The following is a 41,097-nucleotide window of genomic DNA, read 5'->3' as shown; positions in this document are numbered from 1 at the left end:
AAAAGGCGAATTTGGAGCGATACATCGGGTTCGAACCGATGACCTCAACCTTGGCAAGGTTGCGCTCTACCAACTGAGCTAGTATCGCATTAGAAAAGGTCTTTCACCTTTTGATTACCGCTTTCGCCGTAACCTACAAATTGGAGCGATACATCGGGTTCGAACCGATGACCTCAACCTTGGCAAGGTTGCGCTCTACCAACTGAGCTAGTATCGCATAGAAAGGTCTCTCACCTTCTGATTACCGCTTTCGCCATAATCTACAAATTGGAGCGACACACGAGGTTCGAACTCGTGACCTCAACCTTGGCAAGGTTGCGCTCTACCAGCTGAGCTAGTGTCGCATTCTGAAAACGTCTTTCGCCGTTCAGGGCTGCGAATTATAAGAGCATTTTTTTGTGATGCAAGTCCTTAATGCAAAATTACGAAACTTTTTATTCAACTGCTGTAAAAGCACACAGATTTGCAAAAAAATTGGCTCTTATGTCCCTGAAAAGTTAGACAAACGTGATCAGTTTATCCGGCTAGATGTTAATAATTGTTTTTCGGTAGTATTGCAGTTCGGCAATTGACTCGCGAATATCGTCTAATGCTAAGTGGCTTCCTGACTTAGAAAAACCATCTAATACTTCAGGTTTCCAACGACGAGCTAGCTCTTTTAGGGTGCTTACATCGACATAGCGGTAGTGGAAGTACTCTTCTAATTCAGGCATGTGCTTGTATAGGAAGCGGCGGTCTTGGCCAATGCTGTTACCACAAATCGGCGATTTACCTTTTGGTACCCACTTTTCAAGAAACGCGATCGTCTGTTCGATAGCGTCTTGCTCAGTGATGGTGCTTTCTTGAATACGCTTCACTAGCCCGCTGCCAGTGTGCGTCGTTGTACACCACTCGTCCATCTTGTCTAATTCACTCTGAGGTTGGTGAATAGCCAAAACAGGTCCTTCAGCAAGGATGTTAAGCTCACTATCAGTCACGATAGTCGCAATTTCAATAATTTTATGAGTTTCAGGATCCAGTCCTGTCATCTCTAGATCTACCCAAATTAGGTTCTGATCGCTAAAGGACATAAGGCGTCGCCTATTTGTTTATGTTTAAAAGAGGTACTATACCCAAATAACTATACTCAAACTAGCTTTAGGACCATCGAAATCAAATGGCACCAGCAACACCAGTTTGAGTTCCCAATCATCAAGTTAGATGTGTTAAGTGAAAAATTGTGGCTAAAAAAAAGAAGTTAACTAAAGGTCAGGTACGTCGTGTACGTAGCAACCAGAACAAGCGACTCAAGAAAGAAGATTCTATCCAGTGGGATGAGAACATGCTTGGTGGCACCAAAAGCGGACTCGTGATTACACGCTTTGGTCAACATGCTGATATCGAAGATCTTGAAACAAACGAAGTTCATCGTTGTAACTTACGCCGTAGTATCGAGACTTTAGTTTCTGGTGACCGAGTGACTTGGCGTGCAGGCTTAGAGTCGATGGCTGGTATTTCAGGTGTTGTGGAAGCGGTTGAACCAAGAACCTCAATGCTGACTCGCCCTGATTACTACGACGGCCTAAAACCGGTTGCGGCTAACGTAGACCAGATGGTTATCGTGTCTGCTGTACTTCCAGAGCTATCGCTTAATATTATCGACCGTTACTTAATTGCTTCAGAAACAGTAAAAATCGCACCGCTTGTTGTACTCAACAAGGTCGACCTACTGACTGAAGAGCAAATTGCTGAGTACCAAGAGACACTGAAAATTTACGAAGAGATCGGCTACAAAGTGATGTTCGTGAGTAAAGAGTCTGGCTACGGCATTAAAGAGCTAGAAGCTGAACTTAAAGGCCGTATCAACATCTTTGTTGGCCAATCTGGTGTAGGTAAGTCGAGCCTAGTGAATGCGCTAATGCCGACACTCGACATCGAAGAAGGTGAAGTTTCTGAAAACTCAGGCCTTGGTCAGCACACTACTACAGCAGCTCGCTTGTACCACTTCCCTTCAGGTGGTGACCTAATCGATTCACCTGGAGTTCGTGAGTTTGGTCTATGGCACTTAGAAGCCGATGAAATCACCGAAGCTTTCGTTGAGTTCAAGCCTTACCTTGGCGGCTGTAAGTTCCGCGATTGTAAGCACAATGATGATCCAGGCTGCATCCTGCGTGAAGCCGTTGAGGATGGGAAGATCAGTCGACTACGCTTCGACAACTACCACCGCATCATTGAGAGCATGGTCAACAACAAAGACAACCGTCAGTATTCACGAAACAAAAAAGCGGACCTTTAATCGCGTTTTTGTGAACAAATATGTGCAGTTACTGACAATTGGCGCGAATTTAAGTAACATCTCGCGCCCTAAAGCGTCATCGACAGATTGAATTGAAAAACACATAGCATTGGAAAATTAATACAATGGATAAGATTAAAGTTGGATTGCAGTACTGGATTCCACAACATGGACTAACTCGTCTAGTCGGCAAACTGGCGTCTGCTAAAGCGGGCGGCTTAACGACAGCGATCATCAATTGGTTCATCAAACAATACAAAGTAAACATGGATGAAGCGCTACATAGCGATCCAAAACACTTTAAAACATTCAATGAATTCTTCGTACGTGAATTGAAAGACGGTATGCGCCCTATCGCTGAAGGTGACTCTGTTATCGTTCACCCAGCCGACGCTCGCGTAAGCCAATTTGGCCCAATCACTGACGGTCAACTGATTCAAGCGAAAGGCCACGACTACTCTGCTCGTGAGCTGCTAGGTGGTGATGCAGGTCTTGCTGAAGAGTTTAAAGACGGTGAATTCGCAACGCTTTACCTATCTCCAAGTGATTACCACCGCGTACACATGCCATGTGATGGTACACTGCGTCAGATGATCTACGTTCCAGGTGACCTTTTCTCTGTTAACCCATTAACAGCTGAGAACGTTCCAAACCTATTCGCACGTAACGAGCGCGTAGTGTGTATCTTCGATACGGAATTTGGCCCAATGGCACAAGTGCTGGTTGGCGCAACTATCGTAGGTAGCATCGAGCAAGTATGGGCTGGCACGATTACTCCACCACGTGGTAACTCTGTGTACAAATGGGATTACCCAGCACAAGGCGATAAAGCAATCATCTTGAAGAAAGGCGAAGAAATGGGTCGCTTTAAGCTTGGTTCAACGGTTATCAACCTATTTGCGAAAGGTGCAATCAAGTTCGACGACACGATGCAAAATGGCGAGAAAACGGTTCTTGGTACGCCTTACGCGCACATCGCTGGTAAAGAAGTTGAGACTGAAGCTGTTGATTCAGTAGAGAACACAGACCAAGCGTAATAATTTGAGTAAACTCATTTAGCTTTCAAGGCACGTTATTTGAATGAATAACGTGCCTTTTTATTACCCAGCCCTCTAACCTTCCAATACCCCTAAGCCCTGACCTAAAAGAGCAATGCATAAATCAGCGCTATAAAAGATTGACCAAAAACAAAACAGTTGCCGAAACCTTAAACAACTTTTTGATTTTCCAACCCGTCTCCAAGTACCAAAAATCCAGATAACTTACTCTATTTGAAGATATTTTATTCATAGGGTCTTTGTACATGCCTAAACTCAATGTTGGCGTTCTGGTCAAGCTGTTGATTTGTTTTGCGATTCCCTTGGGCGTGTTATTCATGCCAATAGATTCAATACCTGTCGATGACCTGACGCTGATTCAACACCGCCTGCTAGCGATATTTCTACTTGCTGCCCTACTTTGGGTACTTGAACCCGTTCCAGTTTTCGCCACCTCAATACTGATCATTGCACTTGAACTGGTGATGATTTCCGACAAAGGTCTGCACCTATTTCGAAATCCACCAGCGGGACACGATCTCGGTGAATTAATTAAATATACCGACATATTCGGTGCATTTTCATCACCAATCATCATTCTATTCATGGGTGGCTTTGCTCTCGCAATCTCGGCATCTAAGTACGAACTCGATAACAACCTAGCTCGAGTGCTGCTGAAACCATTCGGTACAGAACCGCGCTTCATCATGCTTGGCTTAATGCTGATCACCGCCGTGTTCTCAATGTTTATGTCGAATACCGCAACCACTGTCATGATGCTAGCTCTGCTTGGGCCTATCGTAGCTTCTGCACCAAAAGGCGATATGGGGATCAAAGCACTCGTATTGTGTATTCCGATTGCCGCTAATACTGGTGGTATCGCAACACCAATCGGTACGCCTCCCAATGCCATCGCACTGCAATACCTGACCGGTGAAAACACCATCGACTTCCTGAGCTGGATGATGATGGGCTTACCCTTTGTGATCATCCAGCTCACCATTGCTTGGTTCCTTCTTCAGAAAATCTTCCCTTCCACGCAGAAAAACATGGTGCTTAAACTCGATGGGCAATTCAGAAAGAGCTGGCGAGCAATCGTGGTTTACGTCACCTTTGCCGCCACCATCTTATTGTGGATGACCACCAAGCTGCACGGCATGAACACCTATGTGGTCTCTATCATTCCACTGGCGGTCTTCACTTTGACCGGCATCATGGGTAAAGAAGAGCTCAAGCTGATCAACTGGGATGTGTTGTGGCTAGTCGCCGGTGGTATTGCGATTGGTATCGGCTTAGATAAAACAGGCTTGGCCTCTGCATTAGCACACGCGATAGACTATGAGTCGCTGTCCCCTGCAGCTGTAGTCATCACGCTATCCATCGTGTGTTGGTTAATGGCAAACTTCATGTCGAACACCGCTACGGCCAACTTACTAATGCCAATAGCCGCTGCGATTGGCGCATCGATGGAAAGCCTAGTTGCGATTGGTGGCTTACAAGGATTATTGGTTGTGGTTGCCTTCTCAGCATCACTCGGCATGATTCTTCCAGTATCGACACCACCCAACTCACTGGCTTACTCAACCGGGCTTATCGAAAGCAAAGACATGGCGAAGATGGGGATCATCTTGGGGATTGTCGGCTTGTTGATGGTTTACCTCGCGTTGTTCATCATCACCTAAAAGACGTTCAACGATCACCCTTACTCCGGACTAAGGCGCTAAATGTAAATTTAGCGCTTTTTTCGATCTATACCACTCCACCCCAAGCAATTAACTAACATTTCAATCAACAGGTAACTGTGATTTTACTTCACTGTTTTACAAAAAGCAGAGCCAATATATTAAGAATTTATGATTTCAAACACAGTCATTCAGCCTAAGACAGCGGCACTATACACGCATCAGAGACACATCAATTCACCATCAAGTACGTCACTGTAGTTAGGTTTTTGTCTAATCAGAGAGGAATGGACCTTGAGACATACTATTAAATTTAAAATTCAGATCGCCATTGCGATCATTATCGCCGTCGTGAGTGGCACCCAAGCTTGGATATCGGTTACCCAGCTAACTCAAGAGACTGAAGTCGCGATCAACCAAGAAATGAAGAATGTCAGTGTAGGGACGACCAACTACATTGCCGACTGGCTCTCGACTCGCAGTGACATGATGCTGGCCAATGAGCCAACCATTTCAAGCAACAGTAACTCAGACCGCGAATTATTGATCACCAAACAAGCCGGGCAGTTCTTGTCTGTTTATGCTGGTTTTAGCGATGGCACGATCGCTTATGGTGATAAAACGGAAAGTTGGCCAGCAGACTACGACCCTCGCACGCGTCCATGGTACAAAGATGCGAATACCGCATCCGAGCTGATCATTACTGAACCGTATCAAGATTTCGATGGCAGTATCGTCATCAGCTTTGCGAAAGCCTTTAGCGGCCAAAAGCAGGGCGTACTGGCTGCGGACTTAACCGTGACGAGCATTATCGATACGGTTCTCAACGTAAAACTGGATAACGATGGCTTCGCCTTCTTGGTGGATGGTAACAACAACATCGTTGCGTACAGCGATGAAGCATTAAGTCAGAAGCCACTCACAAGCTTAAATCCAGAGCTGACCGCAAACCGAGTGTCACAACTGATTCAGAACCAAACGATCACCACATTGGCTTGGCCGAGTCAGGGAGATAAGTTGGTTTACATTGCTAACGTGCCGAATACCGATTGGTCTCTGGGCATTGTTATCGATAAAGAGCTGGCGTTCTCTGCGGTCACTGATGCGATTCAATTCATCGCCCTAACCTCACTTATTCTGTACATCGTGATTTCAATCGCTAGCACCATGGTCATCAATCGACTGCTTTACCCATTACAAACCTTGTCAGAAGCGCTGACCCAGCTTGCTCAAGGTCGAGGTGATCTTACTCAACGAATCGATATCACCCGCATGGATGAGATAGGTAAGCTTGCTGAGCTGGTGAACCAATTCTTAAGTCAAATGCAGAGCATGCTGAAAGGTGTCGTTGAGCATAGCCACGATTTAAACAACCACGCCGAAAAAGCCAACCAGTTGGCAACGCAATCCTCGATTCGTGTGGAGAATCAACAAAACGATATCAACCAGATTGCGACTGCAATTCATGAGATGTCGGCTACCGCAGCCGAAGTGGCGAGCCATGCAGAATTAACCGCATCCGCTTCTCAAGCCTCTGCAACCGCGTGTAATGACGGCCAAGAAGTGATTCAACAGAACCGCGATGCCATCACTAGCCTTGCGACCCAAGTAGAAGACGCGGCCAATGTTATCCGAGAGCTGGAAAACAACGCGCAAAGCATCAACCAAATTCTATCCACCATTCAAGGCATTGCTGAACAAACCAATCTATTGGCATTGAATGCTGCCATTGAAGCGGCACGTGCGGGCGAGCAAGGTCGTGGGTTTGCGGTTGTCGCCGATGAAGTTCGAGTGCTAAGCCAAAGAACGCATGGCTCGACGGAAGAGATCCGTGTGATGATCGATACCCTACAGAAGAATACTGAACATGCGGTTGATAGCATGACCACCAGCACTCAACTGGCAGAAAACAGTGTTGGCTTCGCAGAACAAGCGCACGACAGCCTGTCTAAAATCACCCAAGCCATCAGTGAAATCAACGACATGGCACTGCAGATAGCCAGCGCAGCCGAAGAGCAACGAGCAGTAAGCGAAGACATCAGCCGTAATACACAAGGGATCAAAGATGCCTCTGACGACCTAGCCCAACAAGCGGAAAGCAGCCGCAATAGCTCAAATGAGATGAGTAGTGCTGCAGAGTCGATGCGTCGAGATGTAGAGCGCTTTAAGGTATAAGGCTTCGCTATTTAGACAAGCGAAACAGATTACTGGAGAAAACCTATCACTGAGGAGCAAAGCGGTGCATTTATTAAGAATCGCTTTGTTCTCAGTTCGGTTTGATGCATATTGATGAGCTAATTTATCCCAGACACAAGGACTGTTAATCGATGGGGTTCGAATGGTTGGCTCTCGCCGCTGCTTTTCTTTGGGCTATCGCAAGCCTAATGTCCGTAAAGCCTGCTCAACACTTAGGTTCTTTTGCCTATAGCCGCTGGCGTATGGGCTGCACTGCGGTCATCTTATCAAGCATGGCTTGGTTTACGGGTGGCTGGTCAACTGTCGAAACAGACTTAGTCACACCGATGATGCTATCAGGGCTGATTGGCATCTTCATTGGTGATACCGCCCTATTTGCCTGTTTGAACCGAATGGGCCCGCGCCAAGCTGGCTTACTGTTCTCTTGTCACGCTGTGTTCTCTGCGATTCTCGGTTACTTCCTGTTTAGTGAGAGCATGACCTCTGGCGAGCTTATTGGCTCGGCCTTGGTATTTAGTGGTGTATTAACTGCGATCTTCTTTGGTCGTCGAGGCCAAGCAAACAACCAGCTTGAAACCATCAAGGGCACCGTGTGGATTGGTGTTGCTCTGGGCATCACGGCCGCTATCTGCCAAGCATTGGGCGGTATTATTGCCAAACCTGTGATGCAAACTAGCATCGACCCAGTAGCCGCTTCTGCTATTCGAATGATCACCGCCTTTGTCGCCCATTCCGCATTTCGTTTAACGGGCGCCAAGCTTTCACGCGCACTGAATCCGATGAATGGTCAAATATTCGTGATTACCGCAGTGAACGGCTTTCTTGCAATGGCGGTAGGAATGACGCTGATCTTGTATGCACTGCAGGAAGGGAATGTCGGTATGGTTGCTCTACTCTCTTCAACCACACCTATCATGTTGCTGCCCATTCTATGGCTGTATACCAAGCAGAGACCAAACGCATATGCTTGGATCGGTGCCATTGTTGCAGTGGTCGGCACAGGTATCCTAGTAAGATAGTGGCACTGGTATTCTGGTCAGCTAATCGAGCTGCTAGCTAACTTCTGCTAACTAAAGTTAAGAACGTGGGAATGGGAAAGCGGTCACATCATCAATATGGTCGTAACCCAAAGCCAGCATGATTAACCTATCAATACCCAGTGCAACACCAGCACAAGCAGGTAAGCCCGCTTTTAATGCCTCAATCAAGTGATGGTCAATCGGTTGAGGCGACAAGCCCATCTCGATACGCTTGGCATTGTCCTCTTCAAAGCGCTTAAGCTGCTCTTGTGGCTTATCTAACTCATGAAAGCCGTTTGCCAGCTCGATACCTTTGAAGTACACCTCAAAACGGTCAGCCACTCGCGAATCATTCGGGTTAATCTTAGCTAATGCCGCCTGTGAAGCTGGGAAGTCATAAACAAATGCGGGCACTGTCTGGCCAATCTTTTCTTCGACACCCACGCTAAATAGCAGTTGCAGCAAGGTATCGCGGTCTTCTTCAGGGTCGGCAATATCACTTAACCCAAGCTTGGCTGCCGCTTGTTTTAGAGTATCCATAGAGTCTTCAAGCGGACACACACCTAGCACCTCGATGAAGGCTTGTTGGTAAGTGATACGCTCTGCCTCGCCTGACTTTAAGATTTTCTGTAGGAGCAAGTCCATCTCATCCATTAAGTCATGATGATCAAAACCGATACGGTACCACTCCAGCATAGTGAACTCGGGGTTGTGGTAACGGCCGTTCTCTTCGTTACGAAACGACTTACAAATTTGGTAAATACAACCACTACCTGCTGCCAACAAGCGCTTCATATGAAATTCAGGGCTTGTCATAAAAAACAGAGGTTGCCCTTGCGCGTAACCTGGGCCGACGAATTCAGTTTTGAAGGTATGCAGATGCACATCGGTCACCGTGGCGTGACTCATAGCTGGCGTATCGACCTCCATCACGTCTCGCTCTGCAAAAAACTGGCGGATTTGACTAAGGATATCAGCACGTTGCTTTAACTGCTTAATGGTTGCGGCAGGTTGCCATGTAGAGTGCATTACTAAGTTCCATATCACTGAATTCTAGGCGACGAAAATTATCACTTTTCGCTGCTTTTGTAAGCTTCTATCTTTGCTTTTATTAAACCGTCGTGCTGTTTATATGAAGCCATAAAATCACGTTCTACAATACAATTATTAATATTCAACCCCACCCAACATTGATAACAAAAATCATACTCAACAAGCCGTTAACACAAGCCCTGTGGACGAATCGTTATCAATAATTGATTGCCGTGATTGCAGTCACATAACCTATAAATTCTATGCCTCCATATGCATTACCGAAGCAAAAACCTAAATACATCAATTTTTCAAACCCCCTCCTCTCTTACACTGAACCTACCACTTAAGGCTTAGGGGTGATGATCGGTTGATGCCGTTTACTGCTCTCTAAATAGGCTTTTTATAATAACAAGCGGAATACTCCGCATCACACTGGAGAATAACTGTGAAGACAATTACCACAGATATCGCAGTCATCGGCGCAGGCGGCGCTGGTCTTCGTACAGCTATTGCAGCAGCTGAAGCTAATCCTGATTTGGAAGTAGCACTGATTTCTAAAGTTTACCCAATGCGTTCGCACACGGTAGCAGCAGAAGGCGGTTCAGCAGCGGTAATTAAAGACGAAGATAGCCTAGATAACCACTTCAACGATACTGTTGGCGGTGGCGACTGGCTATGTGAACAGGATGTTGTTGAATACTTTGTTGAAAACGCGACTCGCGAAATGATCCAAATGGAACAATGGGGCTGCCCATGGAGTCGTAAAGAAAACGGTGAAGTAAACGTACGCCGATTCGGCGGTATGAAGGTAGAGAGAACGTGGTTCGCAGCGGATAAAACTGGCTTCCACATGCTTCATACTCTGTTCCAGACTTCGATGAAGTACGACCAAATCAAACGATTTGACGAGTACTTTGTGGTGGATTTGATCGTTGAAGAAGGCGAAGTACAAGGCCTTATCGCGATTCATATGTCTGAAGGTGAGCTTGTTACCATCAAAGCAAAATCGGTTGTTCTAGCAACGGGTGGCGCAGGTCGTGTTTACCACTGTAATACCAACGGCGGCATCGTGACCGGCGACGGTATGGCTATGGCTTATCGCCACGGTGTACCACTGCGTGATATGGAGTTCGTTCAATACCACCCAACAGGCCTACCGGGTACTGGCATCTTGATGACCGAAGGTTGTCGTGGTGAAGGCGGTATCATCGTTAATAAGAACGGCTACCGTTACCTACAAGATTACGGCATGGGCCCTGAAACTCCAGTGGGCGAGCCGAAAAACAAATACATGGAACTGGGTCCACGTGACAAAGTTTCTCAAGCATTCTGGCACGAGCAGCAAAAAGGCAACACCATCAAGCACCCTCTTGGTGATGTAGTACACCTTGACCTTCGCCACCTTGGTGAAGAGTACCTGCAAGAGCGTCTACCGTTCATCTGTGAGCTGGCAAAAGCCTACGTAAACGTCGATCCAGCAAAAGAGCCAATCCCAATCCGTCCTACCGTTCACTACACCATGGGTGGTATCGAAACTAACGGTACTTGTGAAACTCGCATCAAAGGCCTATTCGCGGTTGGTGAATGTGCTTCAGTTGGCCTACACGGTGCAAACCGCCTTGGTTCTAACTCTCTGGCTGAGTTCGTGGTATTTGGCCGCGTCGCTGGTGAACACGCCGTGAAACGCGCTGCTGAATTCAAGGGCTGGAATGAAGAGTCTATCGCTAAGCAAGTAAAAGCGGTTGAAGATCGCATCGCAACGCTGATGAACCAAGAAGGCGACGAAAACTGGGCTGATATCCGTACTGAAATGGGTCATACCATGGAAGCGGGCTGTGGTATCTACCGTCAAGAAGACTTGATGCAAGAGACCATCAACAAGATCACTGAACTGAAAGCGCGCTACAAGAAGATCAGCATTAAAGACAAAGGCAAGGTGTTCAACACTGACCTACTTTACGCTATCGAAGTCGGCTACGGCCTAGAAGTCGCAGAAGCGATGGTTCACTCAGCAATCCTTCGTAAAGAGTCTCGCGGTGCACACCAACGTCTAGACGACAACTGCACAGAACGTGATGACGTGAACTTCCTGAAGCACTCTCTATCGTTCTACAACGAAGATGCAGCACCAACTATCGACTACAGCGGCGTGAAGATTACTAAATCTCAACCTAAAGCTCGTCTATACGGTGAAGCAGCAGAAAAAGCCGCTGCCGCTGAAAAAGCTGCAGAAGCGAATGCTAAGAAAGATGAGAAGAGCGAAGAGGAGCAAGCATAATGTCAGCGAACCGTATCCAAAAAGTAGACATTCTGCGCTACGACCCAGAGAAAGATGCAGAACCTTACATGCAGACTTTCGAAGTACCTTTCGATGAAACCATGTCGGTACTTGATGCGATTGGTTACATCAAAGATCACCAAGACAAAGACCTTTCATACCGTTGGTCTTGTCGTATGGCGATCTGTGGCTCTTGCGGCATCATGGTTGATGGTGTGCCTAAGCTAGCGTGTAAGAGCTTCTTACGTGACTACCCGAACGGCCTGACTATCGAGCCGCTTGCTAACTTCCCAATCGAGAAAGATTTGATTGTCGACATGACACCGTTCATCGAGCGCCTTGAAGCTATCAAACCTTACATCATTGGCAACGACCGTAAACCTGAAGACGGCACTAACCTACAAACACCTGAGCAAATGGCGAAGTACAAACAATTCGCTGGCTGCATCAACTGTGGTCTTTGTTACGCAGCGTGTCCTCAATTTGGTCTGAACCCTGAGTTCATCGGCCCTGCGGCACTGACTCTTGCTCACCGTTACAACCTAGATAGCCGTGACAACGGTAAAGATGAGCGTATGAAGCTTATCAATGGTGAAAATGGCGCTTGGGGCTGTACGTTTGTTGGTTACTGTTCTGAAGTATGTCCGAAGAAAGTAGATCCAGCAGCGGCGGTTAACCAAGGTAAAGTTGAGTCTTCAATGGACTTCGTTATCTCGATGTTCAAACCTGACGGCTCTCAAGTCAAAACTGCAGAGGAGGCATAAGATGAGCAATCGTAAGCCTTATGTTCGTGAGATGAAGAGAACGTGGTGGAGCAACCATCCGTTCTACCGCTTCTACATGCTACGTGAAGCAACTGTACTGCCTTTGATTCTGTTCACTGTATTCCTAACCTTTGGTTTGGGTGCACTAGTGAAGGGCCCTGAAGCGTGGGCTGGTTGGTTGAGCTTTATGGCGAACCCTATCATTGTCGGTATTAATATCGTGGCACTGCTAGGTAGCTTAATGCACGCTCAAACCTTCTTCAGCATGATGCCTCAAGTGATGCCAATCCGCCTAAAAGGTAAATTGGTAGATAAAAGAATCATCGTACTGACTCAGTGGGCTGCGGTGGCTTTTATTTCTTTAATCGTTCTTGTTGTGGTGTAAGGAGCTTTCGTTATGAACACAAATTACAAAGTGAAACCTGTGAACCACAACCCTCAACGTTCTGATGAACCAATCTGGTGGGGTCTATTCGGCGCTGGCGGTACTTGGTTCGCGATGATCACGCCAATCACGATTCTAGTGTTAGGTATCTTAGTGCCAATGGGCATCATCGATGCAGAAGCAATGAGCTACGAGCGTGTGTCAGAGTTCGCCACTAGCATTATCGGTGCACTATTTATCATCGGTACACTAGCACTGCCAATGTGGCATGCTATGCACCGTCTTCACCACGGCATGCACGACCTGAAATTCCACGTCGGCGTTGCAGGTAAAGTGGGCTGCTACTTCTTTGCAGGCCTAATTAGCGCGCTGTCTGTTATTTTCATCTTTATGATTTAAGAGCAGATTCGAGATTCGGGTAACCGAGTATCGAAGAGCTTAAGAGCGAAAAAACTAAAAGCAGAGCTAGGTTATCCAGCTCTGCTTTTTTATGTTTTTCGTATCTAGCATCTCGTTTACACGCATCTGCCCTTTCCGCTCTTCGTATCTACCCTCACAGCTTCACCGATAGCGATGAATAGAGGCACGCGAACTGCCCCCCCCCTTACATAGGCTTACGCTGACTTACATTCCTTCATTTCACTAAATGATACCGTTGCGACAAATAATAAAAACAAATCACTCACACCCGTTTAATTAAATTGGTGAATATTATGAAACCTATCTTTTTAGTATTACTTACCCTGGCCGTGGCGGGTTGTAATAGCTCATCTAACGGCAACTCTTCGACTTCGACATCATCAGCGAAACCAAAGTCACTAGTCACCGTTTATTCATCTGTAGATAACTGCTCAACAGCTACAGATGTACCAAACTGTAACTTCGAGAACGGAATTTACGTATTAAAAGCGAATTCAACCGTAACGGATGAACAGCACCAACGTGTAATAAGCCAAGTAAAGAACTTTACGACATGGGCAAGTGAAGACGTTCAAAAGCAGTTGAACAAGAAAAGCCTAATCATAGGGGTCATGGAGACAGAACCTGATGGCTCTACAGCCGCTGACCAATTTGTTATTGCACTGAGCCAAGCGAAACAAATCGTAGATGGTGTTGAGTTGGTGTATACCGCTCTTGGCGGGAAAGACGAGACAAAAAAATCGACGACATACCAAAAGCTGATGCAGCTTTTTGATTACTACGTCGATGATAACCAAAACAACCTGTTAGGTTCGGACTTGAGTGACGCATACGACACATTTAGAGTGGTGCTTGCCGTTCAAGATGGCCTGGCATCTGTCGCTGGTATGGAGTCGCTCCATTTCAACGAATGTAACTACGGAAACGGCCAGTTGACAGCTCAGCGAGCATTGGGGACACCAAACCCGTGTACTGAGGGTGGTAAAACAACCGATGATGACGGAAATGACATTTCCAATGGTAAGATTGACCCTATACATGAAGATACCAATGCAAACCTGAACCCAGGCTCACTGCTTGGTTTAATTTACGAATACAAAGTCTCTCCAAAGCTGAGTGAAGGTGGCGGTGAACTGATCGGTTCAAGAGGTACTAAGTTCAAAATCGCTGGAGAGGTCGGTTCTGGTAATTTAGATAGTGATCCAGCCTCTGTATTTGTCTCTTGGGCTAACCCTGCATTTATGCCGTTAAACAACTACCTAGAGACACACTTCTTTGCCAATAAGTAACTGACTAATAAAAAAGCAAAGATAAAAACAACAAAGCTGGCATCTTGCCAGCTTTGTTGTGAGCTACGGGTTGTATCTCATCGAGATATACTCATCAAAGAAAGGTAGCGATGTCATCCAGTGACTTCTTATGCATCGCGTGTTCGGGGATGGTCGCATCCTCTTCAGGGTAGCCGGTAACAATTAACATGTAAGGGCGATCGACCTCATTGTCCCGTCCACAAATCTTACTCAAGAAACTCATTGGCTTGGGTGTATGAGTCAAGGTACCCAAGCCAGCATTGTGTAGCGCTTGAAGCAAAAAACCAGTGGCAATCCCAACAGACTCATGCACGTAATAATTGACTTGTTCGCCATCGTTCGTCGTGCCGCCTTTCTTCTTTGCAAACACCGCAATGAGCCATGGTGCTTTTTCTAAGTAAGGTTTGCTGGCATTGGTGCCAAGAGGTTTAAGTGCGTCTAACCACTCTTGCCCTGCTCGACCTTGATAAAAAGAATGTTCCAACTCTTCAGCAGCTTGGCGTATCTGCCCTTTAACGTCGGCACTATTAATAGCGACAAAATGCCAAGGCTGATGGTTAGCACCACTCGGGGCGGTTCCTGCCGCTCGAATGCAGTGTTCAATCACGTCTTTTGCCACAGGGCGAGCAGAGAAGCTCCGAATTGAATGGCGCCTCTGAAGTTGCTCAAGATTATGAAGTGATCTTGCTGCCATTTCTTGTGGCGGATATTCCACAAAATCGTTAAGCGGATGATGTTGTTCTGGTGTCGACATAGTGCTTCCTTGCGCTTACTGGTGTTTGATTCACTATAGTCACAAATTTTCGACTCGCCTGTTCATCTTTGTCAAAGCAACGTGATAGTGAGATGCAGTTCAACTATTCACCAACTGTTCTTTGCCTCACATCAATTGGTTTTAAAAAGTCGCTTGAGAACGCATTTGAGGCTCATCATTAGCGCAAATAAAGAAAGTTAATAGCACGACCTCTATCACTAATAAGAGCCCTTTGATTTTGATTTTTGCGATTACCATAATCGCAACCCATTGTTTAAATTGAAGTCATTGATAAAACCATTAGCATTCACCCCTTTCTTATACAAACGGTTACCTATCCATGCACCAATCAGATACAGCCTTAAACAGTCAAAGCTGGCGTTGGACACAGCACGATACTCAATGGGTATTGAGTTTATTTGGTACAGCTGTCGGAGCTGGTATTCTCTTCTTACCAATCAACCTAGGCCTCAGTGGTTTCGTTCCCCTGCTCATCATGGCAGCCTTAGCGTTCCCTATGACTTTCTTAGCGCACCGTGGCTTTACTCGCTTCGTTCTATCTTCCAGCCAAAAAGACGCAGACTTTACTGATGTGGTTGCTGAACATTTTGGAGCTACCGCAGGACAAATCATTTCACTGCTGTACTTTTTGTCTATCTTCCCGATTTTATTAATTTATGGTGTCGGATTAACGAATACCGTCGATAGCTTTATGGTTAACCAAGCTGGACTAGAATCACTGCCGCGACCTTTTCTGTCAGGAGCCTTAGTGACAGGGTTGATCGCAGTGATGATCGCTGGCGAGAAGATCATACTTCGTACACTCTCGTTGATGGTGTATCCCCTAGTCGCGATTCTGCTATTTTTGTCTGTCTACTTGATTCCAAGCTGGCAGGTTCCTGAGCTGACAATGCCTTCATTATCTTCTTTGGGCAGCACGCTATGGCTATCGACGCCAGTGGTGATCTTCTCATTCAGTCATTTAGCAGCACTCTCTTCTTTTGCCCACGCTCAACGCAACCATTACGATGGCAGCGCAAGATTAAAATCAGAGCACATCTTACAACGCACCAGCATCATGCTGATCCTGTTTGTGATGCTGTTTGTATTTTCTTGTGTTTTGACACTGTCTCCTGAACAGCTAGCACAAGCGAAGGAACAAAACGTGTCGATTCTGTCTTACCTGGCCAACGTTAAAGACAACCCGTTCATTGCGACGCTTGGCCCGATCGTGGCATTCCTAGCGATAACATCATCATTTATTGGCCACTTCTTAGGTGCGAGAGAAAGCATGGTCGGGATGCTGACCAAAAGTACCTCCCTATCCACACCTTTGGCTCATAAAGTGACAATAATCTCGCTGTTTGCATCGATCTGGGTGGTAGCGATAGTCAACCCAAGCATTTTAGGGATGATGGAAGCCTTATCTGGGCCTGTGATCGCGATGATTTTATTCGTCATGCCTATGGTGGCCGTGCACAAGGTAGAGGCGTTACGCCGCTATAGAAAGGATTCATCGTGCGTCTTCATCTTGTTGGTGGGTGTCGTCGCCGTGAGCGCTTTAGTGTTTAGTTTAGTTAAGCCATAGTGGGTTAGGGACGAAAAGCAGATACGGGATTCGGGTAAACGAGTATCGAAGAGCTTAAGAGCGAAAAGAATCAAAGCAGCACAATACTATTTTGTTCTGCTTTTTTTGTTTTTCGTATCTCGTTTACACTCATCTGCCCTTCAAGCTCTTCGCATCCCGAATCCCGTTTACTCGCATCTGTTTTTTTAATACAAAAAAAGGTCGCTCATAAACGACCTTTTTCATTTAACTGAACCACCTTAAATCAAGGTGAGTACAATCAAGTTACTTCACACGACCAACGTATTCGCCAGTGCGAGTATCTACTCTTACAACTTCACCGATAGCGATGAATAGAGGTACGCGAACTACCGCGCCAGTTGCTAGAGTTGCAGGCTTACCACCAGTACCCTGTGTGTCGCCTTTTAGGCCAGGATCTGTATCAGTTACTTCGATCTCAACAAAGTTTGGTGGAGTTACTGTGATAGGGTTATCATTCCACAACGTTAGAGTACATACGTCGTTTTCAACTAGCCATTTAGCTGTGTCGCCAACTGCTTTTACTTCAGCAGCGATTTGCTCGAATGTCTCGTTGTTCATGAAGTGGTAGAATTCGCCATCGCTGTATAGGTAGCCTAGTTCAACGTCTACAACGTCAGCTAGTTCTACTGTATCGCCTGACTTAAATGTTTTCTCTAACACTTTGCCTGACAGCAGTTTACGAAGTTTTACACGGTTAAACGCTTGGCCTTTACCCGGCTTAACGTATTCATTTTCGATAATTGAGCAAGGCTCGTTATCCATCATGAATTTTAAACCGCCTTTGAATTCATTGGTGCTTACTGACGCCATGATTTCCTCTTACACATCTTTGAGTTGATTTCAATGCCGCATATCATAACCCGAAAAGTCGAATCTGTTGAGCAAAACTGGCTCAAACAACTATCGAATGCGATCTCAGACCCGACAAAACTCCTTGAAGCATTGGAAATAGACCCAACACCGTGGCAAGCAGGCTTTGCTGCACGTGAGTTATTTGCGCTTCGGGTTCCTCTTAGCTTTGTCGAACGAATGGAAAAAGGCAACCCACACGACCCTTTGCTGCGACAGGTTTTGCCGCTAAGCGAAGAGTTTGAGGTTCATCAGGGCTACTCGGCCGATCCATTAGAAGAGCAAGACAACGCGATCCCGGGGTTATTACATAAATACAAGAACCGCGCATTGATGATTGTGAAAGGCGGTTGTGCGATCAACTGCCGTTACTGCTTTCGCCGCCACTTCCCTTATCAAGACAATAAGGGCTCAAAGTCGGTGTGGCAAACCAGCCTCGACTATGTGGCTCAGCATCCAGAGATCAACGAAGTTATCCTTTCGGGCGGTGACCCATTGATGGCCAAAGACAGCGAAATCGAATGGCTGATTCATGCTATCGAACAAATTCCACATGTGAAAACCGTTCGTATACATAGTCGTTTACCAGTGGTGATCCCGGCTCGTATTACTGACGAACTGTGCCAAATCTTATCTAAGACTCGCCTAAATGTAGTGATGGTGAGCCATATTAATCACGCCAATGAAATCAATGTAGAACTTAAACAAGTCTTCCATAAATTGAAGCTTAGTGGCGTGACTCTACTTAACCAAGGCGTCATGCTTAAAGGCGTAAACGATAGCGCTAACTCATTGAAAGAATTAAGTGAAAAGCTATTCGACGCCGGCATTTTACCGTATTATATGCACGTACTTGATAAGGTACAGGGCGCCGCTCATTTCTATATCTCTGATGAAGAGGCGAAGCATCACTTCAAGGGATTAATCTCTGAGGTTTCTGGCTACCTAGTACCCAAGTTAACCCGCGAGATCGGTGGTCGCAGCAGCAAGACACCTCTCGACCTACACATTGAATAGAGAAGTCCTATCCATGAAACACCATGCAGCTGTTACTCCACCAGCCCAGAAACACCGTTCAAAAGGCTTTACCATTATTGAACTGGTTGTGGTGATCGTGATTCTGGGCATTGTTTCTGTAACGGCGGCTTCGAAATTTCTCAACCTTCAAAGCGATGCTCGTATATCAGCCCTTCAAGGCTTAAGAGGTGGTATGCAGGGAGCTGCTGATATGGTTTATCCGATAGCTATACAACGAAATTTAGAAAAGTTGAGTTCTGCACAAATCACTATCGAAGGGGATAACATAGAACTAGTTTATGGATATCCTGCAGCAGACTCTGCGAACGCATGGAGCTTACTGATTGAGAGTACTTTTGCCGACTCAATATTTAACGAAAATGACCCTGCTGAATGGTACTTCCACAATACTTCTAGAAATGAACCTTGGATTCGCTTCATGACCAAGAGTAAGAAAAAGTCTTCGGAAGATTGCTTCTTACTTTATAACGAAGCTACCTCCTCTTCCGCACCGACCTTTGAATTAACCACAAGCGGCTGCTAGGTTTTAAGTAACCTCAATCAATCGTTAAGACAAAAAGTTTTTGTTCGATCGTCCGGTCTATTATTAGCATACTCGGCTCTATTCTAAATTTTTAGGAGGGGTGATATGACACAATTTATAGAACAAACTCTCAACCTTGCCCCCTTTAGTTGGGCAGGCCTTGCTGTGTGTATGCTGTGTGGTTCGTTAATCGGTATCGAGCGACAAACACGCGGCAAGCCGGTAGGTATCAGAACCTCGATTCTGATCATCAGTGGTACCTACTTCTTCCTTACCATGGCGATTAGCCTATCTCCAAACACACTCGATCAGGCTCGTGTACTTGGTCAGATCATTACTGGTGTTGGTTTCCTGGGTGCGGGTGTGATGATGACACTCGATGGCAAAATTCATGGTGTAACTTCAGCTGCCATTATTTGGGTATTGGCAGCACTTGGGATGATGATAGCGCTAGGTCACCTTTCACAATCGGTTATTATCACGCTATTAGCATTGGCGATCTTGCTTGGTGTCGATAAGGTGGAAAACAGTTTCCAAAGCCTACGTCGTGGGGTTCACCAGAAATGGATGAGAAAAGGCCGCGTGAAGAAATAGTACCGTCCTTCAAAGCCTTTTCCTCAAGACCTAAATGCACGGCCTCTGATACAAAAAAGCCTAGTCAATCGACTAGGCTTCTCGTTATTTGGTGGGGTACTAATACACCTCAATACACACTTGGTTCTTACCCGCGGCTTTGGCCTTGTAGAGCTGCTCATCAGAAGAGCGGATACTCTGGTTTTCCCACAAGTGCCCTACACTGTCGAATTTATACAGGGAGTAAAGGGTAGCCCCACCAGATACTGAAATATTAACCTTATCCCCAGTTGGTGTTCGGTAGCACTGCAAGCTGATGTCGTTCTGAATTCGCTCAAAGATCGATGAAAGCAGCTCAGAGGATTCACCTGTAATCGCGACCACAAACTCTTCACCGCCAAATCTAGCGACGATATCTTGCTGACGAACGCTGTTTGTCATCAGTTGAGCCACATGACAAATCACCTCATCCCCTATCTTATGACCATAGTGATCATTAACTACTTTAAAGTCATCGATATCAAATACGCCAACGCCAATAATAGGTTCTTCATCTTGCGCTAACAGTCGCGCTTCAAAACCACGTCGATTCAACAAGCCCGTCAATGGGTCTTGCATCGCTAAGTCACTCAAACGGTTATGTTCTTGCTTGGTATAAAAGCGCCATAGCCATAATCCTGAGACAATATATAGCGCCAACAGTATCGATAACTGAGCGCGCTCCATCTCTAACACATGTAAGAAGTGTTCACTCTTGTCCTCTTCGATGGTCAGATAGAGTTGAGTATTAATACCATCTACATATAACGGTCGAGAGTGAGTAAAGTCCATCAGACCATACTTATTTAGCCCTCTAACGCTGGTTATCTCATAACCGTGTTTAGGGTTTGATACCAGATTAGAAACGTAGCCATCAACACCTAATATCCCTTTGAACTCACCGTCAACGTAGATTCCCTTGGTCAAGGTCACCACCTTCTCACCTGTTAGGTAATCATCGTACTGTCCGGTATAAACAACCTGATGCTTGTCCTGTGACAAACCAAAGCGAACCGTATTAATCCAATATGGCCGGCTATTTACGACAGAATCGAACGCATCGCCTTTCATATATTGGGCAATATCAGAGGGGGAAGAGATAACAAACTTCTCTTTCGAGATAAAATAAATCGCTGAAATGGTATCAATGGTATTAGCGAAATAAGCCATGGTAGGTGCGATAAACAAACGCTTACCCGCCTCCGAATATAGCCTGGAGTTAGGGTCACACATCTCAGTTGGACCTGAAAACATGAAATCAAAGCGAGGGGCTTGCAGGTCCTCACTAATGAAATAACACGTATCGTCCTCTACCTTTTTGTCGTGCGAAAAAGCATAGGTGTCACCATGCAACGGATAGAGCGCCGTGATGTTGTATTCAAGCGCATTAATAATTTGTGTGAGCTCCGCTAAAGAGCGTGTTACGCCTTGGTTTTCATTTCCATACTGTTTACCTGATTCTTCCGCTGAATCAACGAGCAATAAGCTCAAAACTACTAAAAAACTGGCGGTCAGGCCTAAGAAAGCCTTCTTAAAATCGATAGTATGGGGATTAATCAAAGCATATAAATCATCGTTGGAAATTTAGCGCACATTGTACCTATAAATGCAATCACTGCAACAGCAAATATAAAACAATATGCTTATCTTATTTAGGAAGAGGCGTTTGGAAATCTATAAGAAATTGCTGAGTTGCAATAACGCCTAAGTCAGATGCACTTAGGCGTTATGAATCACAATAGTAACACTAAGCCTTACTTAGCAAAGTTTACAATCGGGAAGCATGGGAAGAAACCGTTATCTGCACAGTTGATCAGACCAACCTGTACGCCTTCGATTTTGTTGGTTTTGTTGAAGATACCAACCTGTACCGTCGATACCTCTGAAAGGTTCGCCGCACCAACATCAACCATAGTGTCGCCTTCAGAGTAGTTTACGAAACTTACGTTAGCGCCTTTTACATCGTTAGTGATGTTCACAGCACCTAGGTTAAGACCCGTTGTTTTACCCGTATTCCAGTTGAAGAAACCTAGCGATGCACCTGTCATCTCTTGATTTACTTTAGATGCACCAAAAATACCAAGGTTCACACCCGTTGTTGTTTGAGTCTCAGACATACCCACAACCGCAAGGTCGACACCTTTAAGGTCGTTTACTTGTCCATGAAGCAGAGCCAAGCGCACACCACCAACTGCATCTGAATCAGGTGCGTTGAAGCCGTTGATCGTTGAAAACATAACAGGCGAAGAAGCGAATGCCGCTGGTGCCATTACTGCTGCCGACACAGCAAGTACTGAAAGTAGTTTTTTCATTGGGGAGTCTCCACTGACTTATTGTTAACTTGATTTATACATTATCAATCAAGCGTTTATTGTCCTTTATTCAACAGCTATCCATGTTATATCAATGTCATAACTGTACTGTTGAATATAAGACGGTAAATCAGAAAGAGCAATGGAAAAACAGATGCGGGATGCGAGTTAACGAGATTCGAAAGGCAGAGAGCAGATGCGGGATACGGGTGACGAGATACGAAAAAATAAAAGCGGATGAGGGATTCGAGTAACGAGATGCGGAAAAATAAAAGCGGATGAGGGATTCGAGTAGCGAGATGAGAAAAGAATAAAAGCGGGTGAAGAAAATAAGATGAGAGATTCGAGTGAACGAGATACGAAAGGCAAAGAGCGGAGGTGAAAGACCAAAACATAACAGCGAGTTTATTAAGCAAGAAGAAGGGGAAGTTATTGTTCTAGTGACTTGATTAAAGCGCCTAACATGCGAGATATATGAAGTGCCTCCGATTGCCACCTAACAGCAACGTCTTTAGCTACAAACCCAACTTCAGAACCGATATCTGCTTGAGTAGCAAACTCACCAATGGATCCTTTGGCGATTGCAAAGAAATGCTTACGCTCTTTAAGAGACCTCCGCTCACAGCCTTCAGCGATATTACTAGGGACGGACAGCGCACTACGAGCAATCTGGTCTTTGAAACCATAGTCACGGCAAGTCGCCATTTCCCTATAAACAGAAATCGACAGCAGACGACTACGCTGCCAAACATCTAGTTTTCTATAAAGCACAATTTCTACCTAAAGACCGAAAACCTAATCATCTCAAAAGTACCCCATTGAAAAGCCCCAAAAAAGAACTAAAATTCGAGACTTCTGTTCAGTGGTGTCTGGTAATTTCGAACTTGCTCTCAATCTTTTCGAATCTCGTTTACCCGAATCCCGTATCTGCCTTTCAAGCTCTTCGCATCCCGTTAACCCGAATCCCGCATCTGCCCTTCAAGCTCTTCTCATCTCGTCTACTCGCATCCCGTATCTGCTTTTTCAGCTCTTCGTATCCCGCTTACTCGCATCCCGCATCTGCTCTTTAGACATAAAAAACGGAGACCGAAGTCTCCGTTTTCAATTTCACTATGAATAGCGAGGGATGATTACATCATACCGCCCATGCCACCCATACCGCCCATGCCGCCCATATCAGGCATTGCAGGAGCAGCTTCTTGAGGCTTGTCTGTCACCATTGCTTCTGTTGTGATCATAAGACCAGCAACTGATGCCGCGAATTGTAGAGCAGAGCGAGTAACCTTAGTCGGATCTAGGATACCCATAGCGATCATATCGCCGTATTCGCCTGTCGCAGCGTTATAACCGTAGTTACCTTCGCCAGCGCGAACATTGTTAGCAACAACAGACTCTTCATCACCTGCGTTCTTAGTAATTTGACGGATAGGCGCTTCCATTGCACGTAGTGCAACACGGATACCAACGTTTTGCTCTTCGTTGTCGCCTTCAAGGTTAGCAACTTTAGACGCAGCACGGATAAGAGCAACACCACCACCAGCAACCACACCTTCTTCAACTGCAGCGCGAGTTGCGTGAAGTGCATCTTCTACGCGGTCTTTCTTCTCTTTCATCTCAACTTCAGTCGCAGCGCCAACTTTGATTACTGCAACACCGCCAGCTAGCTTAGCTACTCGCTCTTGAAGTTTTTCTTTGTCGTAGTCTGAAGTTGCATCTTCGATTTGTTGACGGATTTGAGCAACACGACCTTGGATCATCGCTTCTTCACCTGCGCCATCGATGATGGTTGAGTTTTCTTTAGTGATAGTCACGCGCTTAGCTTGACCTAGGTCTTCTAGCGTAACTTTCTCAAGGTCTAGACCGATCTCTTCAGAGATAACCGTACCGCCAGTTAGGATAGCGATGTCTTGTAGCATTGCTTTACGACGGTCACCGAAACCAGGTGCTTTAACAGCCGCAACTTTCACGATGCCGCGCATGTTGTTTACAACTAGAGTTGCAAGCGCTTCGCCTTCTACATCTTCAGCGATGATTAGAAGTGGACGAGATGCCTTAGCTACTGCTTCTAGAGTCGGAAGAAGTTCACGGATGTTTGAAACTTTCTTGTCGATAAGAAGGATGAATGGGCTTTCTAGATCAACAGAACCTGCTTCTTGGTTGTTGATGAAGTAAGGAGATAGGTAACCGCGATCGAACTGCATACCTTCAACTACGTCTAGCTCGTCTTGTAGAGCCTGACCTTCTTCAACTGTGATAACGCCATCACGACCTACTTTTTCCATCGCTTCAGCAATGATGTTACCTACTGTCGCATCAGAGTTTGCAGAGATAGTACCTACTTGCGCGATAGCTTTAGTATCTGCACATGGAACAGAAAGACCTTTTAGCTCTTCAACAGCAGCAAGTACCGCTTTGTCGATACCGCGCTTAAGGTCCATTGGGTTCATGCCAGCTGCAACCGCTTTTAGGCCTTCAGTGATGATAGCTTGAGCTAGAACTGTAGCTGTAGTTGTACCGTCGCCCGCTGCGTCGTTCGCTTGCGAAGCCACTTCTTTAACCATTTGTGCGCCCATGTTTTGGAACTTATCTTCAAGTTCGATTTCACGTGCCACAGAAACACCATCTTTAGTGATCGTTGGTGCGCCAAATGATTTGTCTAGAACAACGTTACGGCCTTTAGGACCTAGCGTTACTTTTACTGCGTCAGCCAGAACGTTTACACCTTCTAGCATTTTAATACGTGCGTCGTTACCAAATTTAACGTCTTTAGCAGCCATCTTTATTTCCTTTAAATTCTTTATTCAGTCAGTTCAGTTTGTATAGCGCGGATTACTCAACGATCGCCATGATGTCGTTTTCAGACATGATCAGAACTTCTTTGCCGTCGATCTTTTCTGTTTTAGTGCCGTAGCCTTCAGCAAAGATAACAGTGTCGCCAACTTTAACGTCCAATGGTTGTACTGAACCATTTTCTAGGATGCGGCCTTTACCCACAGCTAGAATTACACCGCGAGTTGATTTTTCAGCGGCAGAACCAGTTAGAACGATGCCACCAGCAGATTTAGATTCAACTTCTTGGCGCTCAACGATAACTCGGTCGTGTAGAGGACGGATATTCATCGGTCGTATCTCCTGATAATTTCCATTTAATTTGATAGTTGCCACGATTGGCATGGGGTTAAAGACTATGTTGGGGCGAAGTGAAAGATCCCAAGGGGTAGAAAGGAAATTTTGTGATCTAAGGGGCGGATACGGGGTGCGAGTGAACGAGTAGCGAAAGGCAAGAGCAGGCAAAAAGTAGAACCGCCTTCTTTTGTTTTTGCCTTTCGCATCCCGAATCCCGTTTACTCGTATCTGCTCTATCGAGTCTGGAATCTCAAACAACGCGTGGATAACTAGATAGTCGCAAGAGATTCCCGACTACGCGCGTTCCGCGCTATAGGGAATGACGTAGTACTTATTAACAGCTAATCTCTCATCCCGATTACGCGCATCTCGTAATAGCCCTTCCCGCTTTTCGTATCTCGAATCCCGTTACCCTCATCGAATTCTTTGTATCTCCTCTTAAAGCTTTCGCATCTCGTTTACTCGAATCTCTCATCTGCTTTTAGCTTTTCTTTCTTTCCAAGCCACATCTGTTTATCCTACACCTTTCGTTCCAAATGGCGTTTTACATGCAAGATAAACACGGGCTATTAACCGCCCCAATTGCGAGTACATTACGTACCATGACCATTCCGACTATCTTCGGCATGGTTGCGATCTTGATGTTTAACTTGGTCGATACCTTCTTTATCTCACTGCTTGGTACACAAGCACTTGCAGCCGTGAGCTTTACCTTCCCAGTAACCTTCGCCATCAATTGCATCACCATGGGCATCGGTGTGGGGCTGTCCACATGCATTGGGCGCTTGCTGGGACAAGGCTGCGCACAAAATGCAGCACGCTTTACCTGTCATGGCTTATTGCTGGCTCTGCTTCTGGTCGGCTGCGCGTCTACATTAGGAATTATCGCCTTAGAACCTATGTTTACCCTGCTAGGAGCAAAGCAAGAGTTGTTGCCGCTGATATCGGAATACATGTCAGTGTGGTATCTCGCGATCCCATTGTTGGTCATCCCCATGGCAGGCAACAGCGCGATTCGAGCGACCGGTGACACAGAAACGCCCGCCAAGATCATGCTACTGGCTGGATTTATCAATGGCGTGTTAGATCCGCTACTTATCTTCGGGTATGGGCCTTTCCCTGAACTGGGCATTCAAGGCGCTGCGATTGCCAGTGGCTTCAGTTGGTTTGGTGCGCTGTGTGGCTCACTGTATGTGTTAACCATACGAGAAAAGCTACTTGCTCCGCCTAAGCTAAAAATCATCATTGATGACTGGAAACAGATCCTCACTATTGGCACACCCGCGGCACTTTCAAACGCGCTAAACCCGCTCGCGGGTGCCATCATTATGATGATGTTGGCCAAACAAGGAACCGAAGCCGTTGCCGCTTATGGTGCTGCTCAGCGTATTGAATCGATTCTGATCATCGTCTTAATGTCTCTCACTTCCGCTCTTACCCCTTTTATGGCGCAAAACTTTGGCGCAGAGAATCCACAACGCAGTTTCAAAGCTCTATTCTTGAGCATGCGTTTTGCCGTGCTATTCCAAGGTTTGATCTTTTTAATGATGGTGCCACTGAGCATCCCTTTAGCCGCGCTCTTTTCTCAGGAAGAGTCTGTTCGCGGGATCTTGTGGCACTATCTGTTAGTTGTTCCATTCAGCTACGGTTTCCAAGGCATTGTGATGATGCTGATAAGTGCAATGAATGCCATGCATCAACCACTCAAAGCCTTTCAATGGAGCTTCATGCGCCTGTTCATATTTACCCTGCCATTTACCTGGGTGGGCAGCCAACTTGATGGTGTCGAAGGGCTGTTTATCGGCCTAGCACTAGGAAACATAATGGGTGGCATTTCAGGGTACCTGTTTGCGCTTCGTGTTAGAGCTAAAGCAGATGTGGGATGCGAGTAATCGAGACGCGAAAAGATAAAAAGCAGATACGAGATTCGGGTATCGAGATACAAAAAGATTAAAAATAGGTTCGAGATACTGAAAGGGTTAAAAGCGTCAAGCGGATACAAAATTCGAAGTGCTTGAGAGCAGAAATAGGCTAGAAGAAGGAAGATGACATGCAAGGCTGTACTTACAAAATGCTCTACGAAGCGCCGATTGGTAAGATGATCATTGTTAGTGATGGCGTATCGATTATAGAAATCGACCATGTGAACCATGATGAGGCTATTGTTTGCAACCACGATGAATTATGCCTCAAAGTATCTCGCCAACTAGACGAGTATTTTGCTGGTCAACGAACTGAATTTGATTTGCCATTAAGAGCAACAAAAGGTACAGACTTTCAAAAATCAGCTTGGCACGCTCTCACCTCAATTCCTTATGGCGAAACCATCAGTTACGGTGAACAAGCGAAAAGAATGGATAACCCAAAAGCAGTAAGAGCAGTGGGTGGTGCGAACGGCAAGAACCCGTTTAGCATCGTAGTCCCATGTCATCGAGTGATTGGTGCCAATGGCACATTAACAGGCTATACCGGAGGCATGAACCGCAAGGAGTGGTTACTCGACTTTGAGCGTTCGGTTATAGATAGAACGCAATAAGCCTTATCACGCTAGATCGACAATATAAAAGTTCACCATCAAGAAGTGCCGTTGTCATCAGACTAAATATAGTCTACATTTAAACTTCTACATTAAGAGATAATGATAATGTCCACTGAAACGATAAGTTACTTAAAAAAGCACGCGGCTAACCTCGATTTATCGGAGCCTATGACCATTACTCAAAATGGTAAACCCGCTTATACGATTGAATCTTATGAAGATCGAAAGCGTAGAGATGAAGCGATAGCATTAATGAAACTATTATCATTTTCTGTTGATGATGAAAAACATGGCCGAGTAAACTCCAGCTCTCAGATTCGAGGTAAATTGGCAAAGCGTAAGCAGTCGGTTCAATAATATGACAACCATCGAGTACACAGACACCTTTGATCAATTACTTGATGCGTTAATTAACTACTTAAGTGATTATTCGAGTGAAGGGGTCGTCATTGAACGGATAGAAGCTCTTCTCGACCGATTTGAAGCCTTAGTCTCTGATAACCCTCATGCTGCAAACATTGCCCCTTCTTTACTAGAGCTTGGAGTGAAAAACTTTCGCGAATTTCACCTCGATAGCTTTCGTATTATCTACCGAACGTTACCGTCGGCTCACCCGAAAGAAACGAGAGTAATGGTAGATGTGATCGCATTACAAAAACAAAACTTAGAACAACTGCTCATTCAACACTGCATACTCTACAAATAGCGTTTAGCTCTTCTCATCCCGCTTACTCGCATCCCGCATCTATTCTTCAAGATTCAGATACAAAAAAACGGCCACACTCGCGTGCAGCCGTTCTAGTATTCGATGAAAGTTAAGAGTTACTTAACTAAAACATCACCTGACATTTCAGCTGGGATTTCTGTGCCAGTTAGAGATAACATTGTTGGTGCAAGGTCAGACAGCTTACCGCCCTCTTTGAACTCAACGTCTTTGTTACCTACGTAGATAAGTGGCACTGGTAGGTTAGTGTGTGCAGTATGGATGCCGCCCGTTTCTGGGTTAACCATCATTTCTGCGTTACCGTGGTCTGCTGTGATAAGCAGTTGGCCGTCAGCTTCTTTGATTGCATCAACCACTTTGCCAAGACACTCGTCTAGAGACTCTACGGCTTTCACTGCTGCATCGTAAACGCCAGTGTGACCAACCATGTCACAGTTAGGGAAGTTACAAACGATAGCGTCGTACTTGCCGCCTTTGATTGCTGCGACTAGCTTTTCAGTGAGCTCTGGTGCGCTCATTTCAGGCTGTAGGTCGTAAGTGGCTACTTTTGGAGAAGCAACAAGTTGACGCTCTTCGCCTTCGAACTCGTCTTCGATACCGCCATTGAAGAAGAAAGTAACGTGCGCGTATTTCTCTGTTTCTGAAATACGTAGCTGCGTTTTACCTTGCTTAGATAACCACTCACCGTAAGTGTTCTCTAGAGAAGCCGGTGGGAATGCACATAACAGTGGGATATCAGCAGCGTATTGAGTCAGCATCACGAAGTCGATTGCTGGGAATACGTTACGCTCAAAACCATCGAAATCAGCAACGAATGTGCGAGTGATTTGACGAGCACGGTCGGCACGGTAGTTCATGAAGATAACAGCATCACCATCTACAATAGCAGCAGACTCTTCACCTTCAGCTTTAATTTCAGTCGCTTTAACAAACTCATCGTTTTCATCACGAGCGTAAGCGGCTTCTAGGCCAGCAACCGCCGTATCGAATGTGAACTCTGCTTTTGCTTCAGTTAGTAGCTCGTAAGCAGTTTGAACACGCTCCCAGTTGTTGTCACGGTCCATTGCGTAGTAACGACCAACCAAAGAAGCCACACGGCCTTTGCCTAGTTTAGCGAACAGATCTTGGAAACGTTGTAGAGAGTTTTCTGCGCTACGTGGCGGCGTATCGCGGCCATCTAGGAATGCGTGAAGGTAGATTTTCTCTGCGCCACGCTCTGCAGCCATTTCAACCGCTGCGTAGATGTGATCTTCATGAGAGTGAACACCACCTGGTGACATAAGGCCCATGATGTGAACCGCTTTATCCGCTTTCACAGCTTTGTCGATAGCATTCACTAGCGCTTCAGTTTGACCGAATTCACCGTCTGCAATTGACTTAGTAATACGAGTAAGATCTTGGTATACCACACGACCAGCACCGATGTTGGTGTGACCCACTTCAGAGTTACCCATTTGGCCATCAGGTAGGCCTACATCCATGCCAGAAGCAGAGATTAGCGTGTTAGGTTGGTTAGCAATAAGACCGTCTAATACTGGTGTCTTAGCGTTCGCGATAGCGTTGTCTTGGTTGTCTTCACGGTAACCGTAACCGTCAAGGATCACTAGAGCCATTGGCTTCTTAGCTGACATAGGACTGACCTCGTTCAATTCAAAATAAATCGGTATAAAAACAAATTAGCGTAATTTTACTACAGTTTACAGTCAAAACTGTAGCGGAAGATCAAGAAACGTCTCAGGTAGGCGGATCGGATGTGAAAAAAAATGTCATTTTGTGTTCAAGACTCCGAGGCAACATTAGGGATTAGACAGCGCATAACAACGCAATACTTACACTAAATATGAGCCTTGGCGCACATTTAAAAATGTAGACTTTGTTCCAAAAAAGTGAACAAATCATACTCAACCAAGTGTACATCTTGATAGTTTTAACGTAAGCTACACGTAAATAAAAACCATTAAAAATTTGGCTAGAGTTCATCATGTTATTAGAGCTATCATTTGTTGGCTTCTTCTCCTTTTCGTCGCTCTTTATTATGCGAAAAGCAGCAAAAGCCGTCGGCTTAGTAGATAAACCCAACGAACGAAAACTGCATAACGGAGCGATCCCACTCGTAGGCGGAATCGCAATCAGCTTATCGATAGCCCAATTCATCATCACTCACCCCAATGTGATACCGCATAGCCAACTTTTTTTAGCTTCTATCGCAGTGCTTATCGTTATCGGCGCGCTCGATGATAAGTTTGATATTAGCTTCAAAATTCGGCTTGTCGTTCAAGCCATTCTTTCCATTTGCATGATGCACTTTGCCGATATTCGCCTAGAAAACATTGGCAATATTTTTGGCATAGGTGAATTACATTTAGGATTTCTGAGTCCAGTAGTCACAATACTTGCGGTGATTGGAGCCATTAACGCATTCAATATGGTTGATGGTATCGACGGCCTATTAGGTGGGCTCGCTATCGTCACCTTTGCAGGTATCGCCATTTTGCTAAAAATCGATAGCCAACACGGCCTAGCGTATTTGTGCGCCGTATTCATTGCCGCGACTATCCCTTATATTCTGATGAACCTTGGCCTACTAGGCCGAGAACGCAAAGTGTTCATGGGGGATGCTGGCAGCATGATGATTGGCTTTACCGTCATCTGGCTACTGCTTGGTGCCAGCCAAGATCCTTCTGAAGCGCTAATGCGACCGATCACGGCGTTATGGCTGATTGCTATTCCGTTAATGGACATGGCCGCTATCATGTTTAGGCGAGTAAGACGTGGCGATTCCCCATTCAAACCCGATCGTGAACATTTACACCACATTTTCCAGCGCCTCGGTTTTACCTCACGCCAGACGCTGGCCATCATTTGTTTGATCGCCAGTGGCTTTGCCAGCTTCGGGATCTACGGTGAGTTCTTGGGGATATCTGAATCAACCATGTTCATCCTGTTTATGCTCTGCTTCGTTTCGTACACCGTTGCGATGAGCTATGTTTGGCGTATCACAAGCTGGATTAGAAGTTGGCGTAATCTTCCTGAGAAGGTATATGAGTAACTCAGCAGCGCATTGATGGCTAAGACTTCAAAAGTGATTTAAACAAGGCCGTGCCAATAAGCCAGCTTTAAAAACTGAAGCGCTTACCACCAAAAACAAAAAGGGCCCAACCTCATATCGAGATTGGGCCCTTTTGCTTGTGATAACTGAATGATGGCAACCTAAATGCAGAATTAGCGAAGCAACACCAACAGATAACGATGAATTAAGCAGGCGATAGATGAAGCCTAACCTTCACATCTACATACACAAAATGCTGGTATTTCTACATACCCATCACCTTATACTGTTGTTTCCTCTGGCTGTTTCTCTTCTAGTTTCTTCCACTTTCTTACAATCTTCGCCATCTTGAACGAATGTGTCATTGCGTAGGTGTGGAATGAGAAACATGCCACAATGGTGTAGAACATGACGAATTCTGGCACCTGGAAGTACTCTCCAAATAACCCCAAGGTTGAATAAAGCAATTGCACTAAGCAGATCACCACTAACGACTCACGAGGGGTAAAGCCGATACGTTGCATAATATGGTGGAAATGCTCACGGTCCGGTTTAAATGGAGAGTGCCCTTTACGAATGCGGCGGATCATGATCGCCATCATATCGATCAAAGGCACTGCAATTAGCCATAAGGCTGTCACTGGGCGAATAATATAGTGCCCTTCTTCGGACTGCGTGCCACCAATCAATACCCAAATCACTATAAAGCCGATCATCATACTGCCCGCATCGCCCATGAACACCTTACGAAGCTTGCCAAAGTAGCCCAAGTTGAACAGAACAAAAGGGAATAACATGACCACCATGACCGCCATAAAAAAGGCATAAAACTCAAGTTCATAAGCAAAGAACACGACACCTAATGAAGTAAACACCACCATACTTAAGCCGCCCAGCAGGCCATCAATGCCATCAACCATATTAAAGGCATTAATTGCAGCAATTACGGCGATCACCGTAATCACGCTGTCGAGCACCACAGGGAAATCTAACACGCCAAACCCGAATACATCGCCAACGTGAGAAAGGGTTAAACCGGTGTAATGCATAATCACCATCGCCAACATCGCTTGTACGCCCATTCTGAGCTTAAAGCTGATGTCAAAGCGATCATCTGCCACCCCAACCAGCACTAGCACAGTTAAACACGTGGCAGCTATCTCTAGGTTATTGAACTGCTCTGCATTCACATACAGAAAGTACAACAAGGTAATGCACAAAGAGATGCCCCCTACGAGGGGAACTACGCCTTCGTGGTGCTTTCTGGCATTGGGTTTATCGGTTAGGCCAATCGCATAGCCGACTTTGCGCATGCAGTACAGTACAGCAAGGGAGATAAAGAAGAACATCGAGAGTTCGATGAGGTACTCAAACAGTGACATCAGGGGGAAGCCTATCATTGGTTATTGTTTTATTGTTTTATTGCTTTATTGCTTTATTGCTTTATTGCTGAAGAATGGTCGAATAGCGAATTATGGCAAGGCGCATGACTTTAAAGCTTGCCGTTTAACGCCATTCTTTAAACTATTAGCAACAGGGCATTGGAATAGGGGAAAGAGAGTAAAATGGTGAACCTCATTGATGAAATAACCTTCCATACCACGATTCACCACAGCCTAAAGTACTATTTCTTTTCTGTCGCCGTTTGGTCTATTTCCGCTTTGCTGCCTTTAAGGTAGACGTTTTGGTAACAGTAGTTTGTCGCTTCAATGTAGCCATCGACGCTGCCACAGTCGAAACGCTTACCTTTAAACTTATACGCAATCACACAGCCTTTTTTCGCTTGCTCTAGCAGCGCATCGGTAATTTGGATCTCGCCGCCTTTACCTGGCTGAGTCTCTTCCAAAATATCGAAGATGTCTGGCGTGAGAATATAACGGCCAATAATGGCAAGGTTGCTTGGCGCTGTGCCTTGCTCTGGCTTTTCAACCATATCGGTAATGCGAATCAAGTCATCACTCAAATGCTCACCCGCAATCACACCGTATTTGTGGGTTTCCGATTCTGGCACCTCTTCGACTGCAACAATGGAGCAACGGAACTGGCGATACAGTGCTGCCATTTGTGCCAGCACCCCTTGGTCTTCATTAATGCAAAGGTCGTCGGCCAATACCACTGCAAACGGGTTATCGCCCACCAGTTCTTTGCCCGTTAAAATGGCATGCCCTAGCCCTTTCATTTCACGTTGGCGAATGTAGGTAAATTGAGCGGAGTCGATCAAAGAACGAATGTCATCCAGCAAAGGCTCTTTGTTGGTGCCTTGAATTTGGTGTTCAAGCTCGTAGTTCTTATCAAAGTGATCCATCAATGAGCTTTTACCACGACCGGTCACCACCGCCATGCTGGTCATACCCGCTTGAATGGCTTCATCAACGCCGTATTCAATCAAAGGCTTATTAACGATAGGCATCATTTCTTTAGGCATAGACTTTGTTGCAGGTAAAAAGCGCGTGCCGTAGCCCGCTGCGGGAAATAAACAGTGTTTAAGCATTTTGAGTTCTTATGTTTTATTGACTGACGTATACAAAGTATTCGGATGAACAGGTACAACGAACAAAAGTGCCTCAAACCAGAATGGAATGAGGCACTAGCACACCAGAGGAGCTATATAGATAGAAGGCGTATATAGAAATGGATTAATTTCTATTTTTGAGTTTTAGGAAGCCCTGTTGGGAGTTTACTTATTGTAAAACTCGCGGTACCACTTAATAAATTCAGCCACACCCTCTTTTACAGAAACCTTAGGGGTATAGCCGGTTGCTGCAAATAGGTCTTGAGTATCAGCATAAGTTTGGTACACATCACCAGGTTGCATTTCGCGGAAGTTTTTCTTCGCTTCGATACCCAGTTCATCTTCGATGGCTTTCACAAAATCCATCAAATTGATTGGTGAGCCATGGCCAATGTTATACACCGCATAAGGCGCAGAGCTGGTTGCTGGCGATCCGGCTTCTACTGTCCAATCGTTATCACGTGTTGGCACGACATCCGCGATGCGCACCACGCCTTCAACAATATCGTTGACGTGAGTAAAATCACGCCACATGTCACCATTGTTGTTGATATCGATCGTGTCGCCATCCAGAATCTTCTTAGTGAAGATAAACGGCGCCATATCCGGGCGGCCCCATGAACCATAAACCGTAAAGAAACGCAGGCCTGTGGTTGGGATGTCATACAGATGAGAATAGCTATGCGCCATCAATTCATTCGATTTCTTGGTTGCGGCGTACAGAGAAACAGGGTGATCCACCGAATCGGACGTGGCAAACGGCGTTTTCGCATTTAAGCCGTACACCGAGCTTGAAGAGGCATAAACCAAGTGCTGCACTTTATTGTGACGACACCCTTCTAGAATGTTTAAGTGCCCCACAAGGTTTGAATCCGCATACGCATGCGGGTTTTCAATAGAGTAACGCACACCAGCTTGCGCCGCTAAATGAATAACTTGATCAAACTGCTCCGCTTCAAACAAGTGAGCCACACCATCGCGATCGGCAATGTCTAACTCAACCAATTTAAAATTGGCATGTTGAATACGCGCAAGGCGAGCCTCTTTCAGAGCCACATCGTAGTAATCGTTAAGGTTATCGACACCGATAACTTGATGACCTTTCGCTGTAAGCTGCTCTACCACCGCACTGCCGATAAAACCCGCCGCGCCTGTTACTAAATACTTCATTGTTTTACCCTTAATCTGAACCGAAAAGATCGCGTGTGTACACTTTGTCTTGTACATCCGCCAACTCTCGCGCCATGCGGTTAGACACAATCACATCACAGCTTGATTTAAACTGCTCAAAATCCGTTAGCACCAATGAGCGGAAAAACTCTTTTTCTTTCAGTTCTGGCTCAAACACCACCACTTCAATGCCTTTGGCTTTCAGGCGTTTCATGATGCCTTGAATACTCGAAGCTCGGAAGTTATCAGAGCCAGACTTCATCACTAAACGGTAGATGCCGACGCGCGTTGGATTGCGTTTGATGATTGAATCAGCAATAAAATCTTTACGTGTGGTATTCGAATCTACGATCGCACCAATGATGTTATTCGGTACGTCTGAGTAGTTGGCACGCAGCTGTTTAGTATCTTTCGGTAAACAGTAACCGCCGTAACCAAAAGAAGGGTTGTTGTAATGCGAACCGATACGCGGATCTAAACACACACCATCAATGATTTGGCGGGTATCTAAGCCGTGTGATTCAGCGTAAGTGTCGAGTTCATTAAAGTAAGCGACGCGCAGGGCCAAGTAAGTATTGGAGAACAGTTTTACCGCTTCCGCTTCGGTCGAGTCTGTATACAAGATTTCAACGTCTTTCTTCACTGCCCCTTCTAACAGCAGGTTCGCAAATACTGTCGCGCGTTCAGAGCGCTCACCCACTACAATGCGCGATGGGTGCAAGTTATCGTAAAGCGCTTTGCCTTCACGCAAAAATTCTGGCGAGAACATTAGGTTTTCACACCCTAGTTCTTCTTTAATACGCGCTGTATAGCCCACAGGGATAGTAGACTTGATCACCATTACCGCATTCGGATTAATTGCCATTACGTCTTTAATTACCGCTTCAACAGAAGCCGTGTTGAAGTAATTGGTTTCAACATCGTAGTCTGTTGGCGTAGCGATAATAACGAACTCCGCATCGGCATACGCCATTTCTTTATCAAGTGTTGCGGTAAAATTTAATGGCTTGTTTGCCAAAAAATCTTCTATTTCTGCGTCGACAATTGGCGATATTTTATCATTTAGTAGTTTTATTTTTTCTTCGATAATATCGACTGCGACAACGTCATGATGCTGGGCCAATAGCATCGCATTTGATAAGCCTACATAGCCGGTACCGGCAATTGCAATTTTCATATTTTAACCATAATGTAATTGATAGAAATTAAGATATAAATGAGAGTAAAGCAATGAAATTAAATATTACAATCACTTTTTATTCTTGGTCGGTAAAAATCCCAACAAATAACCAATATAGGGAACCTAAAAATACTTGTAGGTAAGCAATTTGCTTTGTTGAAACCAATTTAATTATAAAAATACTATTTAAATATCATTGAGAAAAATTGATTCCTGCTTTCTAAGTATAGCAAGAACAGAAAGTTCATCTCTCTTAATCTCTACAATATTTTCAGGTAAAGAGCCACCCTCAAACTCATTTAATATCCAAGAAAAAATCGTGTTACTACAATTGGAAATCAAATGCTGCGTATCAGGAAATCCATGAAGAGTATCATTTACATCACCAACATTTGTTGTGACCACTGGTAAGCCCGTCAATATTGCCTCTTTAACAACTTGAGGACTGCCTTCCCTTAAAGAGGACAAAAATAATAAATTGCATTTTTTTAACTTTAATTTAATTTCTTCTCTAGATAAATCCTTAAAAATATGCACCTTAACTCTAATTCCGCTTTGTTCTAGCTTAAAAACAACATCATTAAATAAACTATAATTTTTCTCTTTTCTAGCCGGATCAGATGGGAAAATAAGATTTAAAACATTATTTTTATTCCAATTCGGGCGAGAAGAATAAGTAAAACTCAAATCAACTCCACAGGGTATAACATGTGCCTTTTCTCTTAATGACTTAAATATAAATGAACACATCTCTTTAGATACCACTATCGTGCTCTCTGATACTAATACAGCTAGATTTGATATCAAGTTAACGATTCTGGTTCCCATTAAATCGGAACCATGCAACGTAGTTATAATACGAATATTTTGATACCTAATAAATGGGAGGAGCATTAAAACAGGTATGATTGACAATCCAAAATGGACATTAATAATATTATATTTTTTTGATTTTATTTTATTTAGTAGATAAATAAATGAAAACATGTAATTCTTATAGGATTTTGAATAAATATCTATAGATAGCACATCTAATTCAAATTTTTCACTAGAATTCATTGTATCCACAAACTCTTTAACAAATATCCCTTTTTGGGATTCACCATGTGGGTACATGTTTGTTACTACTAGTACTCTATTTACTTTCATCGATCACTCTGTTTATCTCATCATACTTAAAAAACTCATCTTTAGTATATCGTTCAAAGCTGTGTGATTTCACCTTATCTAAACAATTCTCTAGCTCTTCAAGGTTCCAACAAACTATCGCAAAATTATTATCTTCTACATATTTTGCTATTTCAACTTGGTGTTGATCATCTCTATCGGTATTGGGTACAACAACTAGCCTTTTCCCTTGTTCGAGAAGTGAATAAATAGAGCCAGCCCCTGCATGGGTTACGACTATATCATATGAATCCAATATGGAGCTAAAATCCGATGAGAAATCAATACTCTTAATTGAACCTGTATCAATGCAACACGCAGTTTGCATAAATATATCATTCTCTTTCCCATCATAAAGATTAATTATCAAATTAGTTAGGCTATTAAAAGGTGTTGTACCTACCGTATGTAGAAATCTCATAATTTTATAACCTGCCAGAATAAATACCCTTGGGGTATATTTTTTTTAGTTCAACATTCTGATATAAAAACATATCGGCAATTGGATAAATCAACTTAGCAGTTTGTGACTTTGTATAAAATCTACTCCAAGTTTCAATAAAAATTAAATTACTCCTAGTCACCTTACCAATAATAAAAAACAAAAAACAAAAGGCAGGCCCTGTTGAAATAATAGTCTTAGGCCGATATAGAATAAATAGTTTTAGCGCTAAAAAAAAGGAGAGAAGTATTGATATCATTGTATAAAATATAGTGTTGTTACTCTTTTTCCTAAGAGGTCGACAATAGAAGTATTTTTCACCAAGTACAAGATTCTTAGAATCTACAATATGAATTAATTTTGCACTATCTTGATTAAGATTGTTTAAAAGTCGATTCATCTGAGCCGAGTGACCACCTTCACCATAAATCAGAAATGTAAAACTATTTCTCATAAAACCCTCTAGTTAAAATATAACAGACATAAAATATATAAAGTCGGATCATTGAGGACGCATCTACAAAAGCATTGCCTTTATAATGGAGCAAAAACATTGTAATTATGAAAAATATAACAAATACTTTAGCATTTCGATAATGAAGCTTATTCATAATCGCCAAATTCATGCTAATCCAAATAGTGTAGTAAATGGATGAGTAAATAATTCCCATAAACAACATGACACGCATGTAACCGGCATCCACATGATAATAATAACTGCCATCTTTATTTACATACTGCCAATCGCCAAAATAAAAAGTTTGATCTCCTGGATAAAAATAGAAACTAGACAGCGTATCAGAAGAACTAGTAGAAAATTCACCTAAATTAATATAATTAATTATTGGTTCAAGCGCCCAGCGTAAAATAAAACTACTATCCAAAAGGGCCTGATTTGAAATAATCGAGTAAACGCTAAATGTCGTAACTACAGCAATAATAATAAAAACTGGAAGCAACCGACTGTAAAGGTATTTTTTATTAAACAAAATACAAATTTGAATGAGAACAAAAACAGCCAATACAACCATTGAACTTCTCGATGAAAACAATGCAGACAAGAATATTAACGAAAAATAAAAGCATTCTATCTTGGTGATTCTACTATTCTTAATACATTCATTGATTCCAATACAGAGTATCATGATCTGAGTTGTACCAACTGTATAATTAGCAAAACCTGTTAACCCGACGAATCGATAGGAATAGTAATCGAGTATACTTGTGCTGACTGAAACTAATGAACCATATAAATCTTTAATCTGAGGTGAAACAATCATAACAAATATACTGATTGATTGAACCACTCCAACAAATGTTATCAACTTCAATGGTGAAACTCTCAACGAGTAACACAAATAACAGAAAAAAACAGCAACTGGAACAAAATCTATGGTATATATCGCAGCATAGTAAGGTATAGTCAAAGAGGATGAATCATTAAAAAGACTCAAGAAAATTAATAGAATTGAAAATATAAATAGAGCAATAACGGACTTAAAGGAGTAGAATAATGAATTGCAAAAAGACCTATATTTACCATTAAAAAAATATAAAACAAAACCTATTGAACCCATTATGATCCATACTAATTTTGAGCTATCAATTGGTAAGAATACATATTTTATTGTGTAGATATATAACAAAAAAGTTAAATGCAATACTACCTTACTTATTATCGATATTGGCATTATTTCTTGCTTCTTTTTTTGAACAACAAATAAAAATTCCTCACATGATAGAGTGAAAAAATCATAAGAATATACTTAATACGCGATTGTTTTTTATTGGCCTCAATATATTCAAATAACCTAGTCATTATATTTTCATTAAGGACAGGTTCCACTACATTCAACAGATTTCCACCTCGGTAGTTCTTTGAAATATGATATTTTCTCCTTCTCTGAATAAGTTTCTTACTTGCTCCAATAGAGTTCGGACGAATTCTGTAATATAAAAGCTTTTCATTTATATTTTTAATTTTAAAACCAGCAAGTTTTGCTCTACATAGGAAGTCATAGTCTTGAGAACACCTAAAGTCCCTGTATCCAGAAAGCCGTGAAAATATATAGAATCTCATCATCCAAGAAGGGTGTATACTATCGGATCCATAATCAAGATCTACCGAACCAAGCTTAACATTAAACTCTCCGGTAACGTCACTTTGTTCATTAATAGTGATCGCTGATGTTCCAATAAGATCAGCATCTTTTGCATTATCTAAGTATTTAACTTGCTCTTTAAACCGATTAGGAACAGATATGTCATCAGCATCCATACGTGCAATGTAAGCGTAGTCTTTATCTTTCATTATATCAAAAGCTAAATTCAGACTATTTGCTAATCCAAGGTTAAATTTATTGATATGAATATTGAACCTCCCATCTAAACTTGCGAGGTTTAATAAATAGCTTTTTATAATTTCATCAACATCAGGTTTATCTACTATAATTATAACATCAAAGTTCGTATATGTTTGTTCTTTCAATGAATTAATAGCTTCGGAAAGGTGCTCCAAAGACTCATTATACGTTGTCATCAAAACCAGTACTTTGTTCAAAATAATGACCTTAATTTTTTATCTAGAAAATATAAAATACAAAAATATAAAATTGCATTGATTATGCCTGAACCGTATTCCGGTACTAACCACAATGATATTGGTAGAAAGAAAATAGATATAAACATACCGACGGAAATTACATTTCTAACATATCTAGCTTGCCCACTTAAAGTCAATACTTGTGAGTAGAGAGAATTACAGCAATGTGGTATTAATGTTAAACTGAGCGTTACAACTAAAACTATATAATCTAGAGAAAAATCACCATCCCAGTAGTAGTTAAAATAAATAAATAGGACGACAGATAACATGAGGCTAAGCGCGAATGAAATAGAAAGTAACCTAATCTCGCTTTTCTTAAAAACTGCCATCATTTCAGTACGATTAGTAACATAAAGTTCAGATAAAATAGGTTGTAAAGACAATGTAATAGGGGTTGAAAAATTAACTAAAGCAGAAAGTCCTTTCATTGTTATATTATAAATCCCCAGCACTGTAGCATCTACCATTGTAATAATAATTTGATT

Annotated in this window: 39 protein-coding genes, 3 tRNA genes and 1 pseudogene; 19 read left to right on the top strand and 24 right to left on the bottom strand. The window is 43.9% G+C overall.

Translation table 11 applies throughout. The features are described 5' to 3' along the window. Positions 1–12: 12 nt before the first annotated feature. The 4 genes from OH460_RS25230 to orn form a co-directional block, all read right to left on the bottom strand. Positions 13–88 (bottom strand) — tRNA-Gly (locus OH460_RS25230). Positions 89–141: 53 nt separating this feature from the next. After that, positions 142–217 (bottom strand) — tRNA-Gly (locus tag OH460_RS25225). 51 nt (positions 218–268) lie between these two features. Further along, positions 269–344, bottom strand: a tRNA-Gly gene (locus tag OH460_RS25220). Positions 345–524: 180 nt separating this feature from the next. Beyond that, positions 525–1,070, bottom strand: coding sequence for an oligoribonuclease (gene orn, locus OH460_RS25215; protein WP_004741326.1), 546 nt, complete (start codon positions 1,068–1,070; stop codon positions 525–527). Positions 1,071–1,219: 149 nt separating this feature from the next. Here orn and rsgA point away from each other — a divergent pair, with 149 nt between their 5' ends. The 5 genes from rsgA (at position 1,220) to OH460_RS25190 (ending at position 8,209) form a co-directional block, all read left to right on the top strand. Beyond that, positions 1,220–2,275: a small ribosomal subunit biogenesis GTPase RsgA gene (rsgA, locus tag OH460_RS25210; RefSeq protein ID WP_198777996.1), complete on the top strand. Its 1,056-nt coding sequence runs from the start codon at positions 1,220–1,222 to the stop codon at positions 2,273–2,275. A 125-nt stretch (positions 2,276–2,400) separates the two neighbouring features. Beyond that, positions 2,401–3,312: an archaetidylserine decarboxylase gene (gene asd / locus OH460_RS25205; RefSeq protein ID WP_269999935.1), complete on the top strand. Its 912-nt coding sequence runs from the start codon at positions 2,401–2,403 to the stop codon at positions 3,310–3,312. A gap of 266 nt (positions 3,313–3,578) precedes the next feature. After that, positions 3,579–4,994: an SLC13 family permease gene (locus tag OH460_RS25200; protein WP_269999934.1), complete on the top strand. Its 1,416-nt coding sequence runs from the start codon at positions 3,579–3,581 to the stop codon at positions 4,992–4,994. A 294-nt stretch (positions 4,995–5,288) separates the two neighbouring features. Beyond that, on the top strand, positions 5,289–7,169 hold the full coding sequence (locus OH460_RS25195) for a methyl-accepting chemotaxis protein (protein ID WP_269999933.1): 1,881 nt from the start codon (positions 5,289–5,291) through the stop codon (positions 7,167–7,169). A 152-nt stretch (positions 7,170–7,321) separates the two neighbouring features. After that, positions 7,322–8,209 (top strand): DMT family transporter, encoded by an 888-nt coding sequence (locus tag OH460_RS25190; RefSeq protein WP_171730489.1) that lies wholly within the window; start codon positions 7,322–7,324, stop codon positions 8,207–8,209. Positions 8,210–8,266: 57 nt separating this feature from the next. Here OH460_RS25190 and epmA read toward each other — a convergent pair whose 3' ends face one another. Then, positions 8,267–9,238 carry an elongation factor P--(R)-beta-lysine ligase gene (gene epmA / locus OH460_RS25185; RefSeq protein ID WP_171730488.1) on the bottom strand — a complete coding sequence of 324 codons (972 nt, stop codon included), beginning with the start codon at positions 9,236–9,238 and terminating at the stop codon, positions 8,267–8,269. 451 nt (positions 9,239–9,689) lie between these two features. On the opposite strand from epmA, the gene frdA reads away from it, so the two are divergent. From frdA to frdD, 4 genes are read left to right on the top strand one after another with little or no spacing between them, the layout of a single operon-like run. Beyond that, positions 9,690–11,522, top strand: coding sequence for a fumarate reductase (quinol) flavoprotein subunit (gene frdA / locus OH460_RS25180; protein ID WP_105057806.1), 1,833 nt, complete (start codon positions 9,690–9,692; stop codon positions 11,520–11,522). Further along, positions 11,522–12,286 carry a succinate dehydrogenase/fumarate reductase iron-sulfur subunit gene (locus OH460_RS25175; protein ID WP_116869747.1) on the top strand — a complete coding sequence of 255 codons (765 nt, stop codon included), beginning with the start codon at positions 11,522–11,524 and terminating at the stop codon, positions 12,284–12,286. Before frdA ends, OH460_RS25175 begins: the two co-directional genes overlap by 1 nt. Before the next feature lies 1 nt (position 12,287). After that, positions 12,288–12,671, top strand: coding sequence for a fumarate reductase subunit FrdC (gene frdC, locus OH460_RS25170; RefSeq protein ID WP_008219063.1), 384 nt, complete (start codon positions 12,288–12,290; stop codon positions 12,669–12,671). Positions 12,672–12,683: 12 nt separating this feature from the next. Further along, positions 12,684–13,070 carry a fumarate reductase subunit FrdD gene (gene frdD, locus OH460_RS25165; RefSeq protein ID WP_004741337.1) on the top strand — a complete coding sequence of 129 codons (387 nt, stop codon included), beginning with the start codon at positions 12,684–12,686 and terminating at the stop codon, positions 13,068–13,070. Between the two features lie 116 nt (positions 13,071–13,186). Here the strand turns inward: frdD and OH460_RS27480 are convergent. Next, positions 13,187–13,264 (bottom strand): annotated as a pseudogene (locus OH460_RS27480) (hypothetical protein); the annotation flags it as partial. 120 nt (positions 13,265–13,384) lie between these two features. Between OH460_RS27480 and OH460_RS25160 the strand changes: the two are divergent. Continuing rightward, a complete protein-coding gene (locus OH460_RS25160; protein ID WP_269999931.1) occupies positions 13,385–14,380 on the top strand; it encodes a histidine ammonia-lyase in 996 nt (331 codons plus the stop codon). Between the two features lie 94 nt (positions 14,381–14,474). Here the strand turns inward: OH460_RS25160 and OH460_RS25155 are convergent, their stop codons facing one another. Then, a complete protein-coding gene (locus OH460_RS25155) occupies positions 14,475–15,155 on the bottom strand; it encodes a nitroreductase family protein (RefSeq protein ID WP_269999930.1) in 681 nt (226 codons plus the stop codon). A 340-nt stretch (positions 15,156–15,495) separates the two neighbouring features. Between OH460_RS25155 and OH460_RS25150 the strand changes: the two genes are divergently transcribed. Continuing rightward, positions 15,496–16,743: an aromatic amino acid transport family protein gene (locus OH460_RS25150; protein ID WP_269999929.1), complete on the top strand. Its 1,248-nt coding sequence runs from the start codon at positions 15,496–15,498 to the stop codon at positions 16,741–16,743. 264 nt (positions 16,744–17,007) lie between these two features. On the opposite strand, the gene efp is transcribed toward OH460_RS25150, so the two are convergent. Next, positions 17,008–17,574: an elongation factor P gene (efp, locus tag OH460_RS25145; protein ID WP_004741343.1), complete on the bottom strand. Its 567-nt coding sequence runs from the start codon at positions 17,572–17,574 to the stop codon at positions 17,008–17,010. Between the two features lie 33 nt (positions 17,575–17,607). On the opposite strand from efp, the gene epmB reads away from it, so the two are divergent. From epmB to OH460_RS25130, 3 genes are all read left to right on the top strand, one after another. Further along, positions 17,608–18,630 (top strand): EF-P beta-lysylation protein EpmB, encoded by a 1,023-nt coding sequence (gene epmB / locus OH460_RS25140; RefSeq protein WP_269999927.1) that lies wholly within the window; start codon positions 17,608–17,610, stop codon positions 18,628–18,630. Positions 18,631–18,643: 13 nt separating this feature from the next. After that, entirely contained in the window at positions 18,644–19,174 is a 531-nt protein-coding gene (locus OH460_RS25135) for a prepilin-type N-terminal cleavage/methylation domain-containing protein (RefSeq protein WP_171369302.1), read from the top strand. A 105-nt stretch (positions 19,175–19,279) separates the two neighbouring features. Next, the gene (locus OH460_RS25130; protein ID WP_050633676.1) at positions 19,280–19,768 is read left to right on the top strand and encodes an MgtC/SapB family protein; all 489 of its coding nucleotides are present in this window, start codon (positions 19,280–19,282) and stop codon (positions 19,766–19,768) included. Between the two features lie 99 nt (positions 19,769–19,867). On the opposite strand, the gene OH460_RS25125 is transcribed toward OH460_RS25130, so the two are convergent. From OH460_RS25125 to OH460_RS25105, 5 genes are all read right to left on the bottom strand, one after another. After that, entirely contained in the window at positions 19,868–21,346 is a 1,479-nt protein-coding gene (locus tag OH460_RS25125; protein ID WP_269999926.1) for a sensor domain-containing diguanylate cyclase, read from the bottom strand. A 194-nt stretch (positions 21,347–21,540) separates the two neighbouring features. Continuing rightward, positions 21,541–22,098, bottom strand: coding sequence for a VC2662 family protein (locus OH460_RS25120; protein WP_061033192.1), 558 nt, complete (start codon positions 22,096–22,098; stop codon positions 21,541–21,543). A 429-nt stretch (positions 22,099–22,527) separates the two neighbouring features. Then, the gene (locus tag OH460_RS25115) at positions 22,528–22,869 is read right to left on the bottom strand and encodes a four helix bundle protein (RefSeq protein ID WP_269999925.1); all 342 of its coding nucleotides are present in this window, start codon (positions 22,867–22,869) and stop codon (positions 22,528–22,530) included. 359 nt (positions 22,870–23,228) lie between these two features. Further along, entirely contained in the window at positions 23,229–24,875 is a 1,647-nt protein-coding gene (groL, locus tag OH460_RS25110; RefSeq protein ID WP_269999924.1) for a chaperonin GroEL, read from the bottom strand. A 52-nt stretch (positions 24,876–24,927) separates the two neighbouring features. Next, positions 24,928–25,218, bottom strand: a complete 291-nt coding sequence (locus OH460_RS25105) for a co-chaperone GroES (RefSeq protein ID WP_032551221.1) — start codon at positions 25,216–25,218, stop codon at positions 24,928–24,930. Positions 25,219–25,772: 554 nt separating this feature from the next. Here OH460_RS25105 and OH460_RS25100 point away from each other — a divergent pair. The 4 genes from OH460_RS25100 (at position 25,773) to OH460_RS25085 (ending at position 28,469) form a co-directional block, all read left to right on the top strand. Then, positions 25,773–27,116 (top strand): MATE family efflux transporter, encoded by a 1,344-nt coding sequence (locus OH460_RS25100; protein ID WP_269999923.1) that lies wholly within the window; start codon positions 25,773–25,775, stop codon positions 27,114–27,116. A 158-nt stretch (positions 27,117–27,274) separates the two neighbouring features. Then, positions 27,275–27,760, top strand: a complete 486-nt coding sequence (locus OH460_RS25095; protein ID WP_269999922.1) for a methylated-DNA--[protein]-cysteine S-methyltransferase — start codon at positions 27,275–27,277, stop codon at positions 27,758–27,760. 108 nt (positions 27,761–27,868) lie between these two features. Beyond that, complete coding sequence (locus OH460_RS25090; RefSeq protein ID WP_269999921.1) at positions 27,869–28,120, top strand: type II toxin-antitoxin system Phd/YefM family antitoxin; 252 nt, start codon at positions 27,869–27,871, stop codon at positions 28,118–28,120. Position 28,121: 1 nt separating this feature from the next. Continuing rightward, a complete protein-coding gene (locus tag OH460_RS25085; RefSeq protein ID WP_269999920.1) occupies positions 28,122–28,469 on the top strand; it encodes a type II toxin-antitoxin system RelE/ParE family toxin in 348 nt (115 codons plus the stop codon). A 116-nt stretch (positions 28,470–28,585) separates the two neighbouring features. Here the strand turns inward: OH460_RS25085 and gpmM are convergent, their stop codons facing one another. After that, positions 28,586–30,118, bottom strand: coding sequence for a 2,3-bisphosphoglycerate-independent phosphoglycerate mutase (gene gpmM / locus OH460_RS25080; protein WP_239940484.1), 1,533 nt, complete (start codon positions 30,116–30,118; stop codon positions 28,586–28,588). Positions 30,119–30,468: 350 nt separating this feature from the next. On the opposite strand from gpmM, the gene wecA (OH460_RS25075) reads away from it, so the two are divergent. Beyond that, positions 30,469–31,536, top strand: a complete 1,068-nt coding sequence (gene wecA / locus OH460_RS25075; protein WP_269999919.1) for a UDP-N-acetylglucosamine--undecaprenyl-phosphate N-acetylglucosaminephosphotransferase — start codon at positions 30,469–30,471, stop codon at positions 31,534–31,536. Positions 31,537–31,817: 281 nt separating this feature from the next. On the opposite strand, the gene wecA (OH460_RS25070) is transcribed toward wecA (OH460_RS25075), so the two are convergent. From wecA (OH460_RS25070) to OH460_RS25030, 10 genes are all read right to left on the bottom strand, one after another. Beyond that, positions 31,818–32,918, bottom strand: a complete 1,101-nt coding sequence (gene wecA, locus OH460_RS25070) for a UDP-N-acetylglucosamine--undecaprenyl-phosphate N-acetylglucosaminephosphotransferase (RefSeq protein WP_269999918.1) — start codon at positions 32,916–32,918, stop codon at positions 31,818–31,820. 242 nt (positions 32,919–33,160) lie between these two features. Beyond that, a complete protein-coding gene (galU, locus tag OH460_RS25065) occupies positions 33,161–34,027 on the bottom strand; it encodes a UTP--glucose-1-phosphate uridylyltransferase GalU (RefSeq protein WP_269999917.1) in 867 nt (288 codons plus the stop codon). A 186-nt stretch (positions 34,028–34,213) separates the two neighbouring features. Then, on the bottom strand, positions 34,214–35,218 hold the full coding sequence (locus tag OH460_RS25060; RefSeq protein WP_269999916.1) for an NAD-dependent epimerase: 1,005 nt from the start codon (positions 35,216–35,218) through the stop codon (positions 34,214–34,216). Positions 35,219–35,228: 10 nt separating this feature from the next. Then, entirely contained in the window at positions 35,229–36,395 is a 1,167-nt protein-coding gene (locus tag OH460_RS25055) for a nucleotide sugar dehydrogenase (RefSeq protein ID WP_269999915.1), read from the bottom strand. Positions 36,396–36,584: 189 nt separating this feature from the next. After that, entirely contained in the window at positions 36,585–37,547 is a 963-nt protein-coding gene (locus OH460_RS25050) for a glycosyltransferase (RefSeq protein ID WP_269999914.1), read from the bottom strand. Then, positions 37,534–37,986, bottom strand: a complete 453-nt coding sequence (gene pssE / locus OH460_RS25045; RefSeq protein ID WP_269999913.1) for a PssE/Cps14G family polysaccharide biosynthesis glycosyltransferase — start codon at positions 37,984–37,986, stop codon at positions 37,534–37,536. Before pssE ends, OH460_RS25050 begins: the two co-directional genes overlap by 14 nt. Positions 37,987–37,990: 4 nt before the next feature. Next, the gene (pssD, locus tag OH460_RS27475; RefSeq protein WP_443088696.1) at positions 37,991–38,461 is read right to left on the bottom strand and encodes a PssD/Cps14F family polysaccharide biosynthesis glycosyltransferase; all 471 of its coding nucleotides are present in this window, start codon (positions 38,459–38,461) and stop codon (positions 37,991–37,993) included. Further along, positions 38,451–39,038, bottom strand: a complete 588-nt coding sequence (locus OH460_RS25040; protein WP_269999912.1) for a hypothetical protein — start codon at positions 39,036–39,038, stop codon at positions 38,451–38,453. Before OH460_RS25040 ends, pssD begins: the two co-directional genes overlap by 11 nt. Before the next feature lie 659 nt (positions 39,039–39,697). Next, positions 39,698–40,567, bottom strand: a complete 870-nt coding sequence (locus tag OH460_RS25035) for a glycosyltransferase (RefSeq protein WP_269999911.1) — start codon at positions 40,565–40,567, stop codon at positions 39,698–39,700. Further along, positions 40,564–41,097 (bottom strand): hypothetical protein (locus tag OH460_RS25030; RefSeq protein WP_269999910.1); only part of this gene is annotated, 534 nt, incomplete at its 5' end. The genes OH460_RS25035 and OH460_RS25030, both read right to left, overlap by 4 nt.

It is taken from the genome of Vibrio sp. Makdt (assembly GCF_027587015.1).
Lineage (GTDB): Bacteria > Pseudomonadota > Gammaproteobacteria > Enterobacterales > Vibrionaceae > Vibrio > Vibrio chagasii_B.
Note: the sequence above shows the minus strand (reverse complement) of the source record. Positions and strands in the feature narration are given on the sequence as shown.

Bases quoted from the DNA above. Each gene is read 5' to 3' on its own strand.
- OH460_RS25160 (WP_269999931.1), top strand. From the start codon at position 13,385: ATGAAACCTATCTTTTTAGTATTACTTACCCTGGCCGTGGCGGGTTGT.
- OH460_RS25060 (WP_269999916.1), bottom strand. From the start codon at position 35,218: ATGAAGTATTTAGTAACAGGCGCGGCGGGTTTTATCGGCAGTGCGGTG.
- OH460_RS25100 (WP_269999923.1), top strand. From the start codon at position 25,773: ATGCAAGATAAACACGGGCTATTAACCGCCCCAATTGCGAGTACATTA.
- asd (WP_269999935.1), top strand. From the start codon at position 2,401: ATGGATAAGATTAAAGTTGGATTGCAGTACTGGATTCCACAACATGGA.
- OH460_RS25050 (WP_269999914.1), bottom strand. From the start codon at position 37,547: ATGAAAGTAAATAGAGTACTAGTAGTAACAAACATGTACCCACATGGT.
- wecA (WP_269999919.1), top strand. From the start codon at position 30,469: ATGTTATTAGAGCTATCATTTGTTGGCTTCTTCTCCTTTTCGTCGCTC.
- OH460_RS25040 (WP_269999912.1), bottom strand. From the start codon at position 39,038: ATGGTTGTATTGGCTGTTTTTGTTCTCATTCAAATTTGTATTTTGTTT.
- orn (WP_004741326.1), bottom strand. From the start codon at position 1,070: ATGTCCTTTAGCGATCAGAACCTAATTTGGGTAGATCTAGAGATGACA.
- epmA (WP_171730488.1), bottom strand. From the start codon at position 9,238: ATGCACTCTACATGGCAACCTGCCGCAACCATTAAGCAGTTAAAGCAA.
- OH460_RS25175 (WP_116869747.1), top strand. From the start codon at position 11,522: ATGTCAGCGAACCGTATCCAAAAAGTAGACATTCTGCGCTACGACCCA.
- OH460_RS25090 (WP_269999921.1), top strand. From the start codon at position 27,869: ATGTCCACTGAAACGATAAGTTACTTAAAAAAGCACGCGGCTAACCTC.
- galU (WP_269999917.1), bottom strand. From the start codon at position 34,027: ATGCTTAAACACTGTTTATTTCCCGCAGCGGGCTACGGCACGCGCTTT.
- OH460_RS25190 (WP_171730489.1), top strand. From the start codon at position 7,322: ATGGGGTTCGAATGGTTGGCTCTCGCCGCTGCTTTTCTTTGGGCTATC.
- OH460_RS25135 (WP_171369302.1), top strand. From the start codon at position 18,644: ATGAAACACCATGCAGCTGTTACTCCACCAGCCCAGAAACACCGTTCA.
- gpmM (WP_239940484.1), bottom strand. From the start codon at position 30,118: ATGTCAGCTAAGAAGCCAATGGCTCTAGTGATCCTTGACGGTTACGGT.
- OH460_RS25055 (WP_269999915.1), bottom strand. From the start codon at position 36,395: ATGAAAATTGCAATTGCCGGTACCGGCTATGTAGGCTTATCAAATGCG.
- groL (WP_269999924.1), bottom strand. From the start codon at position 24,875: ATGGCTGCTAAAGACGTTAAATTTGGTAACGACGCACGTATTAAAATG.
- pssD (WP_443088696.1), bottom strand. From the start codon at position 38,461: ATGAGAAATAGTTTTACATTTCTGATTTATGGTGAAGGTGGTCACTCG.
- OH460_RS25085 (WP_269999920.1), top strand. From the start codon at position 28,122: ATGACAACCATCGAGTACACAGACACCTTTGATCAATTACTTGATGCG.
- epmB (WP_269999927.1), top strand. From the start codon at position 17,608: ATGCCGCATATCATAACCCGAAAAGTCGAATCTGTTGAGCAAAACTGG.
- OH460_RS25105 (WP_032551221.1), bottom strand. From the start codon at position 25,218: ATGAATATCCGTCCTCTACACGACCGAGTTATCGTTGAGCGCCAAGAA.
- OH460_RS25095 (WP_269999922.1), top strand. From the start codon at position 27,275: ATGCAAGGCTGTACTTACAAAATGCTCTACGAAGCGCCGATTGGTAAG.
- wecA (WP_269999918.1), bottom strand. From the start codon at position 32,918: ATGTCACTGTTTGAGTACCTCATCGAACTCTCGATGTTCTTCTTTATC.
- OH460_RS25150 (WP_269999929.1), top strand. From the start codon at position 15,496: ATGCACCAATCAGATACAGCCTTAAACAGTCAAAGCTGGCGTTGGACA.
- OH460_RS25130 (WP_050633676.1), top strand. From the start codon at position 19,280: ATGACACAATTTATAGAACAAACTCTCAACCTTGCCCCCTTTAGTTGG.
- frdC (WP_008219063.1), top strand. From the start codon at position 12,288: ATGAGCAATCGTAAGCCTTATGTTCGTGAGATGAAGAGAACGTGGTGG.
- OH460_RS25200 (WP_269999934.1), top strand. From the start codon at position 3,579: ATGCCTAAACTCAATGTTGGCGTTCTGGTCAAGCTGTTGATTTGTTTT.
- pssE (WP_269999913.1), bottom strand. From the start codon at position 37,986: ATGAGATTTCTACATACGGTAGGTACAACACCTTTTAATAGCCTAACT.
- efp (WP_004741343.1), bottom strand. From the start codon at position 17,574: ATGGCGTCAGTAAGCACCAATGAATTCAAAGGCGGTTTAAAATTCATG.
- OH460_RS25155 (WP_269999930.1), bottom strand. From the start codon at position 15,155: ATGTCGACACCAGAACAACATCATCCGCTTAACGATTTTGTGGAATAT.
- frdD (WP_004741337.1), top strand. From the start codon at position 12,684: ATGAACACAAATTACAAAGTGAAACCTGTGAACCACAACCCTCAACGT.
- OH460_RS25120 (WP_061033192.1), bottom strand. From the start codon at position 22,098: ATGAAAAAACTACTTTCAGTACTTGCTGTGTCGGCAGCAGTAATGGCA.